Below are 57671 nucleotides of genomic sequence, written 5' to 3'. Positions count from 1 at the left end.
TTTGGAGCCGCTCAAAGCTTCGCGCTTGCGGGTTAAGAAACGGGCCGGGTTCCGGTCGGCACCGATCAAACCGCCAAAACGCAACACGGTTGTTTTGAAAGCCGGATTGGCCAGAAGCATATGCTCGGCAGTCACCAAAGCCCTTCCCGAAGGTTTGTCGGGCAACAGTTCATCCGTCTCGGTGGCGGTTCCTTCCGTTTCGGCATAAACCGAGGTGGATGAAATAAACAACACCGTCCCTATCCCATGAGCCTCCAGCAAACCGATCAGTTGACGAATTTGCGCCGGGAATACTTCCTCAATATCCGGGACCCGACGGGGAGGAATGGATACAATAACCAGATCGGTTTCAAAAAATGATGGATCGTCCATTTCAACCGAGCCGGGGTGAAGCGCCAACCGATAGGGACTGATTCCGGCTTGCCGCAATTCGGACAGTTTTGATGAAGTGGTTACCGAGCCTTTCAGATGATAGCCTTCCTCCTGCAAAACCTTGGCAAGCGGTAATCCCAGCCAGCCACAACCTAATATGGAGATTGTCTTGCGTTTCATGTTTCAAATTTCAAGTTCCAAGTTTCAAGTTTCGGGTTTCGGGTTTTAAGTCAATTAATAGATAACCCGCTTTTTCGGGATCGGTTCATTCATCTTTTTAATGATGCGATCCACCGAATATCGGACAAACGACAGCTCCTCATCGTCGGGCGAAACATTGACCGCGTTCGGAAATACTTTCCAGGCAGTCATAGCCGTGTTTTCGCCAATCGCCATAATCTGGGCCTTGGGCGGCGGAAAGTTGCCGGATGCCTTGTAGTTTTCAATCGCCGTGGGACTGAAGAACAAGTAAGCGTCAAACGCCTCGTTGATCCACTTTTCGATAGGCGTATTTTTATATACTTCCAACTCGTGTGCCTGTATGCCAAAGGTGAAAAGCCGTTCGTACAAATCGTTCAGCGCTTTATCGCCGCGCAGGTAAATCACCGGCTGCCCGTGGTTCTGTTCGGCAATCAGGCTGGCCAATGCCGGGATGGTTGGCTCAGCGGCCAGGTGGATCTTCATGCGCGATTTCAGCAAAATATCACGCTGCTTCTCCGAAAGGCAAAATATCTCGTGCTTCGTCCGCAGTCCAAAATGACGGCGGAAACGCACCAGCCAATAAGCCGCGTACGAACTGGTTACAACTAAACTGGCAGCCCTGTCTTTCACCGATTCCAGAAATTCCACGTTGGGCTTGCGGAATTGTATGCGGATAAACGGGTGCTCAATAAACCGGATCGGCTGTTTTTTTAACCACCTGCGGGTGGCTGCCGATAAACTTCTTCCTATAAATACTGAAGGTAATTCCATTTTCCTTAATGTTTAAAATCTTTTCCTTGCACTGTTTCCTTCACATATTCTTTCCGGATGACGAAATCGCCAAAGCCTTCGTTGTTTGCCCGGTTTTGCGCAAAATCGGCAATGATCGGGCGAAGTTCGGCCAGGATTTCTTCTTCGGAAAGCGTTTCTTTGTAGAGGGTATTCAAGCGGGTACCGTTCAAATTTCCTCCCAAATAGAGATTATAGCGTCCAGGTGATTTGCCAATGAAACCGATTTCGGCCAGGTAGGGCCTGCCGCAACCGTTAGGGCAGCCGGTCATTCGGATCACAATTTCTTCTTTCAGCAACTGATACTCGTCCAAAATGGTTTCCAGCCTGGAGATGAGCGTGGGCAAATACCGTTCGGCCTCGGCAAACGCCAGTCCGCAGGTGTTCAGCGCCACGCAGGCGATGGAGTTTTGCCGCAAACCCGACAATTGCACCGGCCAAACACCGTACTTGCCAAGGATCTGGTTCACCTTGTCTTTTTCTGTCGTGTTGGCCAAAATCAGGTTTTGGTTGGCCGTCAGAATGAATTGGGCATCCACCTGCTGAGCCACTTCGCGTAAGGCCGTCTTCAGTTTCAGGCTTTCGGTATCTTTTACCCGGCCACCTTCCACAAACAGGTTCATGTTCCACTTTCCGTTCGTACCTTTCACCCAGCCATACCGGTCGCCGTTACGCGTAAAATGAAAAGGTCGGGCAGGTTGCAGTTCGTAGCCCAGGTATTTGTTCACTTCGGCGTTGAACCAATCCAGCCCGTTGCGGTCGATGGTATATTTCAGCCGGGCCAGCTTGCGGTTTTGGCGGTTCCCGTTGTCTTTTTGCACCAGCAGGATTTTTTCGGCCACATCTACCGCCTGCTCCGGGGTGCAGAAACCGATCACGTCGCCCAGGCGCGGGTAAGTTTCGGGCATGCCGAAGGTAGAACCAAAGCCGCCACCAGCCACCACGTTGTAACCGACCAGCTTTCCGTTTTCCTGGATGGCGATGAAGCCCAAATCCTGCGAGAAAATATCCACATCGTTGGAAGGCGGAACAGCCACGCCAATCTTAAATTTCCGGGGAAGGTAGCGGTCGCCGTACAGCGGTTCGACATCCTTTTTGCCGTCCACCAGCAACTTCTTGTCGAGCCAGATTTCGTGATAAGCCGTTGTTTGCGGCAGCAAATGAGCCGAAATGTCGCCTGCCAGTTTGTATGCCTGCGCATGAATTTCGGACTCCTCCGGATTGGCATGTGACATTACATTCCGGTTCACATCGCCGCAAGCCGCTATGGTATCGAGCAACACCTCGTTGATACCCTGGATGGTCGGCTTCAATTTCTTTTTGATCACCCCATGCAGCTGAAAAGCCTGACGGGTGGTCAATTTAAGCGTTCCGTTGGCATGTTCGTCGGCCAGCCGGTCCATTTGCAGCCACTGGGCCGGCGTCACCGCGCCTCCGGGCAACCGCACCCGTATGAGAAACGAAAAGGCTGGCTCCAGCTTTTGCTGTTTCCGCTCCTTTTCCAGGTCGCGGTCGTGTTGCTGGTAAATGCCGTGAAACTTCGACAATTGGGTGTCGCCATCTGCAATGGCCCCGGTTACCGGGTCGGCCAGGCTTTGTTCCAGTGTCCCTCGTAAATAGTTACTCTCGTATTTTAGTTTTTCAACCTCGGAAAGGATGCTCCAATCAATTTTCGCACTCATGGTTTATGATTTTAAAACCGATTGATAAGTATTAGTACTATCAAAAATAAGTATTTATACTTATCGATTCGGTGTTTTGTTGAATTTTTAAGAAATAAATAATGCCACCATTAATACACGTCCGCCTGGAACCGTTTTTCCTTCTTCAGCTTTTTGAAGTAGTCCCGGGCTTGGTCTTCGGTCATTCCTCCCTGGTTTTGAATGATATCCAGCAAGGTTTTTTGCACATCTTTGGCCATGTATTTCATGTCGCCACACAAATAGAAGCTGGCGCCGTTTTCGAGCCACTCAAAAATTTCGGCTTGCCGCTCGGCCAGGCGGTGCTGGACATAGATTTTTTGGTCCTGATCGCGCGAAAAAGCCAGGTCGATCTTTTCGAGCAGGCCTTTTTTCAGGTATTTCTGCCACTCAAGCTGGTACAAAAAGTCGGACTGAAAATGGCGCTCACCAAAAAACAGCCAGCTTTTTCCTTTCAGGTTGTTGGCTTCGCGGTGTTGCAGAAAAGCGCGGTATGGCGCAATGCCAGTTCCGGCGCCCACCATGATGATCGGGGTTTCCTCGTTTTCGGGAAGCCGGAAGCCAGGGTTCCGCTCGATGTAAACCGGAATTTCCTGGTCCACTTCAATCCGGTCGGCCAGATAGGTCGAAGCCGCCCCGTGGCGCTCGCGCCCTTTGTTGCTGTACCTTACTGTTGAAACCGTGATGTGCACTTCGTCGCCCACCAGTTCCTGGCTGGAAGAAATGGAATACAGACGGGGAGGCAGCGGTCGCAACAGGTCGGCCAGCTCCTGTTCGCTTAGCTCATGCGGAAAATCCTGCAGCAAGTCCAGCACATCGTGGCCCCACAAGTATTCATCGAGCAGTTTTTCATCGTCGAGCAGTTGTTGTACGCCGGGCAATGCGGTTTTTTCGGCATAATGTTGAACCACGCCCCGATTCAGCACCGTAATTTCCAACTGGTGGCGCAAGGCGTTTTCCAGGGTGAATTCTTTCTTTTTCAAAACAACCGAAGCTTGGCCGTCGAGTTTCAATGTTTGAATGATTTGTGCTACCAGCACCGGCGGATTGTCGGCCAAAATACCCAACGAATCGCCCGGTTGATAAGAGATCCCGGAGCCATCCAGCGACAGCTCCACATGATTAACCTCCTTGTCCGAATCACGGCCGGTAATCTTCACTTTTTCCAGCACCGTTGCCCGGAACGGGTTCTTTTGATTATATACCACGGCCTCTTCAGCTTTTATTACTGCAGGCACAGGCTGCACTGCTGCAGGCAAATGTTCAGCCAGTTTCTCAAGGATGGCATCCATCCAGATGGTGGCATCCTCCTCATAATCCACATCGCAGGTAACAATAGGAAACAGCTCGTGTGCCCCGGCCTTTTTCAGTGCATGATCGATTTCGATGCCGGTTTGGCAAAACAACTTATAGCTTTTGTCGCCCAGGGCCAGTACCGAAAAGTTCAGGTTAGGCAACTTGGGCGCACGTTTTCCGGTAATGAAGCGGTGAAAATCTTCGGCCATTTGCGGCGGCTCACCTTCTCCGTGTGTGCTGACAATCACCAACAGGTTTTGCTCCTGCTCCAACTGCTTTGTATTATAGTCATCCATCGAAAAAACATCAGCTGCTATCGTTTTTTCAGCCAGCAAACTTCTCAGTTTTTTAGCCAGGCCTTCGCTGCGCCCGGTATGCGAGCCGTATAAAATAGTCAGCTTTAAGGCAGCTGCCTGAACCGCCTGCACTACAGACCGGGCGTGGGCAGTTGCCTCTGTTTCGGGCTGATATGCCCCGGCCGACAATCCCTGAAAATAGCCGCTCAGCCAAATCAATTGTTGCGGCCCTGCCCCGCTGATCAGCTGCTCCAGCGCTTTTGCCTGCTCTACATTTAAAGGATTCAATTTGATACTCATTGCTTTTTGTTTTTATTTTCCAGATAGTCTTTAATTTCATTTCGTAATCGGATGGATTCGAACACATCCTCGGCATTGGAGCTTACTGCCACCCGAATATTTCCCTGCTGATAAATGGCCGGCGAAACAAACTGGCAAAGCTCCGGCTGATCGTGGATGTTGACCAGAACACCCGCCTCGCGCCCATCCTGTGCAATCTGCCGGTCGAGGTCCGGATTATTGGTACAGGAGTAAAACATCAGGTAGCCTTTCAGGTCCTGCTTTTCGTAGGACTTCTGCCTGTACAGAATGCCACTGTTCCTGATCTCGTCGCACACCTCGAGCGCCACCACTTCGACATCAGCCCCAAATCGTTTCAGGATATGGATTTTCTTCCAGGCGCTTTGTCCGCCACCGATGATCAGTATTTTCTCACCGGCAATGTTGATAGCTATGGGCAAAAAGTTCTTCTTCATCACGTTCAAATTTGATATTCGATATCGGAACTGCTGACACGCCCGAATTTGATTTTATTCCAGGTACGCTCATGCAGGTAATAGAGGAGCATTTTGGTGAACAACTCCACGCCGCCAATTGTCACGGCAAATTCCAACTGCCCGGTCACCAACCAGGCAATCAACATCGTGTCCAGGGTTCCAACGGTTCGCCACGAAACCGATTTTACAACACTGCGGTAGGCTTTTTCCTTCATATTGATTTTATCTTTCAATTTTTTACGCTGGTACAGTTCATTCGGGATGGGCTAAAACAAAAAGGCCCTACTGCGTTTACAGAGGGCCTTTTGTTGTATCTCGATATATGCTATACCAATTCTAACTCCTTTCCTTCTGCAAAAAAGAACCACGACACATACACATCATCATGTTTGCGCTGATTATAAATTCGATTGCAGAAGTCATTTTTTTCATTTCAGATATTCAACTCTCTTATTCGTTGATTGCGCAAATGTAGCGGTTAATTCGACATTTCCAAATACTTCGATGTATTTTTTTTATTAATTCTAAATTAGAAAGACAATAAATACGCAGTTAATCGTCCAGATTTGTTTCATTTTATCATTAATATCTCCTACGTATTTTCATTTTATTATTTTTGTGACAAATATCACAAAATAATGAAAGACGCTAAATCCTGTACAAGTATTAGCGAATTGAGAGATGAAATTGACCGGATTGACCGGATGATTATGGAACTACTGGCCAGAAGGCAGGAATTTGTCTGCGAGATTGTTCGCTTTAAAACGGACGAAAAAAGTATCGTTGCCAAAAGCCGGCAGGAACAATTGTATAAGCAACGGCGTGCCTGGGCTGAAGAGTTGCACCTTTCTCCCGACATGATCGACGAGGTCTATAAAACGATCGTCCATCACAACATCAAAAAAGAACTGGAACTTCACAACAAATCAAAAAAACAATAAAACAGCCTACCATGTATAAAAAAGATATTAAAGTAGTGGATTGCACCGTGCGCGACGGTGGCCTGATGAACAAGTGGCAATTTGACGACAAATTTGTGAGAGGCGTGTATGATGCCTGTGTGGAAGCTGGCGTCGATTACATGGAAATTGGTTATATCAGCAGCGAAAAAGCCTTCAACCGGAATGAAGTTGGCCCCTGGAAATTTTCTGCCGATGCGGATTTACGCCGCATTGTTGGCGAAAACAACACCAAGTTGAAAATATCGGCCATGGCTGATATTGGCCGCATTGATTTGGACGACATTCCTCTGGCCACCGAAAGTGCCATCGACATGATGCGGGTAGCCTGTTATGCCCACCAAATGGACAAAGCCATTGAGCTGGCCCACCACTGCATGGACAAAGGCTACGAAACAACGATCAACCTGATGGCCGTTTCGAAAGTGAATGAACGCGACTTGGATGAAGCGCTGTCGGACGTGGGACAATCGAGGGTGCCGGTGTTTTATCTGGTTGACAGCTTTGGCAGCATGTATTGCGAAACGGTTGACCACCTGCTGAAAAAATACCGCTCGGCCCTGCCCGACAAGGAGATAGGCATTCACGCGCACAACAACATGCAACTGGCCATGTCGAATACTATCACGGCCCTGATGGGCGGCGCCACCTTTTTGGATGCGACACTCCTGGGCATGGGCCGCGGGGCCGGCAACTGTCCCATCGAAATCCTCATCGCCTTTCTGAAAAATCCGAAATACCGCTTGTTGCCTTTGCTGAAAGCCATTCAGGAAGAAATCCTGCCCTGGCAGCAGAAAATAGACTGGGGCTACCACATCCCGTATTTAATTACCGGCGCACTAAACGAACACCCGCGAAGTGCCATGGCTTGGATGGATTCCGAGCGCAAAACCGATTTTGTGTCGTTCATGAAAGAAATGCACGACTACGAATTACTGGAGTAGGACCTTTTCTCACAGCACATCCAATTGTGCTTCCCAATACCTGAATTCATGAGAGTCCCTTCGCTTTGCGAGGGGCTTTTTTGTTAAGCGTTACACGCCTTTTGGTTAATTATTCCTGTCCTGCACCTTCGTTATTAAACCTGAAACGCTATTTTTGCGAAGCTCGTTTTCCGGGAAACCGGAATTTGTACCCTTCAAAAAAAACATGTTCATGAAACGAAACACGAAAGAATACCTGTTAATTGCCCTCAAAGGAATAGGCATGGGCGCAGCCGATGTTGTCCCCGGCGTTTCGGGAGGCACCATCGCCTTCATCACCGGCATCTACCAGGAACTGATCGACTCGATCAAATCCATCAATTTTGCGAATCTGAAGCTGCTTTTCAGCGGGAAGTTCACCGCCTTTTGGAAAGCGGTAAACGCCAATTTCCTGCTCAGCCTGCTTATCGGGATCGGCATCAGCATCCTGTCGCTGGCCAAAGGGTTGAAATATCTGCTCGACCATCACCCGATCCTGGTTTGGTCGTTTTTCTTCGGATTGATTGTAGCCTCGGCCATCTATGTGGCCAAAGACATAAAACAATGGAAAGCAGGCACCTTCCTGTCGCTGCTGGCAGGTGTGGCCATTGCCTACGTCATTACGGTAATCACACCGGCCGAAGCCAATACCAGCTATGCCTTTATTTTCCTGTCGGGGTCCATCGCTATTTGCGCCATGATTTTGCCCGGCATCTCCGGCAGTTTCATCCTGGTGTTACTGGGCATGTACAAATTCATCCTGGGTGCGGTTTCCAATTTCAACCTGCCCGTCATCTTCGTTTTTCTGGCAGGGGCCGTCATCGGTATTATCCTCTTCTCAAATGTACTATCGTGGTTGCTGAAAAAATATTACACGCTTACCATTGCCCTTCTGTCCGGGTTCATGATCGGCTCGCTCAACAAAGTATGGCCCTGGAAACAGGTGGTTGAAACCTTTGTTGACCGTCACGGCGAGGTAAAACCGCTGATCGAACAAAACGTTTTACCTACTAGCTACGCCGAACTCACCGGACATGCCCCGCAAATGGCCTGGGCATTCGGACTGGCTGCTTTGGGATTTGTGCTGATTTTCGTGATTGAAGGAGTTAGTAAGAAATTGATAAAAACTAAGAAATGAAAACCTACGGATTAATCGGGCATCGCCTGGGCTATTCCTTCTCAAAAGGATTTTTTACCGAAAAATTTGAAAAAGAAGGGTTGAAGGAACATGAGTACGTGAACTTCGAACTGGATTCGATTGACGAGTTTCCAGAGATTTTTGAGAAGAACGACCACATTGCCGGGCTCAACTGCACTATTCCCTACAAGCAGCAAATCATGCCTTTTTTGGATGAAATTGACGACGAAGCAGCCAAAGTGGGCGCCATCAACACGATAAAGATCATCCGCCAGGCTGATGGCAAGCTGAAACTGAAAGGCTTCAACACCGACATTTACGGGTTCGAGAATTCGCTGAAACCCATGCTAGGCGACAAACAAAAAAAAGCACTGATCCTGGGGACCGGCGGCGCGTCGAAGGCCATCAAATACATCCTCGAAAAATTGGGCATCGCTTATGTGTCAGCCTCCATCGAAGCCGAACTTTTCGACAACGAAATACGCTATGAACAAATTGACAGCGAGTTGTTGAAAGACCACCTGGTCATCATCAATGCCACGCCATTGGGCACCTTCCCAAAGGTAGATACCTGCGCCAACATACCATACGAACACCTCACTGCCGACCATGTACTGTTCGACCTGGTGTACAATCCGGAAGAAACCCTTTTCATGAAAAAAGGGAAAGAGCAAGGCGCTGCCGTGAAAAACGGACTGGAAATGCTGCACCTGCAAGCGCTCAAGGCCTGGGAAATCTGGAACAGCTGATCCCTGGTTTCAAGTTAAAAATGACAAGGCAAAAGGCAAAATAAAGTATCCCTCAGACGAGATTACATGGGAGCGACACTAATTAGCCAACGGGAAAAACGAGATGTCGATTTCTTCCGAGCCATCTTTTTGTTTCAACGAAAATTTACCGGCTGGTGTGAGGGTCTTGTGATGCTTCTCCACCAGCATTTTTAGTTTTTTGCCCAAACTCCGGGCATCCAACTCGTTCAAATCGATGTTGAAATACAAATTAAGGTTCTCCTTGTTCAGATCGTCAAATTGAATGAGGTAGGCCGTATGGTCAACAAAAACCAAATCATCGTAAGTATACGAAATATCGGTCCCGGCTTCTTCCAGGATCATTTTAACTTCGGAAAGTGGTCTGAATGCAATGGTCATGATCGATCAATTTAAGGTGAGACATATTTTTATTTGCAGCCAGCCGACGAACAGCCGCTACAGGAAGAAGCCCCGCAGCCGGCCGTTTCTTCCACACTGGACAGGTCATACTCATCGAGCTGGTTTTCCTTGAAAAGACGAATATTCTCATCCACCAGCTTCCCTTGCGGCTTAAAAACTTTGATCGCGTTATCAACCAGGATTTTATACGCCATCGGCCTGACATTCGGGCTGATGATGGCCTTCACCACATCCGCACCGCCTCCTTGTCGCAAATCAAGGCCAAAGCGGTCCATTAACTCCGTCTTCGAGAACACTTCATGCTGATTGGCATGGACATCGTGCACACAATAAAAATTTGCCTTGTAAAAGTCATCGGCCAGCAAATTCACCAAGGCTACATTTTTTCCAATCACGGGAATGCAAATTTTCATAGTCATTCATTTTTGGGTTCAACACAACCGCCTGCCAATGTTCGACATGTGCGGCGCACGACTCCCGACAATTGCCGTACCCAAAAACAAAAGCCACTGAACGACAACTTGGTAACAAAAAAAGTCCTCCGGAATCTTACATTTTTGTAGGACGATTTTGCACGGATGTAGGATTTTACGGAACAACTTCCTGGTGCCTGTCACACGGCCTTCGGCACAACCGGGCCTTTCGGTTTAAACTTATAATGGTTGCGGATATAAAAAATTCCCTGCATGAGTAAGGTGAGCCCAACCATAATCATCGGACCGCGGTTAAAGATTTCGGTATAGCCGATGGAAACAGCCAGGGCAATCAGATACCAGAGGATGAAAAAGATACCGGCCGGCACTTCCCATTTCCATGACAATGCAAAGCCCGCCACGAAAATGGCCAGCAGGAGCGGAAAGACAAGTCCGGGGAATGCCCAAATATTTAACGGGGCACTGAAAACCAGATCTTGGTACATGTAAATGAGATAATTAACGGCATAATTGATCAGCAAAACACGAAGGATGATATGCCACTCCTGTTGCTCGGTCATTTTCGTCCGCCGCTTTTCTTTACATCCTTCGAGATATAAAAATGCCCCGATAACCACCAAAGGAAAACCCAAAACAATGGGCATCCCGTCACTCTTGTCCAGTATAGTGGAAAGGATAAAGACCCCTGCATACCAAATCATATATACCATTCCGGCAATTTTTTTATACCAAAAAGAGCTTAGATAGCCGGCCCCGAAAAGCACAAACAGCAGAAAAACAATCCTGTCGTTCGGAATGGAGAAGGAGAGTTCGCCGGTAAAAAACGGAACAATAAATCCCCAAAAGTACAATGCCCCGTAAATACCGGTCAGCAAGGTGATGATTTTGAATGATTTTGAAAGGGATTTCATATCGTACTAGTTAAAATGTCCTATTCGCCCAGTCCTGAAATGACCTTACATACAAGACCAGGACAACCAGCTTCCGCTAACATATACCCGGATACTTCGGTTCTAACAACCGCAGATCATTCCGGGAAAACAGAGACCCCGGGAAAAATCGGACAGGCCTTTCATTCGGTCCTTCTACCCCGCTCTTCCCTTTTATTCGGTCCGGCACAGGTGAAACACCCACGTCTGGTTATACTGGTTGTTCCGATTTTTGTTTGTCGCCGGCCAATTAATTGAGAGGTGAAAGTATCCGGAATACTGCACTGGAAAAAATAGAAACGAAAAGACCAGAAGACTTGCAATAACAATTAAAAGCGGATCAGTTCTTTTCCCCCTCCAACTCAATGCGAACTCTTTTGTTCGTTCGGGTGTACCAGATATATCCACTGACATTCGGGTAGTCGCAGGCCTGCAATTCGCGCATGTATTGCCGTACCTGATGCTCGTATTTATCCAGTTCCTGTTCGCCCGATTTATAGTCAACCACGACAACCTGGCCTTCGGCCAGCATGATGCGGTCCGGGCGTTTCAGCCCGCGTTTTCCGGTCAGGATATTGCGTTCGTTCATCACCCGGTACGAACCGTCGAACCAACTTTTTACAGCAGGATCGGTTAATAGCCTGGCCAATTGCTGTTTTATCTGTTCTGCCCCGTTGTTGTTAAGCATACCTTTAAAAACCAAGTCGTTTACCGCTTTCTCCAATTCATTCGCTGTCGTAATCTTAGCCAGGATTTCGTGAATCAAACGGCCCTGGTTGATGTTTTTTTCAGCAACTCCGTCCGGTTCAAAAAAGTGTTCGTGGTTTTTGCGCAGTTGCAGGTAGTTGCTAAAGTCGGCAAAACGAAAATCCTGCAAACGGATGGCACGGTCAGTATCCTTTTTCTTCGACGGTACGATTGTCAGTTCACCAATTTCGAGCAGCTGATCTTCTTCATCAAAATTGGCCGACAAATTCAATAGCAGATGCTGCTGGCCTCCTGCCGGAAGATGTTCATCCAGGCTGACAGCCGCTTTCAATAAATCGCCAACCGAGCCCAGTTTTTTGCCGTAGCCCGACCAGGTAAACAGCGCTTGTCGGGCGCGGGTAAAAGCTACATACAACAAGTTCAGGTTGTCGATATAGTTGCTCATCTTCTCAACAAAATATTCCTGGTAAAACAACGATTCCCCCATATTTTTGGCGTATTTCACCGGCACCAGTTCCAACTGGTCAAAAGGCGCGGTATCCGGTCGGCACCACAAAATGGGAGCATGTTGGGCCGATATTTCGAGCGACCAGTCACAGAACGGAACAAACACATAATTGTACTCCAACCCCTTTGCCTTATGGATTGTTTGAATGCGGATGGCATCCAGGTCTTCCGATACGGCAATGGTCTTCTTCTGCCCCTGATCATCCCACCACTTCAGAAAAGTAGAAATATCGGCTGTTCGGTTTTTCAGGAACACCGAAACCTGATCGATGAATGCCTGCATATATGCCAATTCTTCTTTCAAATCGAACAAGTAGAAGATCTCACAAAGTTTAAAGATGACTTCCTGCAGATTGCGCGATCCCAAAGTATCATTGAAATAATCACTTTTCAGAAACAGGAACAATTCATTTTGATCATCTTCAATGGCCTCAAATTGGCGCGAAATATCGGGTGAATAGGGAGACCGGAAATCCATGCGCAGTTGCTCCATGTCCGCTGCCGGTTTCAGTTGCGGATGTTTGCCCATTGCCTTCAGCTGAGGCTCAATTTCCCGGTGGTACTGGTAGTTGGCAAAAGCAAGCGCCAGTTCATCATCCGGGTCGATCAGCAAAGCCAGCAACGATAAAACAAATGCCACCGATGCGGCATTTTTTACATACAGCGATTCGCTCGACAACACATTGAAATTATATGGCTCTTCCATTTTTGCCTTTTCGGCAAGCAGGCAATCAGCAATTAACTTGGCTTCGTCCTTTTTCCGGACCAGGATAGCGATTTCGTTGGCCGAAGCGCCTAAATCCTGTACCCGCTTGATTTGGGTAACCAGGTCGTCCAGCAGCGATTGCTTGACTTCATCAACTTCGTCGCCACCTTTTTCATAAAAATTCATGCGAATATACCCGTCCTTATCGCCTGACGCTTGACCAACTTCCTGCAAACTCTCGCGGTAAATCTGCACAATCCGGTCCTCCATCGGCAACTCGGCGCGGCCCGCATCTTCGAGCTCCCCATTGAAATGCTTTTGCAAAACATCAGGCACCAACTGAAAAATTCGGTTGTTAAAACGAATGACGTTCCCCGAACTGCGCCAGTTTTTATTCAGGGTTTCCTCGGTGGCCCCATTGGCCGGAAAAGCTTTCGACACCTTTGAGGCCAGCAGGTTCCAGTCGCCGCTGCGCCATCGGTAAATGGCTTGCTTTACGTCGCCCACCAACATGCCGAGGTTGTTTTCGGCAAGCGAATTCCCGATCAGCGGACGAAAGTTGTTCCATTGCAATCCCGACGTATCCTGAAACTCGTCAATCATAAAATGCTGGTAGTACACGCCTGTTTTTTCATACACAAAAGGGGTTTCGGAGTCAGCAATAATTTGCTTCAGCAGGTTTCCCGATTCGGATAGTTGAATAACGCCTTTTTCTCGGGTAACCTTGCGGACCATGGCCTGCAAATCGACCAAAATACCCAGCGTATAAAGCTGATTAACGATCAGCCTGGCCGTGTTGTAGGGTTGTATTTCCTGCTGATAAAACGTGACCACCTCGGCCAGCAGCAAGTGCAATTGACGAGCAACGTCCTGCACCGGGGCCGGATCGTTCTTCTTGAACAGGTTTGCTGCCTCTTCGGCGGCCTGCAACACACGAACACCCGGTGAGAAATCGGCCTTCAGCATTTTCTGAAAACTGGCAGCCGCACCACTGTTCCCGTATTTAAAATCGGCAGCCGTCAACCCGGCGGTTTCCATCAGGCGAACCCCTTCTTTCCCGATTTGTTTCAGCTTGTTTTCATATTGAACAATGATTTGCTGCAAATCGCGCCGGTAATTTCGGATGAAAGCCCGGTCGTTTAGCTTTTCGTGCAAGGCCTGGTTCAGCTCCTTAAATGTTTCGTTGTAAATCTGCTTTCCCAACTTCAGGATATCGCCCTTGAGGTTCCACCCGCCCCCTTCCTGAATTTTGTCGCGCGCAAATTGTTTGAGCCACTCCAGCAAATCGCGGTCATCATCAATCGAAAGCAACAGTTCGTCCACAGCTTCATCCAAAATCTGGTCCTCATCCAAATCAACCTGATAGGCTGTGTTGATGCCCAATTCGCGGTTAAAAGCCTTGATTACCCGCTGAAAAAAACTGTCGATCGTACTGATGGAAAAACGCGAATAATCGTGTAATATTCGTTTCAGGCATTTTTGTGCGCGGTGGGTAAGCTCTGTTTCGTTCAGCCCGGTTTCGTCCTTCAGCACCTGCAAATAGGCCGTTTGATTTCCCTGGGCTAATTGAAACAGCTCCTGAACTACCCGGTATTTCATCTCGGTGGTTGCCTTGTTGGTAAAAGTAACCGCCAAAATGTGCTTGTAATTCCACTCGCCGGCCAAGGCAATTTTCAGATATTCAACGGCCAGCCGAAAGGTTTTCCCCGAACCGGCCGATGCTTTATAAATACGTAGTTGAGACATGCAACAGATTTTTGTTAAAAATACGAATTTGCTCCTTGCTGACAAGTCTATGAAATGCCCGATTACCTTTGTACATTTGCATCAAGCTAAAACTCAACTGAAATGGTCCTTCAATTTTTACTTGTTATTTCCATTATTCTACAGTTCTTTGCGGTTGGTGTGGCCATAAAACTTACCAAGGTCACCAAATACAATTTTTCGTGGATCTTGCTCACCATTGGCTTCATCGTAATGGCTATCCGGTTATTAGTTGAAATCCTGCCGTATGTAAGCAACTTTCAGCCACAGGAATTGGGCGAAATCATGGTTTGGTCGGGGGTTATCATGTCGCTTGCGTTTGCCATTGGCGTGTTTATGATCCAACGAATTTTCAAATACATGAAACGGGTAGAAGACTCTCGCCGATTAACCGAAAAAATGTTCCTGAACGCCATCATCCAAACGGAAGAAAAAGAACGAAAGCGCTTTGCCAAAGATTTACATGATGGGCTGGGACCATTGCTTTCCACCGTAAAAATGTCGGTCTCGTCGCTGGCACAACTGGAACACGACAAAGTATCGGAAGAAATTGTGAAAAATACCGAAATGGTGATTAACGAGGCCATCAAGTCCCTCAAGGAAATATCGGACAACCTGAGTCCGCATGTACTGGATAACTTCGGCCTGCTCCGGGCTCTTCGCAACTTTTCGAATAAAATTAATACGACCAAAGCCATCCATATAAAGATCGATTCGAACCTGGGTGACGAACGCTTTGACACCAATGTGGAAGTGGTTTTGTACCGCGTGGTATGCGAGCTGATCAACAACACCATCAAACACGCCAAGGCAAAAAAAATTGAAATCAGATTGACCAAAGAGGAAAAAAATCTTACCATTGCATACAAAGACAACGGAAAAGGTTTTAACAAGACCAAATTGCTTGAACATCCCGGAAGCGGCATGGGTTTCTCGAACATCTTTTCGCGCATCAACTCGTTAAAAGGCGAAATTCATGTTGAAAGCGAACCCGGGAAAGGCACCTTGGTTATTATTAAAGTAAAAACAGAAGATGAGTGATTACACCCGAAAAATTATTATCGTTGACGATCACACCTTGTTCCGAAACGGTTTACGCATCTTGCTCAACAACCTCCCCAATTTTCAGGTGGTTGGCGAAGCAGCCAACGGACAGGAATTTATCGATCTGCTTGACCACACCCAAACCGACTTGGTTTTACTCGACATTGATATGCCTGTGATGGACGGCATTGAAGCGGCAAAACTAGCCCTCCAAAAGGTTCCCGAGTTGAAAATCATCACCCTCTCCATGTATGGCGAAGAAGATTATTATTACAAAATGGTGGATGCCGGGGTAAAAGGTTTCGTGCTGAAAAATTCGGATATGAACGAGGTAAAAAGTGCCTTGGAAACCGTATATGAAGGAGGCAACTATTTTTCGTCGGAATTGCTCCGAACATTGGTGAATAGCCTGAGAACCAGCACCAAAAATAAAGAACCCCAAACCGGCTTGTCGGATCGGGAAATTGAAATCCTGATTTTAATTTGCCAAGGCCTGTCCAATCAGGAAATTGCCGATCAGCTGTTCATATCGAAACGGACGGTTGATAAGCACCGGGCCAACATCCTGGAAAAAAGTGAGTGTAAAAATACAGCGCAACTGGTGATGTATGCCATTAAAAATCAACTTGTTGAAATCTAACTGGTCACCCGGGTCACTTTTCCTCCCACCACAAAGGGTTCTTTTATTTTCAGTTTTCGGCGAAGCCATGCTGCCATAAAAAAGAAGGGCATAATGGTGGCAAAAGGGCTAAGTTTTTCAGGCAGACCGGTTTCTTTCAATTCGATGCATAAGCCACCGGCAAGTGCAATTTTCTCAATGAGCTTGGCAGTCCGCTCCCCTTGTTCCCCCACCGGGTTGATGACGAAAACGACCGACCGCCCAGCTGCTTCCTTCACCCCATGATCGTATTGCGCCAATGACATGCCGATAAACGGGAGTTTAGTAGCTTCGGTAAGCACCTGCGCGGCCTGCATGGCTGTACCCAAATTAGGCCCGGCACCCAAGATGTAAAAACCCTTGTATTTTCGTTTTTTCAGCAAACGGAAGGTCAATTGGCCCCATTCTTCTCCGCGAGCTTTAAACGAGGGAAAATACAGCTGGTTATACTCCAACGCCGGCTGCGGATCAATTCCATGCCCTAAAAATAATACCGTCAAGCTGTTGATATACGTTTTTGTGGACGAAAAACGCTCCCGTCCGGCACATAGGTCAACGGCAACATCGGCTGCCGGATGGTTGGCCAAAGGACTGCGCAAATCGTTAACAATAGGAACAAACTGCTCAAAACGATCGGCACACCAGAGGGTTTCGCTACTTTCGCCCGACTGGGAAATCAACACGGCTTTCTCAAATTGCCTGACTTTTTCCAAATAATTGAAGTATTCAGAAGCAATCTCCGGATAAATTTTCATTCCCTGGTAACGCAATACCAGCGCAGCAAAATAGGACGAGCCCATACCAATATAGGGTACTTTTTCAGGCAAAATTAGCCCCTTATTATGCTCATAACAGACCCCAGCCTGGTATGGTATTTCAAAAAGTTCGGATTCCACAAGCATCAAATTTATAGAACAACAAGTTACGACTATTTAAAGTATCCGTTACTTTTTTTAAATGAATTTTTTAGAAATCAATAAAGCCTGATACCCGTAATGACCGCCAAATAACAAGAAATGGTTCAGGATGTGGTAAAGCTGATATAATTGCACCCGCTCTTCCCAGCCGTTTTCAAGCGGAAAAGATTCCTGATAGGCGTGCCAGGTGCGGTTGGAAAAACCACCAAACAGGGTCATCATAGACAACTCCATCTCGCGGTCGGCATAATACGAAGCCGGATCGATCAGCGCCGGGCCCCGGCTGGTGTACAGGAAGTTGCCGCTCCACAGATCGCCATGGATCAGCACCGGCACAGAACGCAGAGGGAGCAGCTGCGGAAGTTTGCCCATCAGCATTTCATACACCTTTAGATCAGCTGAGCTTATCCCACGGCTATCTCGTATCAAACGCACCAGGTAGGCCAAGCGGTTTTCTGCGAAAAAAGCCGGCCAATTCCCCGTCCAATCGTTTTGCTGAGGCGTTAAACCGCAATAATTGTTGTGTGAAAAACCAAATTTATCCCCCGCCTCCCTGTGTAAATGAGCCAATCCGTAACCTAACTTCTCATCCTGCTTCGGAGCACTGCCGGGTTCGAGATATTCCAACAGGATAAAACCGGGCAGGCTGCCATTTTCTGTGGCCAACAAAACTTCGGGGACCAGCAGGCTATCAGCGGCATTCTTTCTCAAGGCGTTCAGGCATTCCGCTTCCCGTACAAATAAATCATCGGGACAGGAAGCATTCCATTTCAAAAAGAAAGTACCGTGGCTAGTTTTCAGTTTCCTGGCAAAACTGATGCAGCCACCGCCAACCGGCACCGTTTGCATTAACTGAAAACTGTTGCCAAACCGGTTCCGAAGGGCTTCGGTCAAAAAGTTCAATATGTTTTCTTCCATAAGTAACAAAATTCTGTGATTATCCCGGATTATGCAAGTATTGGAATGCTGAAATAATTCTTCAATCATTGGTTTTTGATTGCCGGAACGTTTTACTCGATAACCAGGATGAGCACTTCAATAAGTCCCTCTTTATACCCATTGAAAAGAATCGATAATCGTCTTAAATTGTATAAATATTTTAACGTTATGACCTCAGCAGAAAGTTTTTTCAGACATTATTCGTTATCCAACAAAGCAAGATTTTCGGAAGAATCCTGCTCCGACAATGAATTCTTGTCTGATTTTCTGGTTTTTGTCCCTGAAGTTCTGGCTGACCTTCAGGATAACATTGACCACAGGCAAATTGCTGAATTCTATAAAAATTTGATCCACCTTAAGTTCATGGTGGAATATGCTGATGACTTGAATCGGTATTGGTATTTACTCAGGGCTTACTCGGGCGGATTGAAACGATTGATGGATAAACAAACCGTGCAGCATGCCATGGAAGTTTACTTGTATTACCACCATCGTTATGGCGCACGCCGCATTTTCAAGCAGGAAAACTGGTTTGAAAATAAGCGCTGGCAATTCCTCGATCGCCTGATAGATGTGGAAGACTCCAAAGGCCTGGCCATTTTTTTTGAACAAGTAACGGACGAACTCAGCGAAAACTTTCAGATTTATAAAAATAGCTTGCTACGCTTTCACCGTGAAGTGAAAAAAATTGTTGATGCCAATTAAATGGCTCCACCCTCTACCTTGTTGCATTTCCTTCCTAAAAAAACGACGATATCTCAACCACGCGCGTGCCATTTCACGATAGTGCGGCTTTCAAAATTATTCGCACCGATCTTTTTGTTATTTTTACAATATTCTTAATTTTGACGTTAATTCAATGCTCCGTAAGTTTAGGCACATCCCGCTTCCGGCATTGATAAGCAGGCTATAAACCCAACAACTTTTTTATGAAATTCGGTTATTTCAAGGACGACGTACGGGAATATGTGATCACGGATCCGCAAACTCCGTGGCCCTGGATCAACTACCTGGGCAACGACGAATTCTTCAGTATCATTTCGAACACGGCCGGTGGCTACAGTTTTTATAAAGACGCCCGGTTACGGCGCCTTACCCGCTATCGTTACAACAATGTGCCTATTGACGACAATGGTAAGTATTTCTACATCAAAGAAAACGATACCGTATGGTCGCCAGGCTGGAAACCGGTAAAGACCGATGTCGAAAATTATAGTTGCAGGCATGGTATGGGCTACACCGCTATTCAAGCTTGCAAAAATGGACTGGAAGCCGAAGTGCTGTATTTTGTCCCTTTAAAAAGCAACCTTGAGGTACAAAAACTACGCTTAAAAAACCATTCAGCCGAAAAGAAAAATTTCCAGATTTTCTCATTTGTGGAATGGTGCCTGTGGAACGCGCTGGACGACATGACCAATTTCCAGCGGAATTATTCCACCGGCGAAGTGGAAGTGCAGGGCTCCACTATTTACCACAAGACCGAATACCGCGAAAGGCGAAACCATTTTGCCTTTTACCATGTGAATACGCCCATTGCCGGTTTCGATACCGACCGCGAAACCTTTGTGGGGCTCTACAATTCGTACCAACTGCCACAGGTGGTCGCCGACGGAAAACCGACCAACACGATTGCCCATGGCTGGTCACCCATTGCCTCGCATTGTTTGGAAGTGGAGCTAAACCCGGGTGAAGAAAAAGAATTCGTTTTCCTGCTAGGCTATGTCGAAAACGATGAAAACGACAAATGGGAAGCCCCGAAAGTTATTAAGAAAGACAATGCACTGGAGCTGATTTCCCGTTTCGACACGGTGGAAAAGGTGAATACGGCTTTTGCCGATCTGAAAAACTATTGGGACAAATTACTTTCCGGCTTCTCGATCAGCAGCCATGACGAAAAACTTGACCGAATGGTTAACATCTGGAACCAATATCAATGCATGGTGACCTTCAATATGTCGCGCTCAGCCTCGTTCTTTGAATCAGGTATTGGGAGGGGCATGGGTTTCCGCGACTCCAACCAGGACTTGATTGGCTTTGTGCACCTCATCCCCGAAAAAGCCCGCGAACGCATTCTTGACCTCGCAGCCACGCAGATGGAAGATGGTGGCGCCTACCACCAATATCAACCCCTCACAAAAAAAGGCAACTCAGATATTGGCGGCAACTTCAACGACGACCCGTTGTGGCTAATTCTTTCAACGACCATCTACCTGAAAGAAACCGGCGACTGGGACATTCTGAATGAAGTTGTCCCCTATGAAAACGACGAAAGCAGAGCACAACCGCTGCTTGATCACCTGAAACGCTCATTTGAACACGTCACCAATAACCTTGGGCCACACGGGTTGCCGCTAATTGGGCGTGCCGATTGGAACGACTGCCTGAACCTGAATTGTTTCTCCAAAAATCCAGACGAATCGTACCAAACCACCGAAAACCAAATCGGTGGCGTGGCCGAATCGGTGATGATTGCCGGCATGTTTGTGCTGTACGGGGCCGATTATGCCGACCTGCTGCAACGCCTGGGAAAAGAAACCGAAGCCGCACAAGCCTGGAAAGCTGTTGAAAACATGGAAGCAGCCATCAATCAACACGCCTGGGATGGAGATTGGTTTTTACGCGCCTATGATTACTATGGGGAAAAAATTGGCAGCCAGGAAAATGACGAAGGCAAAATCTTCATCGAGTCAAACGGTTTTTGCACCATGGCCGGCATCGGCAAGGATGACGGACGCGCCCAACAAGCCCTCAATGCCGTTAAAAAGCACCTCGACTGCGAATACGGCATCGTCCTGAACAATCCGGCTTACAGCTATTACGACTATTCCAAAGGTGAAATAAGCAGCTACCCCGAAGGATACAAAGAAAACGCCGGTATTTTCTGCCACAATAATCCGTGGATTATGATTGGCGAAACCGTATTGGGCAATGGGAACCAGGCGTTTGAATATTACTCGAAAATTGCCCCCGCTTACTTGGAAGAAATCAGCGAACTGCATAAAACCGAACCTTACGTTTACTCACAAATGATTGCGGGCAAAGACTCGTGGAAACCCGGTGAGGCCAAAAATTCATGGCTGACCGGAACAGCCGCCTGGAACTTCTTTGCGATCTCAAGGTACATCCTGGGTATCCAACCCGATTATGAGGGGCTGACAATTGATCCATGTATTCCGCTGGAGTGGGATGGTTTTCGTATTCAACGGGTGTTCCGGGGCACCACTTACCAGATTGAAGTGAGAAATCCTGATCATATTCAGAAAGGCATAAAAGAAATATGGGTAAACGGAAAACGGAACAACGGAAACACGGTTCCGCTGCAACAATCTGCTACTTGCGACGTGCTGGTAATTATGGGTTAAATAAAGTTTCAGCAACGCTTTAAACCACTTCATCTAAACAATTGATTTATATATAAAAAAAGAGGTTGTCCCATTAAATCGGGACAACCTCTGTTCTTTTGCCGGTTGTTTTTTACCATCTTCCGCGGCCTGACCGGTTGCCACTCCGCACGCCTGCTTGCTTTCCGCGCGCACACCGTCCCTGTGCAAAGCCAGCTTTTTGGTTTCGTCCATACCCTTTGCCCGATGCCGTTAAAGAGGCAAACTGCTGTTGTTGCTCCGGTGTCAGCAAAGCGGACACTTCATTGCGGTGGGCAGATTGAGCCGCCAGCATCTTTTCGCGTACGGCGTCCTTTGTGGCCAGATCGGTCGTGCCCCTCCGCTCATTCCTCAGGCTTGTCATTTCCTGTTGATGAGCCTGTTCCAGTTTGGTAATTTCTGACTTCTGCTGCTCGGTCAAACCCGAAATTTGATTCAGGCAACGCAACGACCCAACATTTTGTGCTTGTACATTTACGGCCATCATTACTACCAGAATGAATAAGCCAATTCCCATTTTTGTTTTCATTTTCAACTTATTTTAAATGATTAATTTCTTATTGTGGCTGTGTCTGTCATTCCCGGGAAAATCCATCATCAGCCCCGGTCTTCGTTCCTGTTAACCGGTTTTAGCTCTTTGACACAAGCCCGTCAAAAAACTTGCGGTAGAATTTATTTTTCTTGCACAAAAAAAGAGAAACGAATCACGAAATATCCACAAACCGAATGAATATCAAAACATTAGTAAGAAACAAACAAACAGTTACTCAATGAGGAAACTTTTATTTCAATATGATTGAAGTTTTATTCTTCCATTTTCCAGTCAGTGCTGTATTTTAGCGGAAATCTTCTCGAGTAAAATAGATAGCCTCTATGAAAAAAGAACTTCGCATTTTATTGGTCGTGTTTCTGTTCCTGCAGTTCGTGTATTGGGCCGGGCCCAAGCCTTCCAAACCCACATTCGATCATTCACTTCCGGAGATTGAAGTGGCGCTGGAAGATATCGACCGGTTTATTGCCACCAGGGAGGCTGAATTGCCCGTAAAACCAAACAATGAGAGCCGGATTTTTTGGAACGATGACCATCTGAAAAGCAAAACAGCCTTTTGCCTGCTTTATCTGCACGGTTTTTCAGCATCCGGTTTCGAAGGCCAGCCAACGCATATCAATGTTGCAAAACATTTCGCGGCCAATGCCTACATTCCGCGCCTGGCAGCTCACGGGCTGGAAGGTACTGAACCCCTACTGAACATGACACCGGACACCCTCTACAAATCGGCAAAAGAAGCCCTGCAAATTGCCCGTCTGTTAGGTGAGAAAGTGATTATCATGAGCACATCTACTGGAGGAACGCTGTCGCTGAAACTGGCTGCCGATTTCCCGGAACTGGTGGACGGACTGATGCTGTTGTCCCCCAATATCGCCATCAACAATCCCGCAGCTTTTTTACTTTCGAAACCTTGGGGACTACAAATCGCCCGACGAGTGTACGACGGAAAATACCGTTACGTAAATGAAAATCCAGACGATGTGGAATGTCAGTACTGGAACTGCCATTACCGGCTGGAAGCCACTGTTTATCTTCAACAATTGATTGAAAAAACCATGACCAAGCGCCTTTTTAACAGGGTAGAAACACCGACTTTCCTGGCCTACTATTATCAGGATAATAACCACCAGGACCATGTTGTGCGTGTGGATGCCATGCTGAAAATGTTTGAGCAACTGGGAACGCCTGACTCCCTGAAACGGAAACAAGCATTTGATGCGGGTACGCATGTTATCGGATGTGAGCTTTATTCGAAATGCCAACCGCAAGTAGAACAAACTTGTATCCGATTTGCTGAAACCGTTTTGCGGCTGAAACCGAACTGATTGTTGATAATCCGTGGAATACTGGCAATAGAAAAATTAAAAACAGGAAAGCTGGACCATTCGGAAAAAATTCGAAACAAGAAAGCTTTACAGGCTCTTTACCAGGCGGATTTCTTCTAACCGGGCCTGGGCTTCCGGGTCCAACTGAAACAGGGCTTTCAGATGGTTGCAGGCATAGTCGGGGCAAAGTGCACAATTTTCCAATTCTCTGTTCCGGGCACATTTGCGGATTTCGCAGGCCAGACATCCGGTAAACAGCTTATCGGCAGGAGCCAGGCAACCTTCGCAATCGTTAATATCTTCGGATGTTAGTACAATTCCATACTGCTCCGACGCCTGTTCAGCAATGCGCAGACGCATGTCCAGTTGCTTCGTTTTATCCGGTTCAAGAGTCGCCAAATATATCGGGCAGGTATCACATCGCAATCCACAGTAAGCAATCATATCCCTTCATTTTGCAGTTCACTCACTTTGGGATATACGTGCTCCTCCGCATTCGGTTGTACCATCGTTATAAAATGATTGAGGGCCCCGCACCGCGAAACCCTCAAATCCATGTATTTTACCCGGATTAACAGATTTATAATTTCCCAAACAGGTCGAACTCTGTAGCGTCTGCAATGTTGACCGGATAAAAATTACCAACCTGTATTTCAGTTGATTTTTCAATCAGGACTTCTCCATCCACTTCGGGCGAATCAAATTCGGTCCGTCCGATAAAATAATCGTCCTCTTCCCGATCTACCAACACCTTCAGCGTTTTCCCAATATGTTTCCGGTTCAGCGAAGCCGAGATATCTTGCTGCATTTCCATCAGTTCTGCCGCACGGGCTTCTTTCACTTCCTGCGGAATGTCGTCCTGATACATCTTCCAGGCATACGTATCGTCTTCGCTCGAATAAGCAAACACGCCCATACGTTCAAACGGATACTCACGAATAAATGCTTTCAGCTCCTCAAAATCCTCCTCGGTTTCACCCGGATGACCAACCAAAAAAGTGGTGCGAAGTGCAATTCCCGGAACTTCTTCGCGTATCTTTTTAACCAGATTGATGGTTTCTTCCTTCGTAATTTTGCGGCGCATCATGCCCAACATGCGATCGGTGATGTGTTGCAGCGGCAAGTCCAGATACTTGGCCACATTATTGCGTTCGCGCATGACCTTCAGTACATCTGCCGGAAATTTGGACGGATATGCGTAATGCAAACGAATCCATTCCAGTCCTTCAATATCGGCCAGTTTATCAATCAGCTCGGCCAGTTTGCTTTCGCCATAACGGTCAATACCGTAATACGAAAGGTCCTGGGCAATTATCAACAACTCCTTTACACCTCCGGCCACCAGATTTCGGGCTTCTTCCAACAAACTTTCCATGCTGCGCGACTTGTGGTTGCCGGTAAATTGCGGGATGGCACAAAACGAGCAATGACGGTTGCAGCCTTCGCTTATTTTCAGATATGAAAAATGCCCCGGCGTGGTCTTAATCCGGTGGTACATCTTCTGCTCGTAAAAATTAGCATTCAGATCCCGGATGATTTCCTTGAAATCGAATTTGCCGTAAAACTTGTCCACTTCCGGTATTTCTTTGATCAGATCTTCTTTGTAGCGGGCCGATAAGCAGCCCATCACCAAAAGCTTATCCAACTTCCCGGCCTTTCTGGCATCGACAAAATTCAGGATCGTATTGATCGACTCCTCTTTGGCATCGGCAATAAAACCACAGGTATTAAGGATGACAATATTCGCATCGTCCTTTTCCGAATCGTGAACAACTTTAAATCCGTTCAAATCGAGCTGGTTCAGCAGCATCTCCGAATCGACCAGGTTTTTCGAGCACCCCAGCGTCATGATATTGACTTTTCCCCTCTTCATGTTCAAATCTCTATTAATTTCGTCAACTACAACAAACAAAAGCTTTACGAGAACAGCGAATCGACAAATTCCTTACGGCGGAAAATCTGAAGGTCTTCCATTTTTTCGCCAATACCGATGTATTTTACCGGAACTTTAAATTGATCGCTGATGCCAATTACCACGCCGCCTTTCGCTGTGCCATCGAGCTTGGTCAGGGCCAGAGCCGTTACTTCGGTGGCCAGCGTAAACTGTTTAGCTTGCTCAAACGCGTTCTGCCCGGTAGAGCCATCCAGGATGAGCAGCACTTCGTTGGGTGCATCCGGAACAACTTTTTGCATCACCTTTTTAATTTTGGCCAGCTCATTCATCAGGTTGATCTTGTTGTGCAGACGGCCGGCTGTGTCAATAATCACCACATCGGCGCCCGAGGCTTTGGCCGAGGTCAGCGTATCATATGCCACCGATGCCGGGTCGGATCCCATATTCTGACGGACGATGGGCACATCCACCCGTTCGGCCCAGATCTGGAGTTGGTCGATGGCCGCTGCCCGAAAGGTATCTGCGGCACCAAGCACCACTTTTTTGCCGGCTTGTTTAAAGTTCCAGGCCAGTTTGCCAATCGTGGTGGTTTTTCCAACGCCGTTAACGCCAACCACCATAATTACATAAGGTTCAGTACGCTGCGGAAGATCAAAATCAGCAACGTCCTCCGTATTATTTTCCTCCAGCAAAGCTGCAATTTCTTCTTTAAGTATCCCATTTAACTCATCAACGCCCAAATACTTATCACGGTCAACCCGTTCTTCAATCCGGCGAATGATCTTCAAGGTGGTATCAACGCCCACGTCCGAAGTAATCAATACTTCCTCCAGGTTATCCAATACCTCATCGTCAACCTTTGATTTTCCGACAACGGCACGGCTAAGTTTTTTGAATACACTTTCCTTGGTTTTGGAAAGCCCCTGTTCCAGACTTTCTTTTTTTGCTTTGGAAAATACTCCGAAAAGACCCATAATCTTCAAATTTTAAGGGGCGCAATTTACGAAATTAAACGGAGATTCAGGGCTTAAAATCTGCTGGTATCCAAATAATCACCGGCAAAAACATCACCTGGTCATGAGTCACGAAGCTTGCGAATCTCTTCTTTCATTTCAGCTAACACATCCGACAGGCGCGCAATATCCAGATGACTGGGTTTGGGCATTTCAAAACTAAGCACCCCGCGTGCTTTCCAGATTTCAAGAACAGAACTGCTGTCAACAAGATAAGGTTCGTATTCCGGATTGTCGGATTTCAACAACAAATGAGTTCCATTTTCCAGATAGATCCGCTTATAAACCAAACCTTCATCACGGGTAATCAGCACATAAGTTTGCCCGTCGCGCAGATCAGAAACCGATTCAACAAATTCGCAAAAAAGATATGAACCGGACAAAACCGGTAACATACTATCTCCTTTGATTTGAAAAACCCGGTATGTCTTTCCTCCCAAAAGTTCAGGAACCGGCATCGAAAACCGGGGCAGCTGCCCGATAAATTCAGGATCGGCAAAACCATTGAGGTACCCAGCCGAAGCTTTTACCGGCACAATCGGGATCAACTCATCATTATTATGATCTACCACAACAGGTAAAATCTGCAAGCCTTTTGCCCGACTCCTTTCATGGAATCCCGAACTCAAATTGATACTCACCAGCTCATCAATTGTCAGATTATAAGCTGCGGCCAACTGCTGCAAGACCGAAATTTTGGGCATAGCCCTACCCTCTTCGTACGACCCGATCAGGGAGCGTTTCAACTGCAACTTGTCAGCTAGCTCCTGCTGGGTAAGCCGATGTTGCTTTCGCAAATATTTGATATTTTCAGCAAGTTGATCCATAAAAGATATGTTTGAGGGGTACAAATTTATTTCTTCCAAAGCGAAAAATAGCTTTTCAAAATTAACCAATAATTTCAGCCTTTACTAATTTATTTAGTATTTTTGTATGACAAATGATTTAACCCTCCGGAAAAACGTCAAAAATAGCAGCAAATGGAACAGACCCTTCAGGAAAAGCTAAAAATATTGGCAGACGCAGCTAAATACGATGTTTCTTGCTCATCCAGCGGAAACAACCGGCAAAACACAAATGGCGGACTTGGCAACGCATTGTCATGCGGTGTTTGTCACAGCTTTACCGATGACGGGCGGTGTGTCAGTTTACTGAAGATTTTAATGACCAACCATTGCATTTACGACTGCGCATATTGCATCAACCGTCGAAGCAACGACCGGCCGCGGGCCACGTTCACCGTCCAGGAAGTAGTTGACCTCACCATCAACTTCTACCGGCGAAACTATATTGAAGGCTTGTTTCTGAGCTCCGGAGTCATCAAAAATCCTGATTTTACAATGGAACGTCTGATGCTTGTTACCCAAAATTTACGACTGAAAGAGCGTTTCAACGGCTACATCCACCTGAAAGCAATCCCCGGAGCCAGTCCCGAACTGATCCGCCAAGCGGGATTATATGCCGACCGGCTGAGTGTCAATATCGAAATTCCGACAGAACCGGAACTCAAACGGCTCGCCCCGGAAAAGAGTTTTGGTACCGTCTTGCAACCCATGAACCAAATCAAAGAAGGCATCCAGCTTTACAAGGAAGAACGCCGGAAATTTCGAAAAACACCTGCCTTCACTCCGGCCGGGCAAAGTACCCAACTGATTGTTGGCGCCACACCCGACAGCGACCGGCAAATTTTGCAGTTGGCCTCGGGTTTTTACCACGAGCAGCAACTGAAGCGGATTTACTATTCTGGCTACCTGCCCGTAAACGAATACGACAAACGGCTACCTGCGCTCCAATCGCCGCCCTTGGTCCGCGAAAACCGGTTATACCAAAGCGACTGGCTGATGCGTTTTTACCATTTCCGCGCCGACGAAATCCTGACTCCTGAGCAGCCATTCCTGGACCTGGACATTGACCCGAAATTGGCGTACGCCTTGCGCAACTTGCATCTCTTTCCGGTTGATATAAACAGGGCCGATTACGAAATGATCCTACGGGTGCCCGGCATTGGGGTGCAATCGGCCAAAATGATTGTGGATGCCCGCCGGTTTCGGAAGCTAAACAGCTATCACCTGAAAAAAATTGGCGTGGTACTGAAGCGTGCCCAATACTTCATCACTTGCAACGAATTGCCGGTATATCGCGGTAATTGGGATCCCGGGCAATTGAAAAACCACCTGATTGCTGAATGCCACACGAAACGGAAAAAACCTGGAGATACACAACTGAGCCTATTCCCGCTCATTCCGGCCTTATCCGCCCCGGCAAAACAACTTCATTTTAAAAGCTAAGTCATGGCATTTCTGCTTTACGATGGCACATTTGAAGGTTTTCTGACCGTGGTTTTTGAATGTTACGCTCAAAAACTGGCGCCGGTTGATCTTTGTAAAGAAACTGCCTTCCAGAAAAATTTGTTTATTAAAAAGCTCTCCATCCATACCGATGAACAAAAGGCCGGGCGGGTTTGGAGATCGCTTCAGGCAAAACTTCATCGGCAAAATAAAAATCTGCCGCTACTGGTTTTTCTATCCGAAAGTACTGGAATTGAGATGAAATTGTACCGGTTCATCCGCCGTGTATTTGATTCAGGCAGAAGCATTGAAACCGATTTTGGGGATCAGGATGTACTCGAATTGAAGAAAATTGAGCGTCAGGTGCTGCGCGAAACCATGCGAATACTCCAGTTTGTGCGTTTTCAGCAATCCAGGGACGGTTTGTTTTTTGCACCGGTTGAACCGGAATTCGATGTGTTGCCTTTTACAATCAACCATTTCCGCGAACGATTTGCCGACCAGCTATGGCTGATTTACGACATCAAACGAGATTACGGCATTTTCTACGATCTGAAAGAAACACGGGAAGTTGTACTCTCTGAAAAGACATTTTCGCAGACTGACGGGAAAGTTTCAGCTAATTTACTGGAAGAAACCGAAGAAACTTATCAAACCCTATGGAAAGCTTATTTTGACCACATCAACATTCCGGAACGGGAAAATGAAAAATTGCAGCTTCAGCACATGCCCCGCCGGTACTGGAAATTCCTGCCCGAAAAATCGCCGATCAAGTAAATCGAAAAAAAAGCTTCCACGTTAAAGTGAAAGCTTTTTCATTAAGCAAAGTATATTTTACTTTTTAAAATAATCTTTAACCATTTCGTTTGGCACTACGCCTTCCTGAAATGTATAAGCACCGGTTTTATCAGATTTTACCATTTTGATTACTTTGGCATAACCTTTACCAGCTCCTTTTTGTAATGATGCAACTGCTTTCTTAGCCATATCTCAAATTATTTAATTTCGCGGTGAACAGTTACTTTTTTCAAGTTTGGGTTGTACTTTTTCAACTCCAAACGTTCAGGTGTATTTTTCCGGTTTTTTGTAGAAATATACCGTGAAGTTCCGGGAACACCACTTTCCTTTTGTTCGGTACATTCCAGAATTACCTGAACCCGATTACCTTTCTTAGCCATTTTTTACCCTTTTAAATGTTCGTTACCAAACCTTTTGCTTTGGCATCTTTCAATGCAACACTCAGCCCATTTTTATTAATGGTACGCAAGCCAGCGGCCGAAACGGTCAACGAAATCCAACGATCTTCATTCGGAAGATAGAACTTTTTGTTGAACAGGTTCGGACTGAACCGACGTTTGGTTCTTCGTTTCGAGTGAGAAACATTATTTCCCACCATCGCTTTTTTTCCGGTTATTTGACAAATTCTTGACATTGTCTTATTTTTTTACAGATCACACGTTTTTCAAACAGTTCGCAAAATAAGTGCATTTTCTTCAAATATTCAAATTGTCAGCCATGTTTTTTGTTCTTTTTTCAACAAGTAATTGTTTATAAATCAAAAAGTTTTTCATTCAGCCCCAATTTACAATGGTTCCGGACGCACTTAGCTGCCTGTTTACATCCTCGTCGGGAAGTACGAATATCCTGTTTATAAGTGAATAAGCGGATTATTACTATGAGCGAGTATACTTGTATCTTCATTTTCGGCCTCATTCCAAAGAGCTCGAATTTTCTGCGTATTGCAGTGTAAGCCGGTGCGGAATTATTGTACCGTTTTCATTTTCTTTTTTACAGAAAAGAAGCTTATTTTAGGTGAAAAATCAGCCCCATGAGTCCAGAACGATCAAGATCTTATCCAACCATACTGGGTGCAGCCCATCTGGTTATTTTATATATTTTCATTCAAACCGTTGTTGACTTTCCATTAGCCGTGTGGGATTATTATCACGGAACCGAATTTTTGTACCACCCCGTGAAAAAAATTGTGCTGGGTATTGGCTCGGTTGTTTTTATTCTGGCCTTTGGCTACCGGAAAGCACAAACCAGCCTAAAGGAACTTTTTCCGGCCAAGAGGTTTAATGTACTCATTTTTATCCCGATGACCTTGTTTCTGATGGCAGCCCACATTTTTCTGGCCGAAGTCAACCGGGCCGTGGATCAATTGATACCGGCACCGCCTTGGTTTTGGGAACTGTTCGACCGTATTTTTGAAAACGATTATGGTTTTTATGGCGCCTTTCTGAAGGTGGTGGTTATTGCCCCGGTCATCGAGGAACTGATTTTTCGCGGGATCATTATGCACGGATTCATGCGTAATTATCCGAAAATTATCGCGATTATAGTGTCGGCCTTGTTTTTTGCCTTGTTTCACCTAAATCCCTGGCAATTCCCAGCCACCTTTCTGCTGGGCTTGTTGCTGGGATGGATAATGGTGGTTACCCGCAATATTTTTGCCTGCATTGCCGGCCATGCCATCAACAATCTGCTGGTGTTGCTCAGTATCGAATATTGGGAAGAAATCACAGGCTTTTCGTTTTTTCTGCTGGAGAAAAACGCACAACTACAAATAAGCTACCTTGTTGCCGGACTGAGTGTGGTGCTAATTGCCTTGATTGCCCTAATAAAAAGAAAAAGGTAAGCTGATGGATTACGTATTGATTGCATTGGGGATCACACTACTGTTATTGGGAATTGCCGGAGCTATTTTACCGGTTTTGCCCGGTCCACCGCTCAACTATGGAGCCTTGCTGCTGCTTCATGCCACGGCTAAATACCATTTTACAGATCGGTTCCTGCTCATTTGGGCAGTAATTACCATCTTGGTTTATGCACTTGACTATCTGATTCCCGCTTGGGGTACCAAAAAGTTTGGCGGCAGTAAACAAGGCGTTTGGGGCAGCATTACAGGCCTGCTTATCGGACTGATCTTTTTCCCGCCCATTGGAATTATTTTAGGCCCGTTCATTGGGGCTGTGCTGGGCGAACTAATCGGCGGAAAAACATCAACACAAGCATTACGTTCTGGCTTTGGCTCGTTTGTCGGTTTTTTAACAGGAACGCTCCTCAAGCTAATCGCCTCGGGCATGATGACCTGGTATTTCTTTAAAGAATTAATTTGATGTGACTTTCTCCTCGTCCGGTTATTGTTCGGCAAAGGTGAATTAATTTTAGGGAATCTGTCATCTATCAATCTGTAGTTGGTTCGCAGCGGTTATATTTCTCGGTGAGGGTTTTCAAAAATTCTTTTTGCGAGCTTTTCAAAAGCTTCCATTCCAGGCGCCACTCCCAATTGTTGGCCACGGTTCCGGGAGTATTCATCCGTCCACGTCCATCCAACTCCATCAAGTCTTGCATAGGTAAAATGGCCATATTGGCTACCGATGCCCAGGCAGCTTCGATCAGGCTGCGGTGAATGTTGCCCCAGCCCGAACTGAAATAGCGCTTCAGGTTTTTACGTTCTTCTTTGGTGGCCGTTTTCAGCCAGCCAATGGTAGTATCGTTGTCGTGCGTGCCTGTATAAACCACAAAGTTCTGGTTGTAGTTGTGCGGCAAATTTACGTTAGAAGCATCCGAGGCATAGGCAAACTGGAGCACCTTCATGCCGGGCAGACCAAAGTGGTCGCGCAGCTTTTCCACCTCGGGGGTAATTATGCCCAAATCTTCAGCAATGACAGGCAACTCGCCAAGCTGCGATTTCAACAAGCTGAGCATCTCAAAGCCCTTGGCTGGAAGCCATTTGCCGTTGATGGCATTTTCTTCGCTGGCCGGTATCGCCCAAAACGACTCCAATCCGCGGAAGTGATCAATGCGGATCAAATCGAACATGCGCAGATTGAAATGGACGCGAGCGGCCCACCAGTCGTAGCCGCGTTCGGCCAAACGGTCCCAGTCGAATACGGGGCACCCCCAGTACTGGCCGGTTTCGCTGAAATAGTCGGGCGGCACCCCACCCACGTGGGTCATCTGCCCTGCTTCATCCAGCAGAAAAATATCCTGGTTGCCCCACACGTCCGAGCTATCGAGCGACACGTAGAGCGGCAAATCGCCGATAATACGGATGCCTTTGCTGTTGGCATAGGCTTTCAGCGCGAACCATTGCCGAAAGAAAATGAACTGCACAAAACGATGAAAATAAATATCGGCGGCATGTTCGTGCATAGCCACATCCATTTCGTGACTGTCGCGGTGTTTCAACTTTTCAGACCATTCATTCCAGCACAATTTTTCATTTTTACCTTTAATAGCCCGGAACAGGGCATAATCGTCCAACCACCAAGAGTGTTCGCCCAGAAAGTTGTAGTAATCTTCTTTCCAGTCGTTAAACTTCTTCTTAAAAGCTGAAAAGGCCTTCCGCAATAACTTGGTTTTTCCCTTCAGCACCAGGTCGTACTCCACCTTTTTGGTCGAAAGCACAGGCATCTGTTTTAGGTCTTCTTCCCTGATCAAGCCTTCTTCAATCAGCTTCTCCAGGCTGACAAAAAGAATATTCCCGGCAAAAGCCGAAAAGGACTGGTAGGGCGAATTACCGTAACCAGTTGGCCCCAGCGGCAAAATTTGCCACAATGTTTGTTTGGTTTCATGCAACAAATCCACAAACGCATAGGCGTCGTGCCCCATGCTGCCAATGCCGTAAGGGTTTGGCAGCGAGCTGATATGAAGTAAAATCCCACTATTTCGTTTCATCCTCTTTTACTGTTTTTCTGAATTTACACAACAGATCAGCCGTTTCCTGCACCAGACGTGGCCCGGCGCCAATAAATCCTACGCTGATTTGTTCCAAGACCTTTGGGGTTCTATTTCAGGCAAAAATAAAGTTTTTCAGGGTCGAACATGTTAACGATGAAAAAGATTTGCAGTCGTAGCCATTTCGTTTTCATTCTTGTCCGAACCAGTCAGTTGTTGTCAATCATCGTTACCCTGAACGTACGGTTCATAGGTGGTTGACCCAGCCAGCTGCAACATACATTTCTGCTGACCAAACCCGAAACTTTCGTCCGCCCGGTGCCGCGTTGCCGCCAAATAAGCGTACCTTTGCGGCAACAAAAAAAGCAGACGTATGGCAGCAATAGGCTTAATGAATGAATTGGAAGTGTTGAAAACAGTTGACTTTGGCGTTTACCTGGATGGCGGCCCGCACGGCGAAATCCTGATGCCCAAGCGGTATGTTCCCGAAAATTGCCAGGTTGGCGACACTGTGGAGGTTTTTATTTACCTTGACTCGGAAGACCGGCTCGTGGCCACTACCGATAAGCCATATGTCATGGTAGGCGAGTTTGCCAAACTGAAAGTGGTTTCCACAACAGCCATTGGCGCCTTTCTGGACTGGGGACTGCCCAAAGACCTGTTGGTGCCCTTCCGCGAACAGCAGGTGAAGATGGAGGAAGGCAAATCGTACCTCGTGTTTGTTTACCTCGACGATGAGAGCCAACGGATTGTAGCTTCTTCCAAGCTCGATAAGTTTGTGGATAACATTCCTGTTGATTACGAAGTGGGCGAAGAAGTTGACCTGATCATTGCCGGGCAAACCGACATGGGCTACAAGGCCATTATCGACAATAGCCACTGGGGGCTGATTTTTAAAAATGAAGTTTTTCAACCGCTGAAAATCGGTGACAAACTGAAAGGCTTCATCAAAAATATCCGCCCGGATGAAAAAATTGACCTATCGCTCGAAAAAGCCGGTTACGAAAAAATCGACAGCATTTCGCAATCCGTGCTGGATAAGCTGAAAGAGGCTAACGGTTTTCTTCCCTTCAACGATAAAAGCGACCCGGATGTCATATCAAAAACCTTTGGCATCAGCAAAAAGAACTTTAAGAAAGCGATTGGCGCCCTGTACAAACAGAGACTTATTAACATTGAAGATCAAGGAATAAGGCTGGCAGATTAAGTATTTAGTAGCAGTGACCAGTCTCAGTTTCGCAACCCGTAACTCCAAACATGAAGCTTTGTATTGCAGAAAAACCGAGTGTAGCCAGAGAAATTGCCCAGATTTTAGGAGCCAAAAGCCGCCGCGACGGCTATTTTGAAGGGAGCGGCTACCAGGTTAGCTGGACATTCGGCCATCTTTGCACGCTGAAAGAACCCAACGATTACACCGATCGCTGGAAATACTGGAACCTGCGCGAACTGCCGATGATCCCCCCGCGTTTCGGCATCAAGGTAATTGACGATGCCGGGGTGAAAAAACAGTTTGCCATCCTGCAAAGTTTAATTGAAAAGGCCGACGAGATCATCAACTGCGGCGATGCCGGACAGGAAGGCGAGCTCATCCAGCGCTGGGTGCTGGCCAAAGCGCAAAATAAAGCGCCGGTAAAGCGACTGTGGATCTCGTCGCTCACCGAGGAAGCCATCCGCGAAGGGTTTGAAAAGCTGTTGCCCGGCGAAGAATTTGACAAGCTGTACGAAGCTGGCAGTGCACGTGCCATTGGCGACTGGCTGCTGGGCATGAACGCCACCCGGCTGTACACGCTGAAGTACGGCCAAAACAAACAGGTGCTCTCCATCGGGCGGGTACAAACCCCCACCCTGGCCATGATTGTTGAGCGGCAGCTGGAGATCGAAAATTTCAAGCCCGAACCTTATTGGGAAATAAAAACCACTTACCGCGAAACCGTATTTTCGTCCACCACGGGGCGTTTTCAGAAACCCGAAGATGCGCAAACCGTGCTGGAGGAAATTTCGGGCATCGACCTGTACATTGGAAACATTGAAACCAAAAACAGCAACGAACACCCGCCGCGCCTGTTCGACCTGACTTCGCTGCAAATTGAGTGCAACCGGAAATTCAACCTGAGCGCCGACGAAACACTCCGAACGATTCAGTCGCTCTACGAAAAGAAAGTGACTACCTATCCGCGTGTGGATACCACTTTCCTGTCAGATGACATATACAAAAAAGTACCCGGCACCCTGAAAAACCTGAAAGGATTTGAGAACCTCACACAGCCCATTTTGGACGGCGGAAAAATCAGAAAGTCAGCCAAAGTTTTCGACAATAAAAAAATCACCGACCACCACGCCATCATTCCCACCGGGCAAAACCGGATCGATTTGACGGATAACGAACGAAAGGTGTTCGACTTGGTGGCCAAACGTTTCATTGCTGTTTTTTACCCGGATTGTCAGGTGGCCAACACCAGCATTGAAGCCAGCATTGGACCGCACCCCTTTAAAGCCACAGGCAAACAAATCCTGAAACCGGGCTGGCGGTCAGTTTTTCAAAATGAAAAGGACGACAACAGCGAAGACCGCATCCTGCCCGCCTTTACCACGGGCGAGCACGGGCCGCACCAACCCGAATTGCAGGAAAAGCAAACCCAACCGCCGCAATATTTTACCGAAGCAACCCTGCTCCGCGCCATGGAAACGGCCGGCAAAAATATGGACGACGAGGAGCTGCGCGACCTGATGAAAGAAAACGGCATTGGCCGCCCTTCCACCCGTGCCAACATCATCGAAACGCTGTTCCGCCGCCGGTACATCCGTAAGGAACGCAAACGTCTGGTGGCCACGCCTACCGGAGTTGACCTGATCCTGAGCATCGAAAACGAGCTGCTGAAATCGGCTGAACTCACCGGACAATGGGAACGCAAACTCCGCCAAATTGAATCGGGCGAACTGGAGATCGGCCGGTTTATGGACGAACTGAAAACGATGGTAATGGAGGTGGTTACGCAAGTGAAAACATCACCGAAGAAGGAAATTGCATTGTTGGAAGATGAGCCGGAAGAAAAGGGAAAGACGAAATCAGGTGAACCGAAAACCCAAAAGACAACGGCAAAAGCCCCAAAAAAAGAGGAGGAAGAAATCATTTGTCCACGCTGCGGAAAAGGCAAATTACTGAAAGGCAAATCGGCTTGGGGTTGCTCCGAATGGAAAGACGGCTGCCGGTTTACCATCCCGTTTGTGGTGCACGAAAAAAAGCTCACCGACAAGCAGATTTCCACCCTGGCTACTAAAAAGAAAAGCCCGTCCATCAAAGGATTCAGCTATCACGACCTGAAAATCGACGGTAAACTCATGCTGAATGATGACTGTGAAATCGTACTTCAAGCCGAAATTAAAGACGACAGCACCTGCCCGAAATGCAACATCGGAAAAATCGTGAAAGGTAAAACGGCCTATGGTTGTACCAATTTCAAAGCTGGTTGCGATTTTAGGGTGCCGTTTGAGATCGGATAATGCGAATGCCGTTGCGACTATTGCGTATTGTCTGGGAATGACTTTCCGGTTCAACTATTGAGCCGGAGGATTAGCGCAACCAGCAAACCAATCAACACACCGCCCATGACCTCACCCATGGTGTGCCCCAAACTTTCCTTTAGCTTCGTGCTTTTAAATTCTTCCAACCCTTCAATATCGATTTTTTTTGAAATAATATTCAAAAACCGGGCATGCTTGCTCGCTTCGTACCTCACCCCCATCGAATCATGTATGGTAATGATCGAGAATGTTACGGCAATGGCGAAAAAATAATTATCGATACCTTCGAAAAAAGCAATTGAACACGTCAACGCAGTTACAACAGCCGTGTGTGAACTTGGCCACCCGCCATTCGACTTTAGTAGTTCAAAGTTCCACCGCCCTTTCATTATCCTGAAAATGATAAGCTTAAGCGCCTGTGCGACAACCATTGCCAATAGCGCTGCCAGTGCAGTTTGAAATGCCGGATTATGGTGCATGAACGTTCCTCCCAAACATTATTAATTGATAATCATTCCATCCGAAGATAGGCATTTCTTTCACTTTTACCGGGCACTGTCAGCACGAAATAATCGGCAACCTTGGGGCCGAAAACTTTTACAAGAGATTTCAGCTATCACCTAAAACGGAACTAGTGTTGCGGTAAGCCTCTAATGACGGAATGTCATTTCGAACTTGTTTCGGAATCTGTTGCTATAAAGTGAGATGCTGAAATAAATTCCGCATAACCTCCGCTATTCTAAGCATAACTCAACACTAGCATCGCCCGGTTTTGACGTTAAAAACGATTGCCCGGGACTGTAACAGCGACTGCCGGCTTTGTGTATAACCAGATGAGAGCGTATCTTTTTGATGCGTTCCACGCTTTTATGTACTTTGATTCGGAGGTTAAAATTATGACGGATAAAGAACTCAACATACGATATTCCGAAATTTGCAATAACCTGGCAGAAAGGAAGATAAAACCAGCTTTCGATCGGCTGGAAACTCTTATTACCGAAAACGGGTTAGGGGTTTTTTACGACGAATGGCGGGACCTGGATCAAACCTATCATTACATGCTTCAATACACCGTTGAAGGGATACAGGATCCGGAAAGGCAAAAAGTGTATCGCCGGTTAATTGTTTCAGCATTTGAACTGGCCGATAAAGTAAACGAAGCCATTCGCTTAAAATATTCATCTTCCCTTGAATACGAAAAGAAAAGAATATTTAAAAATCAGTTTATTCCTGATCTTGAGTCTTTTTTATCCGAAGTGGAGGATTTTTATTTGCGCGATGAGTTGCAATCACCGTCCGGTAACAAAAAAACCATGACCTCCGGATATTTAGCCGAAGCCGTTGATCACCGGGAAAAAATCGTCCGGTTGTTTTATCATGTTTGGTTGCGGGACCAGTTGAACCCCGACGAAATAGTACTGCTCGGAAAGTTTTTTTCAAGCCCGTTAATTCTGGTTGCTTACAAATCGTTTCTTGTTTCGGCTTTAACCTTAAGCCTGCAACGGCACTTCGATGAGGCGAAATTCACCTTGCTGTTCAATGCATTCGAAATGGAAGAAACGGCAATCAATCAGCGGGCTTTGGTCGGCTTGCTCATCAACTTTTATCAATACGACTCCAGGCTGCCATTCTATCCGGAAATTACGGGAAGATTGAAGATATTGAACGAGCATCTGGAATTCAAACGAAACCTGGAACGTATCATTGTCCAGCTGATCAGAAGCAAAGAAACAGAAAAACTCCAGCAACGTATTCGCGATGAACTTATTCCTGAAATGATTAAAATCAGTCCAACCCTGAAGGATAAAATAAACCTCGACAGTTTGATGGAAGAAGGACTTTCGGACGATAAAAATCCGGAATGGCAGGAAATTTTCAAAGATTCGCCGGAGTTGATGGACAAGATGCAGGAATTCTCGGAATTGCAATTGGAGGGAGCTGATGTTTTTATCGGATCGTTCGCTATGCTAAAATCGTTTCCCTTTTTCAATGAAATTGCCAACTGGTTAATCCCCTTTTTTAGCGAAAACCCTGAAATACAAGAGGCTGTTGATCTTTCCGACGAGATAATCCGGAGTTTTGTTGACATGATCAGTAGGGCGCCTATTTTATGCAATTCGGATAAATACTCGTTTTGCCTCAGTATTCAAAGCCTGCCCAAGGAGAACCGCGAATTCCTGACCCGGGGAATGAAAGCCGAGATGGACCAGTTTAATGAAATAGAAAACGAAGAAGAACTGACCGGACCTGGCCGGAAAGCAGAATTTGTCTCTAACCAGTACATTCAGGATTTATATCGTTTTTACAAACTACATCCCCGGAAAAACGACTTCACTGATATTTTTGGCTGGCGTTTCGATTTTCATCATAAAATTGCCCTTGGAGCCATTTTAAAAGAAGATGAAAAGGTGCTCCGGAATATTGCAGAATACTATTTTTCGAAGAATTATTTTGAAGAAGCTGCTGGAATTCTTGCATACCTGTTAACCAACGAAAAGAACGGGGAACTTTATCAGAAAATCGCTTTTTGTTATCAAAAGCTGGGAGATTATAAAAAAGCGTTGGAACTATACCGGCAGGCCGAATTGTACGATTTGAACCGCTTGTGGAATTTGAAAAAAATTGCCCTTTGCTACCGAAACCTCAAACAACCCGACAAGGCGCTGGAGTACTACAAGCATGCCGAACAGCTTAATCCGGATGATTTGAACAACCAGTTGAACGTGGGGCACTGCTTACTCGAACTGGACCAGTTTGACGAAGCGCTGAAATGCTATTTCAAAGTGGAATACCTGGCTCCCGGAAATAAAAAAGTGTGGCGCCCCATTGCCTGGTGTTCGTTTCTGACAGGAAAAAAGGAGCAGGCCGAAAGATATTTTCTGAAGCTCATGGAGGAAGGTCCCAACAAGCACGATCTGATGAACATGGGGCACGTTCAGTGGAGCTTGGGCAACCGAAAAACGGCGCTGGATTATTACAAACAATCCATTTCAACAAACGGTTTCTCTGAAGCCGAATTCATGGATGTTTTCGACGAAGACTTGCCCCAGTTGCTCCAACAGGGCATCGATAAAGACGATGTGCCCATCATGCTCGACCAGCTGAGGTATTTTGTAGAAAAATAAAGGTGATAAACAAACAAATTGACTAATTCAGCGACGCGTCGTTGCACGCTTTAAAAAGTGACAAAGTAAAATCTTGGTTGATAAACATTGAGCCGCGCGGTACTCAGTTAACTTTGATCGCGGAAGTAAGATGCCGTTCAATTAATCAGAGTTTTAATTCCCCTATTCGAAAAACAGTTCTTCCTTGATTTTCTCAATGCGACTGAGCGCATAATCAGCATTTTCAGCCTGTTCGCCCGCTTCTTTTAAATAGGCCCGGTAGTAATTCAGCGCGAGCGTTGAATTGAAATTGAACTCCTCGTAAGTTGTAGCAATTTCGAACAGAACCTCTACTTTATTCGCATCCAGCTCGTAGGCTTTCTTGTAACATTCTATCGATCGTTCGAATTCCCGCATGGCACCATAAACCTGGGCCAGATGATGGTACATCTCCGGATGAAATTCAGGGATGGACATGTAAATGGCAAAATCCAGGTATTCAGATGCTAAATCGTACTCGTTCAATCGTTTATGGCAAACGCCCAGGTAAAAATTCACATAAACATCATTCGGCGCCGCACTGTAACACTTTTCAAGAATTTCGACTGCATCCTCGGTTTGTTTGTTGTGATACAAACAGATTCCGTAATTCAGCAAAACCGGCAAAAGGGTGTCATAGCGGGCCATGTATTTGTGGTATTGCTGCTGGGCAAACTGATAATCTTTATTTTCAAAAAAGGTATTTGCAAGTTTCAAATGCAGGGCCCTGCTGTTCGGGAACTTCTGTTTAGCGCTGAATAAAACCGTTTTAACCCGTGTTTTCTCTTCCGATTTTTCATAAGAAGCAGCAAGATTCAGGTAAGCGCTCAAGTCATCTTCGTTCTGCAACAGATAGTTGTGATACAAATAAATTGCCCTTTTATACTTTTCGGCTTTAAAAGCGGCCAACGCACTGTATTTATTAAACATGACATTGGTTGAATCGACCGATTGTATTTCTTCAAAAGTCTCATAGGCTTCGGAATAATCGTTCAGCCACAAATATGCTTTCCCCAGTTCATATTTTATCAGCAGATCACCCGGATGAATAATTAAGGCATGTTTGAAATCGGCAACTGCTTTTTCATAATTTCCCAAAGATTGGTACATATCGGCTCTGGCAGTACGATAAATAACTTGGGTGGAATCAAAAGAAATAGCATGGTTCAAATCCTTTAATGCCGCCGGGTAATCCATCAATTGCTTGTTTGCAAGGCTTCGTTTGTAATACAACTCCGCCGAAGGATTTTCAGCTAATTTTTCATCAATAACGATAATAGCTTTTTCAAATTCCCGGTTTAGCAGAAGCAAATCAATTTTCTGGCTAAAGCCAGCAAATGAGGGCAACAAGAATAACAGGAGGATTAGTTTTCTGGTCATGGCTTAATTGGTTTTATAGAAATCCGGGACTTCGGCGCCATCCGAAGCCCCGGATAAAAAATTACTACAATGCAAAATTGATCGGTATGGTATAAGAAACGGCCACCGCTTCTCCTCGTTGTTTTCCGGGAGTCCAGGCAGGCATCTCTTTCACCACTTTCAAAGCTTCAGCATCCAGCAACGGATCAACACCACGGACGACCGTTGCCCGCCCTACCGAACCGTCTTTCTCAACCACAAAAGTGACATATACCTTACCGGCAATACCTTTCATCTTAGCTTCGTCCGGATAAGAAATATGATTGGCAATATATTGACGAAAAGCAACTTCGCCTCCTGGAAAATCAGGCATCTCTTCAACAATATTGAAAACTACATCCCCATCTTGCGCCAAAAGCGCCTGAGTTTCCTTTGCAACATCTGTTGCCCCTGCCTTTAGCGTAATTTCAATGACACCATTTTTAACCAACTCGCCATATTTTTGGACCAAGCTCTCAGAACTTTCTTTCATAACATTAACCGATTGTATCCCATTGGGATCCAGTTTTGCCATAGCCTCCCGGTCGGCCATTTCACCATCAATTAAAATCAGCGGTTGTTCGCTCGACGCGGACCGGATTTGAACGCCGTTATTCATCAGCTCACTATCAACAATCGTGTTATCCTTACTTTCACAGGCAAAAGCCAGCAATAATGCGGCAGCCATCGCTCCGCCGATGAAATAACGGAATTTGGACATATTCGAAGATTTAATTTTTGTCATCATGTTTAGTCTTGATTTTATTAAGGATGAATTGAAATTATTGGCTATCGAAAACTGACTGCCAATAAACTGGGTGACGAGAATCTCTTTGTATTGATTGATCGCCACTCCTTTATTTAATACCGCCCGATCGGCCATGTATTCGTGGTTCTCCTTGATTACCCGCCGCAATAGCCAAAAAAACGGGTTAAACCACTGTACAATGCTGATCAGCTCGAGTACTAAAATATCCACCGTGTGCCCTTGGCGGATATGTTCACTTTCGTGTACAAGCATTTTATCCCAAGCGGGATTATTTTCCATGTTCCGGCTCACAAACAAATAGTTAAGAAAAGAATACGGGCTTGAATTATCGTTGATATAAACATAATTGACTCCACTTTTAGGCAACACCTGTGCTTTCCGAATGATCACAACCAGCTGACCAATCCTGAGCAGCACAAAAAGCGCAACCAGAACAGAAATACCCAAATAACCAACCACCAGCAGGTAGCTCGCTGATATCCAACCAGCCAAAGAACCGGAGAAACCAGAGCCGGTTATCGTAATGGCTTCCAACATATTGACAGTGTCAGATGTAGGTACTCCAACTAAATTATCCGGTTCATAAACCCTTAAATGCAGCAGGGGAAGCAGGCTTGAAAAAACGACAGCAAAGAGCAGAAATAAACGGTTGGCCGTGAAAAATGTTTCCTGACGCAGGAACAGAAAATAAATCAGAGAAAACGCACCGAGGCTGATTCCCGATTCCAGGATGTAGTGGATAAAACTATTCATCGCTTCTGTTTTTTTCTTCGTTCAAATCCCGGCCAACTTCTTTCATCAGTACTTCCAGATCGGCCATGCTCATATTGTCTTCGCGCGCAAAAAACGAGACCATTTCCTTGAATGAATTACTGAAATAACCTTTCATAAAGTTTTTCATATACCTCCGGGTATATTCCTTTTTGCTGATAAGCGGAAAGTACCGGTGTGTTTTCCCAAAAGCCTCATAACCTACAAAGCCTTTTTTCTCCAAAATCCGGACAATGGTAGAAACCGTATTATAGGCTGGTTTTGGCTCCGGCATCTGTTCAATCAAGTCTTTTACAAACGCTTTTTCCAGTTTCCAAAGCAATTGCATCACTTGTTCTTCTGCTTTCGTCAGTTCTTTCATAGTCATTAAGTCATTAGCTTTTAGTGCTCAGCAAATTTTTAGCCAAATTTAACTAAACTGATAGTTTTTAAACTATTGTTTTAGTTATAAAATAGAAAAAAATTAATCCAAGGCAAAGTTTACAGGCAAGTTGAAACGTACCTTAACCACTTCACCATTCTCCTTTCCAGGCTTCCAGGTTGGCATTAACCCAACAACACGCAGGGCTTCCTGATCCAACAACGGATCAACCCCTTTTTCAATTTTAATTTGAATAACTTTCCCCGCTTCGTCAACGACAAAAGAAACAAACACCTTACCGGTAATGCTGTCTTTTTTTGCCTCCTCCGGATAGTTCACATTTTCTAACAAAAAACTACGTAAAGTCTCATTTCCACCGGGAAATTCAGGCATCTCGTCAACCACGAAATAGGCACCGCCTTCATCTTTTTTACGCTCCTCCTGTGCTGATGCTGCAACTGGCATCATCAGCACCGCCAAAAATAATAACCAAATCTTTGATTTCATAAGTTGTTTTTTTTGATGAATAAATATAAAAACAAACTTACAACTAATTTTATAGTTTTCAAACTAATTTTATAGTTATAAATGCATTAAATAATTCTGCATGCAGTAATCATGTTATGGCCCAACAATTTGCGCTAAAAAAGTACTTAAACATGTTCACGAATTTTATTTCACAACCTTCTTTTCTCCGTGAATGGTATAAATGTATCCTCCAATGATTGCGGTAGCCGGTGCTACCAAAACTAGCCCAAAGCTCCCAATGATTGTATGCAATATTTCGGCGGCTATATAATTTGTATTAAAGATGCTCACCATGGGGGTTCCTTTTGCCATAAACAGCATAAAGACAAATATAAAACTCCCTGAATAGGCAAACAATAGTGTCGTAGTCATAGTTCCAATTACCGGATAAGCAATACTGAATCCTGATAAAATCAATTCTTTAACACTCAGGTCGGGGCGTTTAATGATCAACTCATTTTGCGATGCTGCAATATCCATGGCCACATCCATCACCGCGCCTGCTGCAGATATAAAGATTGCCGACAAAAAAATATCTGATAATCTCAAATGTAAAAATCCGGCATAAAGTATCGTTTCCGAAAATTCTTGTACGGTTCCAGGTATTTTAAAAAAATATCCAAAAAGTAATGCCAACAGCGAAGTGATCAGAATGCCTACCACGGAACCGGATAAAGCAACCAATCCTTTTCTTGAAAAACCACTGATCAACAAAATAATCACAGTAGTGGACATTGATACAACGATCAAGGAAACAGGAATTGGGGCATAACCTTTAAGAAACAACGGTATCAGGATTTTTCAAAACGTCAAAGCTGTAAAGACAAAAGAGATCAATGCTTTAAATCCAATCCAACCAGCAAACAACACCAAAAACATAGCGAACAAAGCAAAAAGCAATAGTTCCAGATTGATCCGATAAATATCGTCGGCACGGGCTGAAATTATTTTCAAGTTACTCTCATCGAGCATCAAAACGGCCAACACCCGATCGTGAGGTTTAAAAACCTTATCAATCTTCATTTGCCCCATCAATACATTTTGCGCCCGAACTGTATCCCCAATAAAATTACCGGAAAGAATTTTCAATACTAATTCCTGTGTACCAACAGTTACCACACTATATGATTGCAAATCATCATTATCAACCGACAACACTTTTGCTTTTACCCTTTGGGTTGAATTGGTCAGCGAAGGATTCTCAAAGCCGGTGGGTAATAATGCCAATACAAAACAGGCCAAACTGATAGTAATTACAAATAGTTTATTGGCCTTCGTCTTAAAATTCATTTTCATCATGATCTGAGATAAAAAAGCCTGCATGAAATATGGATACATGCAGGCTTTTTCTATTTTTTAAATTCCTAATTATTGGTATTTAGCCACTTCAATTATTTTCTTAGCAATATCAGTATTGTCGTAATAACCGCTAAATTCATATTGTCCCTGTCCCAATGCAAAAACAGGCACGGGGGTTCCGGTATGCTGGAAAGTTGTCCAATCGATTCCTGCCTTGTTGTTTAAAATGTGGGTAACGGTTACTGTAAAAGGATCATATGAACCATAATGAACATATGCCTCATCCGCAGAATATCCATTCTGGCCAGTTATACTTTTCTCGAAAGCGCTTCTTAATAGGCTTTCTTCATATTCAGACAGTCCAAGCCCTTTTGATTCGTCACCCAAGCCAAAAGAAGTTTTCACTTCAGTCATGGCTTGTTCAAAAGTTTTCGTACCTGCTTGTTTCCAGGCTTTTACTTTATTGGTGAAAATGAAATAAGATTCAGTTTGGTGTTTCAATAAGTCGAAAGATGTTTCATAATCAGTTGAAGCAAAACCTAGGGTCAAACCACCACATTCGTGGTCGCCCGTAACAACGATGAGGGTTTCATCCGGATGTTCCTTGTAAAAAGCAAGAGCAACTCCAATGGCTTCATCAAATGCGACCACATCCATAGCGCTTGATACAACATCATTGGCATGACAAGCCCAGTCAATCTTACCCCCTTCAATCATCATGAAGAACCCGTTTTCATTATCAAGCAACTCAATGCCTTTTTCTGTAAAATCGGCCAAGGTTATTTTATCATCTTCGCTTTCCTGAGCATTCAGGTCTATCGCGTAAGGCATTGCACCAGAATCACCGGTATAAGTTTCAAGACTTTTCAAGGTTGCAATTACTCTACCGGAATTGGCATTTAATGCCGTAAAGCCAGCTTTTGTATTTACATACGAATAACCTTGGGCGGTGGCATCCGTAATAAAATTATTCAATGAATAATCTTTATACTTATTGAACCGTACGTTACCACCAGCAAAATAATCGAACCCGCTAGCAATCAAATCCTGGCCAATTTCCTGATAATTGTTACGGTCAGGAGTATGAGCATAAAAACAGGCCGGAGTAGCATGGTCGATACTTACCGAAGAAATGATACCCACTTTCATCCCTTTTGCCTTAGCCATTTCAGCCATGGTTGTAAAATCCTGGGTACGCTCACCATTCATAGCAATAGTATTGATCGTAGTTTTGTATCCAGTTGCAAGAGCTGTTGCAGCTGCAGCAGAACAGGTGATATACCGGTCTTCAGCATGGGTGGTTTGCATACCGGCAACAGGGAATTGGCGAATATTCAGTTTCCCGATACCCACGGTGCTTGAAATGGAAGCCGATTTTAATGTGAAATCCTGATCATTCAAAGCAGCTTCGGTAACATTGATCTGTGGAGTTGACATTCCATCTCCAATAAAGAAGAAGACATACTTTGGAGTTTTGTACTCACTAATCGAGTTGGGTTCCACTTTGCTGTCATCGTCATTATTACACGCCGTGAAAGCGATAGAAAAAATAAACAACACACTCAAAATGCGCAAAAAATTCATTCTTTTCATAGCAAATAATTTTTGGTTTTTTTCTTCTGCAAGTCTAACCCACTACCGTAAATTCAACATTAACACAAGGCTATGATAAAATCAGGTTATCGGCTGAATATGAATTCTTCATAAAACTTATAGAAATCATTTGTTCATTAATGAGCTATGGATATATATTCTGTTTTTTTACAATTTGTTAAAAAACAAATTAAAGTTTGTGCCCTACTCCATAAAAAAAATCAGGGCCCCACTTTCGTGAAACCCTGAAATTGTATAATTACTTTTCTGATTCTTATTTATGAAGCAAGAAAAATTTAAACGCTTCAAATTCCTTGCTCAGCTGAACGGAAAGCTTCTCCCCTTTCATAAATTCAGCTAGTTTTTCGGGCAGCGGAACGTTGCCAACACCAATTATTTTTTCAACCGTTTCGGTGAATTTAGCAGGGTGGGCTGTTTCGAGGAACACGCCAATTTCGCCTTCCTGTAAATCCTCGGTCAAGGCCTTATAACCGGTTGCCCCATGCGGATCGGTAAGGTAACCAACCTGTTGATAAACCGATTTCACCACCTCCCGAATTTCGTCATCCGAATAACGGAAACCTTTTATATCTGCTTTAATGCGCTTGTATGAATGGTCATACAAATCAAGGATTCGCGCAAAGTTACTTGGATCGCCCACATCCATCGCATTGGCAATGGTAGCTACCGACGTACGTGGCTCGTACTTCCCGGTTTGCAGATAGTTATACACAATGTCGTTTTCGTTGTTGGCCGCAATAAACCGTTTGACGGGTAGTCCCATTTTTTTTGCAAACAGACCTGCAGTAAGGTTGCCAAAGTTTCCGCTGGGAACCGAAAACACCACTTCACCGGTAATCCCCTGTTCCCTCAAACAGGCGTAAGCATTGAAATAATAAAATGCCTGCGGGAGAAAACGGGCCACATTGATGGAATTGGCCGAAGTCAGGGTCAACGCATTTTTCAGGTCGCTGTCGAGGAAGGCCGTTTTCACCAAACGCTGGCAATCGTCAAATGTACCGTCAATTTCAATGGCAGTGATGTTTTGCCCCAGGGTGGCGAACTGCTTCTCCTGGATTTCGCTCACCAGTCCTTTCGGGTACAGCACGTACACATGAATTCCGGGAACCCCCAGAAATCCGTTGGCTACGGCACTCCCGGTATCACCGGAGGTAGCCACCAACACACTCACGTGTTCGGTATTCCCCTGCAAAAAATAACCTAGCAAACGGGCCATGAAACGTCCGCCCACATCTTTAAATGCCAGCGTTGGACCGTGCCAAAGCTCCAGCGAATAAATGTTACCGGAGACATGCTCCACCGGACAGTCGAAATTAAGCGTATCGTAAACAATGGCTTTTAGTTCAGCTTCAGGAATGTCCTCGCCAAAAAACTTTTTGGCTACTTCAAAAGAAATTTCCTGAAACGACATGTTGTGGATATTTTCGAAAAAGCTGGCAGGAAGCGCTTCGATTCGCTCCGGCATAAACAAGCCTTTATCGTCGGCCAGACCCTTGGTAACCGCTTCTTTCAGCGTCACTTCAGGAACCGATTTGTTGGTACTGTAGTATTTCATATCTCAAGTTTCAAATTCCAAGTTCCGAGTTTCAAATTACAGGTTGTCCATTGTCCAAGTTCAAATGACAACAAATGACTATTAATAACCAACTTTCCCAATCAATCCTCCAGCAAGGCTTTGATGAAATCGGCGCCGTGAATTAGGCCATAACTTCCTTTTTGCACGGTAAATTCATCGTAAGCTTCAACACCGTCAGGCTCTGCTCCGGGTTTATAAATGATGAACGGTACCGGGTCTTTGGTATGGACGGTTGTTGCACAAGGCGTTGGATGATCAGGCAATACCGCAATGGTGACAGGTTCATCCATTTTCGCTGTCTCTTCCACCAGGTATTTCACCACGCGCTGATCGAGGTATTCAATCGTTTTGGTTTTCAGCTCCACATTTCCTTCGTGCCCGGCTTCATCGCTGGCCTCGATGTGCAGGTAAATCAGATCGTGATTTTTTAGCGCATCCATAGTAGCCTTTGCTTTACCTTCGTAGTTGGTATCGTACAAACCGGTAGCACCATCCACTTTTATGACATCCATGCCGGCATACACACCGATTCCCTGAATGAGATCAACAGCCGAAATTACGGCTGATTTTTCAATGCCGTACATTTCTTTGAGCGTGGGCATTTGTGGCTTATAACCCGGCGACCACGGCCAAATGCTGTTGGCCAAATCTTTCCCGGCAGCCTTTCGCTTTTGATTGACCGGATGCTCCGGCAACAATTCCATCGACTTTGCAATCAGCTCATTCAGCAAATCGGCTGTGTCCTCTGCTTCAGCCTCTTTGGCTTTCACCAGATAATTTTTGTATGGTTTGCCAGGAACATCGTGTGGTGGCGTGCAGGCCAGTTGTTTTTTGCCACCTTTCACCACCAACAAGTGCCGGTACGAAACTCCTTTATGAAAGACAACTCTTTCCGAGCCCAGCTTTTCATTCAGAAAATCAATAAGCTCATGCGCTTCCTCGTTGGAGATATGCCCGGCTGAGTGGTTCTTGATATTTTCGCCATCGATGCAAATCAGGTTGCAACGCAGGGCCAAATCGCCTTCTTCCAGTTTTACGCCCATGCTGGCTGCTTCGAGGGTTCCGCGTCCTTCAAAAACTGCGGACACATCGTAGCCCAACACCGACATGTTGGCAATTTCGCTGCCCGGGTGCATACTTGCCGGAACGGTTACCAGTTGTCCACACCGGCCCAGCTTTGCCAACCGGTCAATCTCCGGAATATTGGCCATTTGCAAAGGGGTTTTTCCGCCGTAATTTTCCAATGGCTCGTCAGCCATGCCGTCCCCTAAAACGATAATATATTTCATAAATTTCTATCTAAAAAATAGTCTTGAGTAGCGAGTCACGAGTCGTGAACCTAAAATAGGTCTTCTCACCTACTCTTAATTTATTACTGTTACACATTTGATACGCGGATGATGTCGGCAAAAACGCCGGCTGCCGTTACAGCAGCACCTGCCCCGTAACCTTTGATGATCATCGGGAATTCGTGGTAACGCTCCGTTGTGAACATCACCAGGTTATTGCTTCCCTGCAAATCAAAGAAAGGGTGCCCCTGGGTAATTTCCTGTAAGCCTACCTCGGCTCTTCCATCCTCATATTTGGCCACAAAACGCCAGCATTTGTTTTGCGATTCCAGCACTTTTCGCCGGGCTTCAAAATCAGCATCCAACTGCGGAATGCCTGCCCAAAAATCATCCATGCTGCCGGCAAAAAATTCATCCGGTACAAATTTATTGATGGCAACATCTTCCTTTTCAATTTTATACCCCGATTCCCTAACGAGGATCAGCAATTTACGCATCACGTCAATCCCGCTTAAATCGATACGCGGATCCGGCTCGGAATAGCCTTGCTCCTTGGCCATCTTAATCGTCTGGCTAAACGGGACATCAGCCGAAATGGTATTGAAAATGAAGTTCAGCGTACCCGAAAGTACCGCTTCTATTTTCTGTATTTTATCGCCCGCGTTGACTAAGTCATTCAAGGTGTTGATAATGGGCAAACCGGCGCCCACATTGGTTTCGAACAAAAACTTAACGCCTTTACGTTTGGCAATTTTTTTCAGCATCAGGTAGTTTTCGTATTCAGAGGACGCAGCCACTTTATTGGCCGTCACGATAGACACGTTGGCATTCAGCAAATCGGCATACAAATCGGCTGCCGCTGTTGCCGCCGTGCAATCCACGAAAACCGAGTTGAAGATATTCATATCGATCACCGCCTGCTTGTACAAATGAAGGCTGGAATGCTGCCCTTCGTGTTCCAGTTTGTCTTTGAAGCCCTCAATGTCAATACCTTCGCGGTTGAGCAACATTTTCCGGGAATTGGCAACACCTACCAGCTTTATTTTCAGATGCTTCTCTTTTAACAACTTTTCTTGCTGGTGCTGAATTTGGTTCAGCAAATTTCCGCCAACCAAACCAATTCCCAACAGAAAAACGTTAACTTCCACGTTTTCAGAAAGAAAAAACGATTCGTGCACCACATTGAGCGTTTTACGTAAATCGCTGTTTTTTACTACCCACGAAATATTAAGTTCAGAAGCACCCTGTGCAATCGCAATGATGTTAATCCCGTTTTTCCCAATTGTGTTGAACAATTTGCCGGCAATGCCCGTGGAGTGTTTCATGTTCTCACCCACGATGGCCACGATCGACAGGTCGCTTTCCATTTCAACCTTGTTGATTTTTCCAACAGCAATTTCGCGCTCAAATTCTTGGCGAATGGCAGCTTCCGCCAGCTCCGCTTTAGTAGTATCAATGGCCACAGAAATTGAATTTTCCGATGAAGCCTGCGAAATCAGGATCACATTGATATTTTCTTTGGCCAGCGCTCCAAACAAGCGCATAGAAATTCCAGTCACACCAACCATCCCCAGCCCCTGAACAGTCATCAAGGTGATATTGGAGATGGACGATATCCCCTTGATAGGCAAATCTTTGCCGTTTTTGCGGCTTTCGGTAATCAGCGTTCCCTCAGCCTCGGGTCGCAGGGTATTTTTAATCCAGGTTGGGATGCCCTTCTTGTAAACCGGCAAAATGGTTGGCGGGTAAATTACCTTTGCTCCAAAATGTGACAATTCCATGGCTTCGGCATAACTCAGCGACTTGATCACATATGCTTTGCTGATGACGCGCGGGTCGGCCGTCATGAAGCCATCCACATCGGTCCAGATTTCCAGGACCGATGCATTCAGGGCCGCCGCGAAAATAGCGGCTGTATAATCCGATCCGCCACGGCCCAAGGTGGTGTAATCGCCCTCGCGGTTACTGGATACAAAGCCCGGGGCAACACAGATTCCGGTAAACCCATTGAATTTTTCACGGATCAGCGGCATCGTTACATGAAAATCAACCTGGGCTTTTCCGAAAGCACTGTCCGTTTTTATCAATCGGGAAGAGTCAACCCATTGAGCGCCTTCAATAAACTCACTAATAATCAAGGAAGAAAGTCGTTCGCCAAAACCACCGATTTTATCGAGTGTTTTTGGGGTAAGCTCTCCAATCATGGATACACCCTGAATTACCTTTTCCAGTTCATCCAGTAGTTTGCTAACCCGATCTTTCACCTCTTCTTTCTTCTCCCCTTCAAAAAGCGATTCGACAACCTCCTCGTGCCTTCCCCTGATACCCGTGATTTCCGTGTTGAAGTATTCCGTACCCAGTACGGCCATTTTCGAGGCGTTCAGTATCTTGTCAGTAATTCCGCCCAACGCAGAAACAACCACGATCACATCGTCGCTCTGACTTTTCACAATTTCTTTCACCCTTCGGATGTTTTCAGCACTTCCAACGGAAGTACCTCCAAATTTCAACACTTTCATTTGTAACCGTTAAATAGTTGGTATTCAATTAAAAATTGCACAGGCACTGGAAACACATCCTTCATTTGCCTTTGCTGATAAACTTTTGGGGAAACTATTTCTTTTCAAAACAAAAGATGAAACAATTTTCCGCTTGATCTTTCATATTTATAAGCCTTCGCCTCCCGTTGCTTTCAAAATCGCCAAAAATACAACCAAAATCCTTTAAATCGTAGCAATTAAAACAGAAACTTTCAACTCAGGCCTGTATTCTATCCGGCATGAATAAAATTTCTTTTTTATGCCCAGCCAAACCCACGAAGCTAAAACAGGTATGTACAAAAAAAATCTGGGTGAAGCAGCATTGCCCCACCCAGACGTCACTGCATACTATATCTTCTATACCACAGCGGCCGTTGTCGTGGTTACAGCTTCAAAGATTTTTGTTTCAATTTCTTGCGACAATTCCTGGTTGTCACGCAAAATGGTGCGAACTGCTTCGCGTCCCTGCCCCAGTTTGGTTTCGCCATAGCTGAACCACGAACCGCTTTTTTTGATGATGTTGTAATTTACGCCCAAGTCGATAATTTCGCCGGTTTTGGAAATACCTTCGCCGTACATAATGTCGAATTCAGCTTTACGGAACGGAGGGGCCACTTTATTCTTCACCACCTTCACGCGAACGTTGTTCCCCTGAATTTCTTCGCCGTCCTTAATCTGACCAATACGCCGGATATCCAAGCGAACAGAGGCATAAAATTTAAGTGCATTACCACCGGTTGTTGTTTCGGGATTCCCGAACATGACACCGATTTTTTCGCGCAACTGGTTGATGAAAATACAGCAGGTTTTTGTTTTGTTGATGTTGGCAGTCAATTTTCGCAACGCCTGCGACATCAAACGAGCCTGCAAGCCCATTTTGGAATCGCCCATTTCGCCTTCAATTTCAGCTTTTGGGGTCAGCGCGGCCACCGAGTCAATCACCACAATGTCAACCGCTCCCGAACGGATCAGATTATCAGCAATTTCCAAGGCCTGCTCACCGTTATCGGGCTGGGCAATCAACAGTTCGTCGGTATCAACACCCAGCTTTTTGGCGTAAAACGGATCGAAAGCGTGTTCGGCATCAATAATGGCCGCGATGCCACCAGCCTTTTGCGCTTCGGCAATGGCATGAATGGCCAGGGTTGTTTTTCCTGATGACTCCGGCCCGTAAATCTCAATAATACGGCCTTTGGGATAACCGCCAACCCCCAGGGCAATATCCAACCCGATAGACCCGGAGGAAATAGCAGGAACATCCTCCACTGCGCGGTCGCCCATTTTCATGATAGCGCCCTTACCGTAACTTTTTTCGATCTTATCCATGGTCAGCTGAAGCGCTTTCAGCTTTTCCTTATTTACGTTGTTTTGTTCTTCTTTTGCCATGTTTAATTCAAATCTAATGCTTTGATAATTTGGTTTGTATGATCTTTGGTCTGGACCTTTTCAAATACTTCGTCAATAACTCCCTCTTCATTAATAACATAGGTACTGCGTAAAACACCCATATATTTTTTGCCATACATGCTTTTTTCGCCCCATGCGCCGTATGCCTCCAGGATTTCATGTTCTGTATCGGCAATCAGGTTGAATTTAAATCCGTATTTATCGGCAAATCTTTTGTGCGATGCAACACTGTCCGGACTCACGCCAACCACTTCGTAACCTTTGGCCAACCAGACATCGTAATTGTCACTTAAATTACATGACTCAGCAGTACATCCGGGGGTGTTATCCTTGGGGTAAAAATATAAAATTAACTTCTTCCCTTTAAAATCGCCCAGGGAAATTGTATCACCATTTTGATTTACCCCTTTAAATTCAGGAGCTTGGTCGCCTTTGTTGAGCAAAGCCATAATTATTTTTGTTTAATTAGACAAATATACTTGAATTAGCCATGATAACAAACGTCGCTCCAGCTAAAAATAATTCACAAATCTCACCAGGATCATTTTAACCAACAAAAGGGTGACTAATCATAAATACAACAAAAAATCCCCGGTTCTGTCCCAATACCGGCCTGGTTATTGTTACATTAATTGCCTTTTGCACCGACCGGCAAGACCAAATCCATTCAACTATTTTTGTATTTTTATATCGACAAAAACCGAAATGAACGATGTTACTACAAATAAAGCAATACCTGAAAACAAGTTTACTTGTCTTAATGTTTAGCCTAGTCATAACTGTTTCGGGAAACATAGTTTTTGCGCAAACCGATCCGGAAATGCAGGCCAAACAACTTTTCAATGAAGGTGATTACGAAAAAGCACTTCCTGTTTTTAGAGACCTGGCCCGATTATACCCGGATGATGAGGAGCTGAACTTTTACCTGGGTGCGAGTTTGGCTGAAACCGAGGAATTCACAAAATCAACTTATTCATCGTTGCGAACAGCTTCAGCAAAATTTCCGAAGGCTTATTATTATCTGGGACAATATTTTCAAGCCACTTCGGACTGGGAAAATGCAGAAAAAAGCTACCAGCAGTTTATCAGCACAGCCAAAAAGAAAGAAGTGGGCAACACCCGGGCCAAAGAACTTCTGGATATGTGCAAGAACAAAATTAATCCTTTTAAAACACCAGCAATAGCAATTGCACTGCCTGACACCATTCAAGCTACCGATCCGGTCACACAAATTATTGAAGAAACCCCGAAGCCAGAATTAGCTATTGAAATACCTCAATTACTTGAAGATACGGTGATCTCATTTCAAGTTAATTCGCAAATCAAGTACTTAAAGGTTGACCAATTTAAAAATGAATCGTCCAGACAGGCATTTATTAAAGGTTGGCTGATTGAGCAGGACCTGCAAGCAAAACTGGAACAAATTGGCCAATTGCGCCAAGCCTATGAAAGCTCCCACGATTCGGTAAAAACTGATTTGGCCGGACAAATATTAACGCTCGAACAAGACACCTACCAACTAAACCAGCAGGCCAGGAATGCATATTTGGAAGCCAATGAGAAAGAGGCGAACTACTGGGGCCAGGCCAGCGAATCAGAAATTAATAACTTCCGCGAAACGATCCAACGCATGCAGGACAGTATCCGGGAAGCAGCGACAGCTAAAAAACTAGCCGCTACACCAACCGCACCACTGGTAATCCTGACCGACACAGCGGTTGTTCAACCAGCCTCAGAAATGACCCCGTCAGCCGATGTGGTCGTTTATAAAATACAAATTGGCGCCTACAGCAAAACCCCGCCCGATTGGGTACAACGCCAATTCAAAAAGCTGTCGGTCATCCGCCGCATCGACCAATATACCGATAACAAAGGCGTTACGGTTTATACCGTCGGAGAACTAAAAAACTATCAGGATGCCTTGCAGATGCAAAAACAAGTGAAGCTGGAAGGAATTCAGGACGCCATTATTGCAGCCTATAAAAACAATGAACGTATAAGTGTAAGCGAAGCCAGAAAAATAACCGAACAATGAAAAAAGAGAACTTAAAAAACAAAACCTCACAGGACGAGGACATCGGTTCAAAAAATGACCGGTTGCTTGTCCTTCATAATGATGACCATCATTCATTCGACTATGTCATTGAGGCCTTGATGAATATCTGCGATCACGAGCCGGAACAAGCCGTTCAATGTACCTTGCTGACACATTACAAGGGGAAATGTGATATAAAAAAGGGAAGTTTTAATTACCTTAGTCCAATGAAAAAAGCTCTGGTTGATAAAGAGCTGAAAGCAACCATCGATTAACCGATAAAACATGACCATTCTGATTATCCTATTCCTGATTTTCCTGGGAATCCTGCTGCTCTTGCTCGAGTTTGCCGTTATCCCGGGCGTTACCATTGCCGGTATTGGCGGGGTCGTTATGCTTGGGGTCAGTGTTTACCTGGCCTTCAACACGTATGGAGTTGTGGCCGGTATTGTTACCCTGGCCTTTGTTTTGATAGCCTCCCCATTGCTGGTATTTCGTTTTTTTAAAAGCCGTAGCGGTAAAAAAATGGTGCTAGACTCCGAAATCACCGGAAAAGTTGACCAGGTTGACATTAACCTCGTGCACCCCGGCGACGAAGGAATAACGATAGGCCGGTTGGCACCCATGGGAAAAGTACGCATCAACAATCAAACCATGGAGGGAAAATCCATCAGTGGGTTTATCGACCAACAAGTAAAAATCAGAGTAATTGAAGTACTGAAAACACAAGTTATTGTCGAACCAATAAATCACGAATAATGGAATACGTAGGACCTTTTGGATTAATTTTTGGGATTTTTATCCTGCTCGTTATCATTTTATATTTTATACCGATTGGGCTGTGGTTTTCGGCCCTGGTTTCGGGAGTAAAAATTTCGCTTTTGCAGCTCTTCCTGATGCGCTTCCGCAAAGTACCGCCATCAGTTATTGTGCGCGCGTTAATTGAAGGAACTAAAGCCGGGATCAAACTGGACCGTGACAAACTGGAGGCCCACTATTTGGCCGGTGGAAAAATTGACATGGTCGTCCACGCACTGGTGTCGGCCGAAAAAGCCAATATCGACCTGAGTTTCAATATGGCCACAGCGATCGACCTGGCAGGGCGCGATGTGTTTGAAGCCGTTCAGATGTCGGTAAACCCCAAGGTAATTGACACGCCTCCCGTTGCTGCCGTTGCCAAGGATGGTATTCAGCTGATTGCCAAGGCCCGCGTAACGGTCCGTGCCAACATCAAGCAATTGGTTGGTGGCGCCGGCGAAGAAACTATATTAGCGCGCGTTGGCGAAGGGATCGTTTCATCTATCGGTTCCTCCCACACACACAAGTCGGTGTTGGAAAATCCGGATTCTATTTCCAAACTGGTATTGAACAAAGGGCTGGACGCGGGAACTGCATTCGAAATCCTGTCGATTGATATTGCTGATATTGATATCGGCAAAAACATTGGCGCCGGTTTGCAAATTGACCAAGCCGATGCCGATAAAAACATTGCACAAGCCAAAGCTGAAGAACGCCGAGCTATGGCCGTAGCCCTTGAACAGGAAATGAAAGCCAAAGCACAGGAAGCCCGAGCCAAAGTAATTGAAGCGGAAGCGCAAATACCGCTAGCCATTTCAGAAGCATTCCGTAGCGGAAACCTGGGGATCATGGATTACATGAAGTACAAAAACATCATTGCCGATACCCAAATGCGCGAATCCATTGCGGGCGAAGAGCAAAACAAGAAAAACGAGTAACCGGCTGATAATCTTGTTGATAGAATCAACCCAACAAGCATCAACAGATAAAGCACATTAAAACAAGTAGTTACAATAAAATAAAGCCCGGCTGGAAACATCCGGGCTTTATTTATAAAATTCAGGTATTATAAAAAATGCTGCGCAACATATGTTTTAACATTCACTTAACACAAAACTGTGTTTTTCAGCATATCTTTGTCGTAGATTTTATTTCATAAGTTTAGGTTTGATTAGTTTTATTGGTTTAGTTAGGTTTGAAAAGGGTAGATAGAGATCTACTCTT

The 57671-nt window shown here is 45.6% G+C and carries 54 protein-coding genes (1 of these 54 running past the window's edge); 20 read left to right on the top strand and 34 right to left on the bottom strand.

Going from position 1 to position 57671, the window contains the following annotated elements:
- The 6 genes from N2K84_RS12625 to N2K84_RS12600 all read right to left on the bottom strand — a co-directional run.
- A protein-coding gene (locus N2K84_RS12625; RefSeq protein ID WP_282592183.1) for an SDR family oxidoreductase crosses the window boundary here: on the bottom strand, positions 1-552 show its 5' portion. The gene continues 282 nt to the left of window position 1, outside the view; the window shows 552 of its 834 coding nt (coding positions 1-552); the start codon lies at positions 550-552; its stop codon lies off the left edge, out of view.
- Between the two features lie 54 nt (positions 553-606).
- Complete coding sequence (locus tag N2K84_RS12620) at positions 607-1344, bottom strand: uroporphyrinogen-III synthase (RefSeq protein ID WP_282592182.1); 738 nt, start codon at positions 1342-1344, stop codon at positions 607-609.
- A gap of 5 nt (positions 1345-1349) precedes the next feature.
- Positions 1350-3044, bottom strand: a complete 1695-nt coding sequence (locus N2K84_RS12615; RefSeq protein WP_282592181.1) for an NADPH-dependent assimilatory sulfite reductase hemoprotein subunit — start codon at positions 3042-3044, stop codon at positions 1350-1352.
- Between the two features lie 110 nt (positions 3045-3154).
- A complete protein-coding gene (locus N2K84_RS12610; protein WP_282592180.1) occupies positions 3155-4954 on the bottom strand; it encodes an assimilatory sulfite reductase (NADPH) flavoprotein subunit in 1800 nt (599 codons plus the stop codon).
- Positions 4951-5409, bottom strand: a complete 459-nt coding sequence (locus tag N2K84_RS12605) for a precorrin-2 dehydrogenase/sirohydrochlorin ferrochelatase family protein (RefSeq protein WP_282592179.1) — start codon at positions 5407-5409, stop codon at positions 4951-4953. The genes N2K84_RS12610 and N2K84_RS12605 overlap by 4 nt, the downstream gene beginning before the upstream one ends.
- A 5-nt stretch (positions 5410-5414) precedes the next feature.
- Positions 5415-5645, bottom strand: coding sequence for a DUF2061 domain-containing protein (locus tag N2K84_RS12600; protein WP_282592178.1), 231 nt, complete (start codon positions 5643-5645; stop codon positions 5415-5417).
- Positions 5646-6068: 423 nt separating this feature from the next.
- Between N2K84_RS12600 and N2K84_RS12595 the strand changes: the two genes are divergently transcribed.
- The 4 genes from N2K84_RS12595 (at position 6069) to N2K84_RS12580 (ending at position 9238) form a co-directional block, all read left to right on the top strand.
- Positions 6069-6371: a chorismate mutase gene (locus N2K84_RS12595; protein WP_282592177.1), complete on the top strand. Its 303-nt coding sequence runs from the start codon at positions 6069-6071 to the stop codon at positions 6369-6371.
- A gap of 11 nt (positions 6372-6382) precedes the next feature.
- Positions 6383-7333 (top strand): aldolase catalytic domain-containing protein, encoded by a 951-nt coding sequence (locus N2K84_RS12590; protein WP_282592176.1) that lies wholly within the window; start codon positions 6383-6385, stop codon positions 7331-7333.
- Between the two features lie 211 nt (positions 7334-7544).
- The gene (locus tag N2K84_RS12585; protein ID WP_282592175.1) at positions 7545-8489 is read left to right on the top strand and encodes a polyprenyl-phosphate transporter; all 945 of its coding nucleotides are present in this window, start codon (positions 7545-7547) and stop codon (positions 8487-8489) included.
- The gene (locus tag N2K84_RS12580; protein ID WP_282592174.1) at positions 8486-9238 is read left to right on the top strand and encodes a shikimate dehydrogenase family protein; all 753 of its coding nucleotides are present in this window, start codon (positions 8486-8488) and stop codon (positions 9236-9238) included. The genes N2K84_RS12585 and N2K84_RS12580 overlap by 4 nt, the downstream gene beginning before the upstream one ends.
- A gap of 78 nt (positions 9239-9316) precedes the next feature.
- Here N2K84_RS12580 and N2K84_RS12575 read toward each other — a convergent pair whose 3' ends face one another.
- From N2K84_RS12575 to N2K84_RS12560, 4 genes are all read right to left on the bottom strand, one after another.
- Positions 9317-9637, bottom strand: coding sequence for a hypothetical protein (locus N2K84_RS12575; RefSeq protein WP_282592173.1), 321 nt, complete (start codon positions 9635-9637; stop codon positions 9317-9319).
- A 29-nt stretch (positions 9638-9666) separates the two neighbouring features.
- A complete protein-coding gene (locus N2K84_RS12570) occupies positions 9667-10071 on the bottom strand; it encodes a NifB/NifX family molybdenum-iron cluster-binding protein (RefSeq protein ID WP_282592172.1) in 405 nt (134 codons plus the stop codon).
- A gap of 200 nt (positions 10072-10271) precedes the next feature.
- Entirely contained in the window at positions 10272-11003 is a 732-nt protein-coding gene (locus tag N2K84_RS12565) for a hypothetical protein (RefSeq protein WP_282592171.1), read from the bottom strand.
- 358 nt (positions 11004-11361) lie between these two features.
- Entirely contained in the window at positions 11362-14688 is a 3327-nt protein-coding gene (locus N2K84_RS12560) for a UvrD-helicase domain-containing protein (protein ID WP_282592170.1), read from the bottom strand.
- A gap of 102 nt (positions 14689-14790) precedes the next feature.
- Between N2K84_RS12560 and N2K84_RS12555 the strand changes: the two genes are divergently transcribed.
- The gene (locus N2K84_RS12555; protein ID WP_282592169.1) at positions 14791-15747 is read left to right on the top strand and encodes a sensor histidine kinase; all 957 of its coding nucleotides are present in this window, start codon (positions 14791-14793) and stop codon (positions 15745-15747) included.
- Positions 15740-16390 (top strand): response regulator, encoded by a 651-nt coding sequence (locus N2K84_RS12550; RefSeq protein WP_282592168.1) that lies wholly within the window; start codon positions 15740-15742, stop codon positions 16388-16390. The genes N2K84_RS12555 and N2K84_RS12550 overlap by 8 nt, the downstream gene beginning before the upstream one ends.
- On the opposite strand, the gene N2K84_RS12545 is transcribed toward N2K84_RS12550, so the two are convergent.
- Both N2K84_RS12545 and N2K84_RS12540 read right to left on the bottom strand, forming a co-directional pair.
- Positions 16387-17304 carry an SIS domain-containing protein gene (locus N2K84_RS12545; RefSeq protein WP_282592167.1) on the bottom strand — a complete coding sequence of 306 codons (918 nt, stop codon included), beginning with the start codon at positions 17302-17304 and terminating at the stop codon, positions 16387-16389. The genes N2K84_RS12550 and N2K84_RS12545 overlap by 4 nt on opposite strands.
- A 57-nt stretch (positions 17305-17361) precedes the next feature.
- Positions 17362-18243: a fructosamine kinase family protein gene (locus tag N2K84_RS12540; protein ID WP_282592166.1), complete on the bottom strand. Its 882-nt coding sequence runs from the start codon at positions 18241-18243 to the stop codon at positions 17362-17364.
- Between the two features lie 189 nt (positions 18244-18432).
- Here N2K84_RS12540 and N2K84_RS12535 point away from each other — a divergent pair, with 189 nt between their 5' ends.
- Both N2K84_RS12535 and N2K84_RS12530 read left to right on the top strand, forming a co-directional pair.
- Entirely contained in the window at positions 18433-18969 is a 537-nt protein-coding gene (locus N2K84_RS12535; RefSeq protein ID WP_282592165.1) for a hypothetical protein, read from the top strand.
- 224 nt (positions 18970-19193) lie between these two features.
- Entirely contained in the window at positions 19194-21626 is a 2433-nt protein-coding gene (locus tag N2K84_RS12530; RefSeq protein ID WP_282592164.1) for a glycoside hydrolase family 94 protein, read from the top strand.
- 112 nt (positions 21627-21738) lie between these two features.
- Here the strand turns inward: N2K84_RS12530 and N2K84_RS12525 are convergent, their stop codons facing one another.
- The gene (locus N2K84_RS12525) at positions 21739-22173 is read right to left on the bottom strand and encodes a Spy/CpxP family protein refolding chaperone (protein WP_282592163.1); all 435 of its coding nucleotides are present in this window, start codon (positions 22171-22173) and stop codon (positions 21739-21741) included.
- A gap of 344 nt (positions 22174-22517) precedes the next feature.
- Here N2K84_RS12525 and N2K84_RS12520 point away from each other — a divergent pair, with 344 nt between their 5' ends.
- On the top strand, positions 22518-23519 hold the full coding sequence (locus N2K84_RS12520) for an alpha/beta hydrolase (RefSeq protein ID WP_282592162.1): 1002 nt from the start codon (positions 22518-22520) through the stop codon (positions 23517-23519).
- An 87-nt stretch (positions 23520-23606) separates the two neighbouring features.
- Here N2K84_RS12520 and N2K84_RS12515 read toward each other — a convergent pair whose 3' ends face one another.
- The 4 genes from N2K84_RS12515 to N2K84_RS12500 form a co-directional block, all read right to left on the bottom strand.
- Positions 23607-23963, bottom strand: a complete 357-nt coding sequence (locus N2K84_RS12515) for a DUF3795 domain-containing protein (RefSeq protein WP_282592161.1) — start codon at positions 23961-23963, stop codon at positions 23607-23609.
- 136 nt (positions 23964-24099) lie between these two features.
- Positions 24100-25392, bottom strand: coding sequence for a 30S ribosomal protein S12 methylthiotransferase RimO (gene rimO / locus N2K84_RS12510; protein WP_282592160.1), 1293 nt, complete (start codon positions 25390-25392; stop codon positions 24100-24102).
- Positions 25393-25436: 44 nt separating this feature from the next.
- Positions 25437-26387, bottom strand: coding sequence for a signal recognition particle-docking protein FtsY (ftsY, locus tag N2K84_RS12505; protein ID WP_282592159.1), 951 nt, complete (start codon positions 26385-26387; stop codon positions 25437-25439).
- A gap of 101 nt (positions 26388-26488) precedes the next feature.
- The gene (locus N2K84_RS12500; protein ID WP_282592158.1) at positions 26489-27253 is read right to left on the bottom strand and encodes an XRE family transcriptional regulator; all 765 of its coding nucleotides are present in this window, start codon (positions 27251-27253) and stop codon (positions 26489-26491) included.
- Between the two features lie 153 nt (positions 27254-27406).
- Between N2K84_RS12500 and N2K84_RS12495 the strand changes: the two genes are divergently transcribed.
- Positions 27407-28714 carry a putative DNA modification/repair radical SAM protein gene (locus N2K84_RS12495; RefSeq protein ID WP_282592157.1) on the top strand — a complete coding sequence of 436 codons (1308 nt, stop codon included), beginning with the start codon at positions 27407-27409 and terminating at the stop codon, positions 28712-28714.
- A 3-nt stretch (positions 28715-28717) separates the two neighbouring features.
- Positions 28718-29491: a TIGR03915 family putative DNA repair protein gene (locus tag N2K84_RS12490; protein WP_282592156.1), complete on the top strand. Its 774-nt coding sequence runs from the start codon at positions 28718-28720 to the stop codon at positions 29489-29491.
- Between the two features lie 57 nt (positions 29492-29548).
- Here the strand turns inward: N2K84_RS12490 and N2K84_RS12485 are convergent, their stop codons facing one another.
- Genes N2K84_RS12485 through rpmB form a run of 3 tightly spaced genes read right to left on the bottom strand, consistent with a single transcriptional unit; the run spans position 29549 to position 30146 of the window.
- Positions 29549-29701, bottom strand: a complete 153-nt coding sequence (locus N2K84_RS12485) for a DUF4295 domain-containing protein (RefSeq protein ID WP_282592155.1) — start codon at positions 29699-29701, stop codon at positions 29549-29551.
- An 8-nt stretch (positions 29702-29709) separates the two neighbouring features.
- Complete coding sequence (gene rpmG / locus N2K84_RS12480; protein ID WP_282592154.1) at positions 29710-29892, bottom strand: 50S ribosomal protein L33; 183 nt, start codon at positions 29890-29892, stop codon at positions 29710-29712.
- 11 nt (positions 29893-29903) lie between these two features.
- On the bottom strand, positions 29904-30146 hold the full coding sequence (rpmB, locus tag N2K84_RS12475; protein ID WP_282592153.1) for a 50S ribosomal protein L28: 243 nt from the start codon (positions 30144-30146) through the stop codon (positions 29904-29906).
- A 396-nt stretch (positions 30147-30542) separates the two neighbouring features.
- Here rpmB and N2K84_RS12470 point away from each other — a divergent pair, with 396 nt between their 5' ends.
- Positions 30543-31352 (top strand): CPBP family intramembrane glutamic endopeptidase, encoded by an 810-nt coding sequence (locus N2K84_RS12470; protein WP_282592152.1) that lies wholly within the window; start codon positions 30543-30545, stop codon positions 31350-31352.
- Positions 31353-31356: 4 nt separating this feature from the next.
- Positions 31357-31833: a DUF456 domain-containing protein gene (locus N2K84_RS12465; RefSeq protein ID WP_282592151.1), complete on the top strand. Its 477-nt coding sequence runs from the start codon at positions 31357-31359 to the stop codon at positions 31831-31833.
- 67 nt (positions 31834-31900) lie between these two features.
- Here the strand turns inward: N2K84_RS12465 and malQ are convergent, their stop codons facing one another.
- Positions 31901-33397, bottom strand: a complete 1497-nt coding sequence (gene malQ, locus N2K84_RS12460; protein ID WP_282592150.1) for a 4-alpha-glucanotransferase — start codon at positions 33395-33397, stop codon at positions 31901-31903.
- 373 nt (positions 33398-33770) lie between these two features.
- On the opposite strand from malQ, the gene N2K84_RS12455 reads away from it, so the two are divergent.
- Both N2K84_RS12455 and N2K84_RS12450 read left to right on the top strand, forming a co-directional pair.
- Positions 33771-34604 carry a CvfB family protein gene (locus tag N2K84_RS12455; protein WP_282592149.1) on the top strand — a complete coding sequence of 278 codons (834 nt, stop codon included), beginning with the start codon at positions 33771-33773 and terminating at the stop codon, positions 34602-34604.
- Positions 34605-34654: 50 nt separating this feature from the next.
- Positions 34655-36898: a type IA DNA topoisomerase gene (locus tag N2K84_RS12450; protein WP_282592148.1), complete on the top strand. Its 2244-nt coding sequence runs from the start codon at positions 34655-34657 to the stop codon at positions 36896-36898.
- Positions 36899-36948: 50 nt separating this feature from the next.
- Here the strand turns inward: N2K84_RS12450 and N2K84_RS12445 are convergent, their stop codons facing one another.
- A complete protein-coding gene (locus tag N2K84_RS12445) occupies positions 36949-37413 on the bottom strand; it encodes a divergent PAP2 family protein (protein ID WP_282592147.1) in 465 nt (154 codons plus the stop codon).
- A gap of 402 nt (positions 37414-37815) precedes the next feature.
- Between N2K84_RS12445 and N2K84_RS12440 the strand changes: the two genes are divergently transcribed.
- Positions 37816-40044 (top strand): tetratricopeptide repeat protein, encoded by a 2229-nt coding sequence (locus tag N2K84_RS12440; protein WP_282592146.1) that lies wholly within the window; start codon positions 37816-37818, stop codon positions 40042-40044.
- Between the two features lie 162 nt (positions 40045-40206).
- Here the strand turns inward: N2K84_RS12440 and N2K84_RS12435 are convergent, their stop codons facing one another.
- The 12 genes from N2K84_RS12435 to bcp all read right to left on the bottom strand — a co-directional run bounded on the left by N2K84_RS12435 (position 40207) and on the right by bcp (position 54063).
- A complete protein-coding gene (locus tag N2K84_RS12435; protein WP_282592145.1) occupies positions 40207-41442 on the bottom strand; it encodes a tetratricopeptide repeat protein in 1236 nt (411 codons plus the stop codon).
- Between the two features lie 64 nt (positions 41443-41506).
- Positions 41507-42982 carry a TonB family protein gene (locus tag N2K84_RS12430; RefSeq protein ID WP_282592144.1) on the bottom strand — a complete coding sequence of 492 codons (1476 nt, stop codon included), beginning with the start codon at positions 42980-42982 and terminating at the stop codon, positions 41507-41509.
- Positions 42975-43367 carry a BlaI/MecI/CopY family transcriptional regulator gene (locus N2K84_RS12425; RefSeq protein WP_282592143.1) on the bottom strand — a complete coding sequence of 131 codons (393 nt, stop codon included), beginning with the start codon at positions 43365-43367 and terminating at the stop codon, positions 42975-42977. The genes N2K84_RS12430 and N2K84_RS12425 overlap by 8 nt, the downstream gene beginning before the upstream one ends.
- A 96-nt stretch (positions 43368-43463) precedes the next feature.
- On the bottom strand, positions 43464-43868 hold the full coding sequence (locus N2K84_RS12420) for an energy transducer TonB (RefSeq protein ID WP_282592142.1): 405 nt from the start codon (positions 43866-43868) through the stop codon (positions 43464-43466).
- Between the two features lie 165 nt (positions 43869-44033).
- Positions 44034-44675, bottom strand: a complete 642-nt coding sequence (locus N2K84_RS12415; RefSeq protein ID WP_282592141.1) for a YibE/F family protein — start codon at positions 44673-44675, stop codon at positions 44034-44036.
- Positions 44676-44690: 15 nt separating this feature from the next.
- Complete coding sequence (locus tag N2K84_RS12410) at positions 44691-45179, bottom strand: hypothetical protein (RefSeq protein ID WP_282592140.1); 489 nt, start codon at positions 45177-45179, stop codon at positions 44691-44693.
- A gap of 78 nt (positions 45180-45257) precedes the next feature.
- Entirely contained in the window at positions 45258-46781 is a 1524-nt protein-coding gene (locus tag N2K84_RS12405; RefSeq protein ID WP_282592139.1) for an alkaline phosphatase, read from the bottom strand.
- A gap of 274 nt (positions 46782-47055) precedes the next feature.
- Positions 47056-48357: a threonine synthase gene (gene thrC / locus N2K84_RS12400; protein ID WP_282592138.1), complete on the bottom strand. Its 1302-nt coding sequence runs from the start codon at positions 48355-48357 to the stop codon at positions 47056-47058.
- Positions 48358-48458: 101 nt separating this feature from the next.
- The gene (locus tag N2K84_RS12395) at positions 48459-49667 is read right to left on the bottom strand and encodes a cofactor-independent phosphoglycerate mutase (protein ID WP_282592137.1); all 1209 of its coding nucleotides are present in this window, start codon (positions 49665-49667) and stop codon (positions 48459-48461) included.
- An 89-nt stretch (positions 49668-49756) separates the two neighbouring features.
- Positions 49757-52186 carry a bifunctional aspartate kinase/homoserine dehydrogenase I gene (gene thrA, locus N2K84_RS12390; RefSeq protein WP_282592136.1) on the bottom strand — a complete coding sequence of 810 codons (2430 nt, stop codon included), beginning with the start codon at positions 52184-52186 and terminating at the stop codon, positions 49757-49759.
- Between the two features lie 378 nt (positions 52187-52564).
- Positions 52565-53593: a recombinase RecA gene (gene recA, locus N2K84_RS12385; protein WP_282592135.1), complete on the bottom strand. Its 1029-nt coding sequence runs from the start codon at positions 53591-53593 to the stop codon at positions 52565-52567.
- 2 nt (positions 53594-53595) lie between these two features.
- Entirely contained in the window at positions 53596-54063 is a 468-nt protein-coding gene (gene bcp, locus N2K84_RS12380; protein ID WP_282592134.1) for a thioredoxin-dependent thiol peroxidase, read from the bottom strand.
- 263 nt (positions 54064-54326) lie between these two features.
- Here bcp and N2K84_RS12375 point away from each other — a divergent pair, with 263 nt between their 5' ends.
- From N2K84_RS12375 to floA, 4 genes are read left to right on the top strand one after another with little or no spacing between them, the layout of a single operon-like run.
- Entirely contained in the window at positions 54327-55649 is a 1323-nt protein-coding gene (locus N2K84_RS12375; protein WP_282592133.1) for an SPOR domain-containing protein, read from the top strand.
- Positions 55646-55924: an ATP-dependent Clp protease adaptor ClpS gene (locus tag N2K84_RS12370; protein ID WP_282592132.1), complete on the top strand. Its 279-nt coding sequence runs from the start codon at positions 55646-55648 to the stop codon at positions 55922-55924. The genes N2K84_RS12375 and N2K84_RS12370 overlap by 4 nt, the downstream gene beginning before the upstream one ends.
- Before the next feature lie 10 nt (positions 55925-55934).
- Positions 55935-56408 carry an NfeD family protein gene (locus N2K84_RS12365; RefSeq protein WP_282592131.1) on the top strand — a complete coding sequence of 158 codons (474 nt, stop codon included), beginning with the start codon at positions 55935-55937 and terminating at the stop codon, positions 56406-56408.
- The gene (gene floA, locus N2K84_RS12360; RefSeq protein WP_282592130.1) at positions 56408-57385 is read left to right on the top strand and encodes a flotillin-like protein FloA; all 978 of its coding nucleotides are present in this window, start codon (positions 56408-56410) and stop codon (positions 57383-57385) included. The genes N2K84_RS12365 and floA overlap by 1 nt, the downstream gene beginning before the upstream one ends.
- Positions 57386-57671: the final 286 nt, after the last annotated feature.

It is taken from the genome of Gaoshiqia sediminis, assembly GCF_025907915.1.
Taxonomy (GTDB): domain Bacteria; phylum Bacteroidota; class Bacteroidia; order Bacteroidales; family Prolixibacteraceae; genus Gaoshiqia; species Gaoshiqia sediminis.
The sequence above is the reverse complement of the archived record's forward strand: the minus strand, read 5'-3'. Positions and strand labels throughout refer to the sequence as shown.

What these genes read in the sequence shown, in the direction of transcription:
- N2K84_RS12620 (WP_282592182.1), bottom strand. Translation starts at nt 1,344, where the DNA reads ATGGAATTACCTTCAGTATTTATAGGAAGAAGTTTATCGGCAGCCACC.
- N2K84_RS12615 (WP_282592181.1), bottom strand. Translation starts at nt 3,044, where the DNA reads ATGAGTGCGAAAATTGATTGGAGCATCCTTTCCGAGGTTGAAAAACTA.
- N2K84_RS12610 (WP_282592180.1), bottom strand. Translation starts at nt 4,954, where the DNA reads ATGAGTATCAAATTGAATCCTTTAAATGTAGAGCAGGCAAAAGCGCTG.
- N2K84_RS12605 (WP_282592179.1), bottom strand. Translation starts at nt 5,409, where the DNA reads ATGAAGAAGAACTTTTTGCCCATAGCTATCAACATTGCCGGTGAGAAA.
- N2K84_RS12600 (WP_282592178.1), bottom strand. Translation starts at nt 5,645, where the DNA reads ATGAAGGAAAAAGCCTACCGCAGTGTTGTAAAATCGGTTTCGTGGCGA.
- N2K84_RS12595 (WP_282592177.1), top strand. Translation starts at nt 6,069, where the DNA reads ATGAAAGACGCTAAATCCTGTACAAGTATTAGCGAATTGAGAGATGAA.
- N2K84_RS12590 (WP_282592176.1), top strand. Translation starts at nt 6,383, where the DNA reads ATGTATAAAAAAGATATTAAAGTAGTGGATTGCACCGTGCGCGACGGT.
- N2K84_RS12585 (WP_282592175.1), top strand. Translation starts at nt 7,545, where the DNA reads ATGAAACGAAACACGAAAGAATACCTGTTAATTGCCCTCAAAGGAATA.
- N2K84_RS12580 (WP_282592174.1), top strand. Translation starts at nt 8,486, where the DNA reads ATGAAAACCTACGGATTAATCGGGCATCGCCTGGGCTATTCCTTCTCA.
- N2K84_RS12575 (WP_282592173.1), bottom strand. Translation starts at nt 9,637, where the DNA reads ATGACCATTGCATTCAGACCACTTTCCGAAGTTAAAATGATCCTGGAA.
- N2K84_RS12570 (WP_282592172.1), bottom strand. Translation starts at nt 10,071, where the DNA reads ATGAAAATTTGCATTCCCGTGATTGGAAAAAATGTAGCCTTGGTGAAT.
- N2K84_RS12565 (WP_282592171.1), bottom strand. Translation starts at nt 11,003, where the DNA reads ATGAAATCCCTTTCAAAATCATTCAAAATCATCACCTTGCTGACCGGT.
- N2K84_RS12560 (WP_282592170.1), bottom strand. Translation starts at nt 14,688, where the DNA reads ATGTCTCAACTACGTATTTATAAAGCATCGGCCGGTTCGGGGAAAACC.
- N2K84_RS12555 (WP_282592169.1), top strand. Translation starts at nt 14,791, where the DNA reads ATGGTCCTTCAATTTTTACTTGTTATTTCCATTATTCTACAGTTCTTT.
- N2K84_RS12550 (WP_282592168.1), top strand. Translation starts at nt 15,740, where the DNA reads ATGAGTGATTACACCCGAAAAATTATTATCGTTGACGATCACACCTTG.
- N2K84_RS12540 (WP_282592166.1), bottom strand. Translation starts at nt 18,243, where the DNA reads ATGGAAGAAAACATATTGAACTTTTTGACCGAAGCCCTTCGGAACCGG.
- N2K84_RS12535 (WP_282592165.1), top strand. Translation starts at nt 18,433, where the DNA reads ATGACCTCAGCAGAAAGTTTTTTCAGACATTATTCGTTATCCAACAAA.
- N2K84_RS12530 (WP_282592164.1), top strand. Translation starts at nt 19,194, where the DNA reads ATGAAATTCGGTTATTTCAAGGACGACGTACGGGAATATGTGATCACG.
- N2K84_RS12525 (WP_282592163.1), bottom strand. Translation starts at nt 22,173, where the DNA reads ATGAAAACAAAAATGGGAATTGGCTTATTCATTCTGGTAGTAATGATG.
- N2K84_RS12520 (WP_282592162.1), top strand. Translation starts at nt 22,518, where the DNA reads ATGAAAAAAGAACTTCGCATTTTATTGGTCGTGTTTCTGTTCCTGCAG.
- N2K84_RS12515 (WP_282592161.1), bottom strand. Translation starts at nt 23,963, where the DNA reads ATGATTGCTTACTGTGGATTGCGATGTGATACCTGCCCGATATATTTG.
- rimO (WP_282592160.1), bottom strand. Translation starts at nt 25,392, where the DNA reads ATGAAGAGGGGAAAAGTCAATATCATGACGCTGGGGTGCTCGAAAAAC.
- ftsY (WP_282592159.1), bottom strand. Translation starts at nt 26,387, where the DNA reads ATGGGTCTTTTCGGAGTATTTTCCAAAGCAAAAAAAGAAAGTCTGGAA.
- N2K84_RS12500 (WP_282592158.1), bottom strand. Translation starts at nt 27,253, where the DNA reads ATGGATCAACTTGCTGAAAATATCAAATATTTGCGAAAGCAACATCGG.
- N2K84_RS12495 (WP_282592157.1), top strand. Translation starts at nt 27,407, where the DNA reads ATGGAACAGACCCTTCAGGAAAAGCTAAAAATATTGGCAGACGCAGCT.
- N2K84_RS12490 (WP_282592156.1), top strand. Translation starts at nt 28,718, where the DNA reads ATGGCATTTCTGCTTTACGATGGCACATTTGAAGGTTTTCTGACCGTG.
- N2K84_RS12485 (WP_282592155.1), bottom strand. Translation starts at nt 29,701, where the DNA reads ATGGCTAAGAAAGCAGTTGCATCATTACAAAAAGGAGCTGGTAAAGGT.
- rpmG (WP_282592154.1), bottom strand. Translation starts at nt 29,892, where the DNA reads ATGGCTAAGAAAGGTAATCGGGTTCAGGTAATTCTGGAATGTACCGAA.
- rpmB (WP_282592153.1), bottom strand. Translation starts at nt 30,146, where the DNA reads ATGTCAAGAATTTGTCAAATAACCGGAAAAAAAGCGATGGTGGGAAAT.
- N2K84_RS12470 (WP_282592152.1), top strand. Translation starts at nt 30,543, where the DNA reads ATGAGTCCAGAACGATCAAGATCTTATCCAACCATACTGGGTGCAGCC.
- N2K84_RS12465 (WP_282592151.1), top strand. Translation starts at nt 31,357, where the DNA reads ATGGATTACGTATTGATTGCATTGGGGATCACACTACTGTTATTGGGA.
- malQ (WP_282592150.1), bottom strand. Translation starts at nt 33,397, where the DNA reads ATGAAACGAAATAGTGGGATTTTACTTCATATCAGCTCGCTGCCAAAC.
- N2K84_RS12455 (WP_282592149.1), top strand. Translation starts at nt 33,771, where the DNA reads ATGGCAGCAATAGGCTTAATGAATGAATTGGAAGTGTTGAAAACAGTT.
- N2K84_RS12450 (WP_282592148.1), top strand. Translation starts at nt 34,655, where the DNA reads ATGAAGCTTTGTATTGCAGAAAAACCGAGTGTAGCCAGAGAAATTGCC.
- N2K84_RS12440 (WP_282592146.1), top strand. Translation starts at nt 37,816, where the DNA reads ATGACGGATAAAGAACTCAACATACGATATTCCGAAATTTGCAATAAC.
- N2K84_RS12435 (WP_282592145.1), bottom strand. Translation starts at nt 41,442, where the DNA reads ATGACCAGAAAACTAATCCTCCTGTTATTCTTGTTGCCCTCATTTGCT.
- N2K84_RS12430 (WP_282592144.1), bottom strand. Translation starts at nt 42,982, where the DNA reads ATGAATAGTTTTATCCACTACATCCTGGAATCGGGAATCAGCCTCGGT.
- N2K84_RS12425 (WP_282592143.1), bottom strand. Translation starts at nt 43,367, where the DNA reads ATGACTATGAAAGAACTGACGAAAGCAGAAGAACAAGTGATGCAATTG.
- N2K84_RS12420 (WP_282592142.1), bottom strand. Translation starts at nt 43,868, where the DNA reads ATGAAATCAAAGATTTGGTTATTATTTTTGGCGGTGCTGATGATGCCA.
- N2K84_RS12410 (WP_282592140.1), bottom strand. Translation starts at nt 45,179, where the DNA reads ATGAATTTTAAGACGAAGGCCAATAAACTATTTGTAATTACTATCAGT.
- N2K84_RS12405 (WP_282592139.1), bottom strand. Translation starts at nt 46,781, where the DNA reads ATGAAAAGAATGAATTTTTTGCGCATTTTGAGTGTGTTGTTTATTTTT.
- thrC (WP_282592138.1), bottom strand. Translation starts at nt 48,357, where the DNA reads ATGAAATACTACAGTACCAACAAATCGGTTCCTGAAGTGACGCTGAAA.
- N2K84_RS12395 (WP_282592137.1), bottom strand. Translation starts at nt 49,667, where the DNA reads ATGAAATATATTATCGTTTTAGGGGACGGCATGGCTGACGAGCCATTG.
- thrA (WP_282592136.1), bottom strand. Translation starts at nt 52,186, where the DNA reads ATGAAAGTGTTGAAATTTGGAGGTACTTCCGTTGGAAGTGCTGAAAAC.
- recA (WP_282592135.1), bottom strand. Translation starts at nt 53,593, where the DNA reads ATGGCAAAAGAAGAACAAAACAACGTAAATAAGGAAAAGCTGAAAGCG.
- bcp (WP_282592134.1), bottom strand. Translation starts at nt 54,063, where the DNA reads ATGGCTTTGCTCAACAAAGGCGACCAAGCTCCTGAATTTAAAGGGGTA.
- N2K84_RS12375 (WP_282592133.1), top strand. Translation starts at nt 54,327, where the DNA reads ATGTTACTACAAATAAAGCAATACCTGAAAACAAGTTTACTTGTCTTA.
- N2K84_RS12370 (WP_282592132.1), top strand. Translation starts at nt 55,646, where the DNA reads ATGAAAAAAGAGAACTTAAAAAACAAAACCTCACAGGACGAGGACATC.
- N2K84_RS12365 (WP_282592131.1), top strand. Translation starts at nt 55,935, where the DNA reads ATGACCATTCTGATTATCCTATTCCTGATTTTCCTGGGAATCCTGCTG.
- floA (WP_282592130.1), top strand. Translation starts at nt 56,408, where the DNA reads ATGGAATACGTAGGACCTTTTGGATTAATTTTTGGGATTTTTATCCTG.